We start from the raw sequence: 53,639 nt of genomic DNA on the forward strand, positions 1-53,639 counted from the left end.
TGGTGGGGGCGAACTTCGTCGACCTCACGGATCTGTACACCCCGGCGCTGCGGAAGATCGCGAAGCAGGTCGACCCGTCCCTGGACGAGGGCGTGTACATGCAGTTCTCCGGCCCCACCTACGAGACTCCGGCGGAGGTGCAGATGGCGAAGGTGATCGGTGCGCACCTGGTGGGGATGTCCACCGCGCTCGAGGCGATCGCGGCACGCGAGGCCGGCCTGGACGTGCTGGGCATCTCGCTGGTCACGAACCTCGCCGCCGGCGTCTCCGGGGAGGCGCTCAGCCACGAGGAGGTGCTCGAGGCGGGCCGCGAGGCGGGGCCGCGCATCTCGCGCCTGCTCGCCGAGACGGTGCGCCGCATCACCGCGGCCGGGGACGGCGGCGCGGCGGATGCTGCGGCGAGCGCCGAGGCCACCGAGGGCGGCGAGGCATGACCCCCGCGCCCGCCGACCCCGCTCCCGCGCCGCTGGAGGACGTGCTGCGCGCGCGGGCCGCGGCCTGGATCGCCGACGACCCCGACCCGGCCGCCCGCGCGGCCCTGACGAGCCTGCTCGAGCAGGCCGAGGCGGGCGCCGAGTCCGCGCTCGAGGAGCTGCGCGATGCCTTCGCCGGGGATCTCGAGTTCGGCACCGCCGGGCTGCGCGGCCGGATGGCGCCGGGACCGGCCCGGATGAACCTGGCCGTCGTCTCCCGAGCCGCCCGGGGCCTCGCCGACCACCTCACCGGCGATCTCGGCCTCGAGGAGCCGCTGGTGGTGATCGGCTTCGACGCCCGCCACCGCTCGGAGGACTTCGCCCGCACCTCCGCCGAGATCATGACCGCGGCCGGCTGCCGGGTGCGTCTGCTGAAGCGCCCCGGCCCCACGCCGCTGATCGCCTTCGCCGTCCGCCACCTCGAGGCGGACGCCGGGATCGTCGTCACTGCCTCCCACAACCCGCCGGCCGACAACGGCTACAAGGTCTACCTCGGCGGCCGCGCCGCGGACCCCGCGGGGCAGGGCGTGCAGATCGTGCCGCCCTCGGACGCGCAGATCGCCGCGCGCATCGCGGCCGTCGGCCCCGTGCGGGGGATCCCGCGGGCGAGCGAGGGCTGGGAGCTGCTGGGCGAGGAGCTGCGCGAGGACTATCTCGACGCGATCTGTGCCCTGCCGGATCTCTCCGGGCCGCGGGAGGTGCGGATCGTGCACACCGCGATGCACGGCGTGGGCACCGAGACCGCGCTCGCGGCCCTGCACCGCACCGGCTTCGCGGAGGTCCACCCGGTCGCGAAGCAGGCCGATCCCGACCCGGACTTCCCCACCGTCGCGTTCCCGAACCCGGAGGAGCCGGGCGCGATCGACCTCGCCCTCGAGCTCGCCCGCACCGTCGAGGCCGACGTGGTGATCGCCAACGACCCCGACGCCGACCGCTGCGCCGCCGCGGTCGCCGACCCGCATCTGGGCGAGTGGCGGATGCTCACCGGCGATGAGCTCGGCGTGCTGATCGGCGACCACCTGCTCCGCCGCCACGGGTACTCCGGGACGTTCGCGAACTCGGTGGTCTCCAGCCGCTGGCTGGGCCGGATCGCGAGCGCGGCCGGGCTCGAGGCGGCGACCACGCTGACGGGCTTCAAGTGGATCGCCCGCGCGCCGGGGATCGCCTTCGGCTACGAGGAGGCGATCGGCTACTGCGTGCTGCCCGAGGTGGTGCGCGACAAGGACGGCCTCTCCGCGGCGCTCATGGTCGCCGAGATGGCGGCGCTGGCCCGCGCGGAGGGGACCACCCTCGTCGGCCGGCTCGACGAGCTCGCGCGCGAGCACGGCCTGTTCTCGACCGCGCAGCTCTCGCTGCGGGTCACCGAGCTCTCGGAGCGGGACGTGATGATGGCGCGCCTGCGCTCGGCCCCGCCCGCGGTCCTCGCAGGCAGCGAGGTCACCACGGTGCAGGATCTCGCCGAGGGCTCGGTGGGGACCACCGGGCTCCCGCCGACGGACGGGGTGCTGCTGGCCACGGCCGACGACGCGCGCGTGATCGTGCGTCCCTCCGGCACGGAGCCCAAGCTCAAGTGCTATCTCGAGGTGCGCGAGGAGGTCCCCGCAGGGGCCGACGAGGCTGCGCTCGGCGCGGTGCGCCGCACGGCCGGCGAGCGCCTGGAGCGGATCACCGAGGACATGCGCAGCGCGCTCACGGGCGCCTGACCCGCCCGCGGGGCGAGCGGTCCTCGCCGCCCGGGAGGAGCCCGCTCAGTACCCGCTGCCGGCGCCGCCCTCGAGGATGGCCTTCGAGGAGGACAGACCGAGCCGGCTGGCCCCGGCGGCGACCATCGCCTCGGCCGCCTCGCGGGTGCGGATCCCGCCGGAGGCCTTCACGCCGAGGCGGTCGCCGACGGTCTCGCGCATCAGGCGCACCGCGTGCTCGCTCGCGCCGCCCGCAGGGTGGAAGCCGGTGGAGGTCTTCACGTAGTCGGCTCCGGCGCGCTCGGCGGCCTCGCACACGGCGACGATCTGCTCATCGCTCAGCGCGGCGGACTCGATGATGACCTTGAGCAGCACCGGGGCCTTCGCGACGTCGCGGACCGCACGGATCTCGTGCTCGACCGCGTCGTACTGACCGGCGCGGGCCAGGCCCACGTTGATCACCATGTCGATCTCGTCCGCGCCCTTGGCCACGGATTCACGCGCCTCGAAGGCCTTCACCTCGGCGCTGTGCTGCCCGGAGGGGAAGCCGCAGACGGTCGCGACCTTCACGCTGGTCTCCACGGGGAGCATCGAGGGCGAGACGCAGATCGAGCAGGTGCCGAGCGCCTCGGCCTCGCGGGCGAGGGCGTCGACGTCGGCGCGGGTGGCCTCGGGCTTGAGCAGGGTGTGGTCGATGAGCTGGGCGAGCTGGGCGTTCTCGAGTGCGGTCATGAACCGAATCCTGCCATGTCCACGGCCGGACGGACACTGCCGGCGACGGACTGCGGACGTCCTCGGGACGACGGCCGGCCCGCGCCGTGCCCGTAGAATCGTCGTCCATGACCGGCCCCTCTGCGCTCCCCCGTCCCCCGCGCCGCATCGTGATCGTCGCCGGTCCCTCGGGGAGCGGCAAGGGCGTGATGTCACGTCGGGCCGGACTGCCCACCGTGCCGCTGGACGAGTTCTACCGGGACCACGACGACCCCTCGCTGCCCCGCCGCTTCGGCATCGTGGACTGGGACGACCCGGCCTCGTGGAACGCGGGCGCCGCGCTCGAGGCGCTCACCGCCCTCGCCCACGACGGCGTCGCCGAGGTCCCCGTCTACTCCATCCCCCTCTCGCGCCGCACCGGCACCGCCGTGATGCACGCCGAGGACGCGGAGCTGATCATCGCCGAGGGGATCTTCGCGGCGCAGCTCATCGCGCCGCTGCGGGAGCTGGGGCTGCTGGCCGACGCGATCGTGCTGCAGCGCCCGGTCCCGCTCGTGTTCGCGCTGCGCCTCATGCGGGACCTGCGCGAGGGCCGCAAGCCTCCGCTGACTCTCCTGCGCCGCGGCTGGGCGCTGGCCCGCGAGCAGGGCGGGGATCTCGCCGCCTGGCGCGCGGCGGGGATGCGCCCGGTGGGGCTGAGGGAGGGCACGCGGCTGCTGCGGCGCCTCGCCGCGCTCACCGCGGCCGAGCGCCGCCAGCGCTCCGGCGCGGGCGGGGAGCGACTGCTGCGGATCACCGCGGTCGCCTTCCTCCGCGACAGTCCGCGCGGCGAGGAGCTGCTCGCGGTGCGCAAGCGCGGCACCGGCTCCTACATGCAGGTGGGCGGGAAGCTCGAGCCGGGCGAGTCCGCGATCGAGGCGGCGCTGCGGGAGGTCGAGGAGGAGCTCGGGGTGCGCCTGCGCGCCGAGGATCTCGAGCCGCTGGGCGACTTCGAGGCGGTCGCGGCGAACGAGCCGTCCACGCGGGTGCGCTCGACGGTGTTCCGCTGCCGCACGGCGCTTCCGGAGCCGCTCTCGGTGCGGGCGGAGCTCGCAGATCACCGATGGCTCCTCGTCTCCGAGCCCGGCCCCGGCCCGCGCCTCGCCCCGCTCATGACCGAGCACATCCTCCCCGCCCTGCGCGGCGCCTGACCCGGGCGGGCGCGGCCCTGCCGGGCCGTCGGCCGGGGTCAGGCGATGCGGTCCAGGACGATCCGGCGCTCGGGCAGGGCGGTGCCGGGCGCGGCGAGGGTCCAGGAGCCCTCGAGCGCCTCGAGCGCGCGGCCCATCCGCTCGGGGGCGTCGGTGTGGAGACGGGCGAGCACGTCCCCGGCCCGCACCTGATCCCCCAGGTGCTTCTCGATCTCGACCCCGGCGGCGGCCTGCACGGCCTCGCCCGGGCGGGAGCGGCCCGCCCCGAGGCGCCATGCGGCCACGCCCACGCCCATCGCGTCCAGGCCCGTCACGACCCCGTCCTCGCTCGCCCGCAGCTCCTCGACGTGCTGCGCAGTGGGCAGCGGGGCGTCGACCTCGCCTCCCTGGGCGGAGATCATGGCGCGCCAGGAATCCATGGCGCGGCCGTCGGCGAGCGCGGCCTCGACGTCGGGGTCGCTCACCCCGGCGGCCTCGAGCATCTCGCGGGCGAGCGCGCAGGTCAGCTCGACCACGTCGGCGGGTCCGCCGCCGGCGAGCACCTCGAGCGACTCGCGCACCTCGAGGCCGTTGCCGGCGGTGCGGCCGAGCGGGGCGGACATGTCGGTGAGCAGCGCGACGGTGCGCACGCCCGCGTCGGTGCCGAGGTCGACCATGGTGCGGGCGAGCTCGCGGGCGTCGGCCTCGTCCTTCATGAAGGCGCCCGCGCCTGTCTTGACGTCGAGGGTGAGCGCGGCGGTGCCCTCGGCGATCTTCTTGGACATGATCGAGGAGGCGATCAGCGGGATCGTCTCGACGGTGCCGGTGACATCGCGCAGGGCGTAGAGCTTCTTGTCCGCCGGCGCCAGACCGGAGCCGGCCGCGCAGATCACGGCGCCGACCTCCGCGAGCTGACGCATCATCTCCTCGTTGCTGAGGGAGGCGCGCCAGCCGGGGATCGCCTCGAGCTTGTCCAGGGTCCCGCCGGTGTGGCCGAGCCCCCGACCGGACAGCTGCGGGACGGCGACGCCGTAGGAGGCGACCAGCGGCGCGAGCGGGAGCGTGATCTTGTCGCCGACCCCGCCGGTGGAGTGCTTGTCGGTGGTGGGCGTGGCCAGGGCGGAGAAGTCCATCCGCTCGCCGCTGGCGATCATGGCGGCGGTCCAGTCCGCGATCTCCTCGCGCTCCATGCCGCGCACGAAGATCGCCATGGCCAGTGCCGCCATCTGCTCCTCGGCGACGACGCCGCGGGTGTAGGCGTCGATCACCCAGTCGATCTGGGCGCTCTCGAGGCGCTGCCCGTCGCGCTTGGTGCGGATGACGTCGACGGCGTCGAAGGGCTCGACGGCGGGGCTGTCGGTCGTGGCGGTCATGACGGGTCTCCTGGGGTGGTCGGGGGCGGTCAGCGGGCGAGGTCGGCGGGGCCGAAGGCCTGCGGGAGGACCTCGGCCATGGTGCGCGGCCCCTCGGGCGTGAGCAGCACGAGCCCCGCTCCGGCGTGCTCGGAGAGCAGCTGGCGGCAGCGGCCGCAGGGCATGACCACCTCGCGCTCGTCACGGGCGAGGTGCTCGTCCCCGCCCACGCACACGAAGCGGTCAAGCCTCCCTCCGCCGCCGGCGACCAGCTCGCTGATCAGCCCGCACTCGGCGCAGAGGGTCACGCCGTAGCCGGCGTTCTCGACGTTGCAGCCGCGCACGAGCCGGCCGTCCTCGGTGAGCGCGGCCGCGCCGACCCGGAACCGGGAGTAGGGGGCGTAGGCGCGCTCGGCGATCTCCCGAGCCTCCGCGAGCAGCGGGGCGAAGTCGGGCTCAGCGGCGGCGGGGGGCGTGGCGTGCTCGGTCATGACCTCGATGCTCTCACTGACGGGACCGGATCGCCCGGCGCGCGGTCACTGCTTGATGTAGGGCTGGCCGTCGGCGGCGGGGACGCGCACCCGGCCCACCACGCCCGCCACCGCGAACAGCGCCACGATGTAGGGGAGCATGAGCAGGAAGTCGCCGGGGATGGAGACCCCGCCCTCCGAGGCGGTCATCGTGCCCAGGCGCAGCTGGAGCGAGTCCGCGAAGGCGAAGGTCAGCGCCGCCAGCAGCGCGCCGACGGGGTGGTAGCGGCCCAGGATCATCGCGGCCAGCGCGATGTACCCCTTGCCGGCGCTCATCTCCTCGCCGAACGCGACGCCGGTGCCGATGGTGAGCGTCGCCCCGCCCAGGCCCGCGACCGCGGAGCCGAGCAGCACGTTCTTCCAGCGGGTGAGGTTCACGGCGATGCCGACGGTGTCCGCGGCCTTCGGGTGCTCGCCCACGGCGCGCACGCGCAGCCCCCAGCGGGTGCGGAACAGCGCGACCGTGAGCCCGGCGACGATGATCCACATGAGGTAGACGAGGATGTTCTGGTCGAAGAGCACCCGGCCGATGACGGGCAGGTCCGCGAGCACGGGGAGGCGCAGGGTGGGCAGGCGCATGGCCGCGTTGAACTGGGAGGGGTTCTCCCGCATGACGGTGCCGAAGAAGAACGAGGTCACGCCGATCGCGAGCACGTTCAGCACGACGCCGACGATGATCTGCTGGACGTGGTACCCGACCGCGAACAGGGCCAGCAGAGCGCCCATGATCAGCGCCATCAGCGGTGCGGCGAGCAGTCCGATCCAGACGCTGCCGGTGAGGGAGCCGATGAGCGCGGCGCCGAAGGCCCCGAAGAGCAGCTGCCCCTCGATGGCGATGTTGATGACGCCGGCACGCTCGGAGAGCACCCCGGACAGCGCCCCGAAGGCGAGCGGCACGGCGAGCACGATCGTGCCCTGCAGCAGGGTGGTGACGTCGAGGGTGCGCTGGGAGATCACCCAGGTCATGAAGGCGAGGATCCAGGCGAGCGCGAAGACGACCACGAGCGTGACCCGCAGCCGGGCCCGGGGCCGGGCGACGCGGGCCTGCAGCACCCACAGCGCTGCGGAGAGCGCGAGGGCGAGCAGGGAGAACGCGACCGCTCCGCCCTTGGAGGGCAGCGTGACCGACTCGGGGATGATGCCGAGGGGGTTCAGGTCGCTCTCTCGCGCCAGCACGTAGACGGACTCGACGCCGGGGATGCCGCGCAGGCCGAAGAAGACCAGCGCCAGCAGTCCCAGCACGGTCGTGGTCGCGGGCAGGTGCCACCAGCTGGCGGGGCGGGTGTCGTCGAGGGCCCGCTCGACGGCGGAGTCGTCGGCGACCACGACGGGTGCGGTGCTCATCGCTCGTCCTCCTGCGGGTCGGCGGGCCGGTCGGCGTCGGGGGCAGGGCCTGCCTCCCGATCGGCCTCGGGTCCCGGGTCCGGGGCCGGGTCGGGGTCCGGTCCCCCGGCACGGTGCGTCGGCGCACCGGCGGCGGCCCCGCTCGCGGCGGCGGCCTTCCCGGCGTCCCCGTCGGCGGTGCGGGCCCGGCGGGCGCGGCGCACGCGGGCCGCGGCCCCGGGATGGTCGACGCGGCGCAGGCCGATGAGGGTGCGCACCAGCGGCGGCGCCGCGATGAACAGCACCACGAGCACCTGGATCACCTGCACCAGGTCCAACGGCACGCCCTGGCTGGACTCCATGAAGCGCCCGCCGGTGGAGAGCGCCGCGAACAGCAGGCCGGCCAGCACGATGCCGACGGGGCCCGAGCGGCCCAGCAGCGCGACGGTGATCGCGTCGAAGCCGATGTTCCCGGCCACGCCCTCGGTGAGCCGCTTCTCGGTGCCGAGCACGTGGACCGCTCCGGCGAGCCCCACGAGCGCGCCGGCGACGGCGAGGACGAGGAAGGAGGTGCGGGCCGGGGAGATGCCGGCGACCTGCGCGGCGCGCGGGTTCGAGCCGACGGCCCGGAAGTGGAAGCCGATCGTGGAGCGGCTCATCAGCCACCACAGCAGCACAGCGGCGCCGGCGGCGAGGATCAGCCCGGCGTGGAGGCGGAAGCCGTCGCCCAGCAGCGGGGGCAGCATCGCGTTCTCGCCGATCGAGGGCGAGGTGGGCTGGGACTGGTTCGCGCCGGTGAACGCCTTGGTCTTCAGGGCGAAGAACAGCAGGTAGGTCGCGATCCAGTTCAGCATGATGGTGCTGATGACCTCGTTGGCGCCGAAGCGGGCCTTGAGGAAGCCGGCGATCCCGCCCCAGATCCCGCCGGCGATGACGCCGGCGACCAGGCAGGTCAGCAGGTGGATCACGACGGGCAGGTCGGCGGTGAAGCCGACGTACCCGGCGGCCATCGCGCCGACGATCAGCTGGCCGGTGCCGCCGATGTTGAACAGGCCCGCGCGGAAGCTGACGGCCATCCCGGCGGAGGCGATGATCAGCGGGGTCGCGACGGTGAGCGTCTCGGTCAGCGGCCGCAGCCCGGCCGAGAGCGCGGGGATCAGCACGTAGGTGCCGGAGCCGCCGGCCTCGCGGACGGAGTCGGCGGCGCGGGAGTAGCCGGTGCCGTCGAAGATCGCGCCGCGGAACATCGCCCGGTACGCCTCGCTCACGGACTGCCAGATGGCGGTCAGCGCGTCGGAGGGACGGGCGAGGAAGTAGCCGAGCGTCTCGCGGACCTCCTGGTCCGCGATGACGATCAGCACGGAGCCGATGAGGAAGGCGAGCACGAAGCTCATCACGACCACGAGCAGGTCGCCGCGCGCGATGCGCTGCAGGGCGCGGGCGAAGGCGGTCTCGGCGGTGTGCTCCGGCGGCGGCGGGGTGTCGCTGCTGCCCGCGCCGATGCCGGGGGCGGAGCCGGTCTCGGCGGCGTCGACGGTGCTCATCATCGTGCGCTCCCCTCCTGCCGGGGGCTCGTGGCGGGTCGGTGGAGCGTGCTCATGCGATGTCCCCTTCGTCCGCGAGCTGCGAGTCGGTGGTGCGGGCCCCGGAGGCGACGGCCTCTCGCGCCGCCTCGGCGGTGTACCCGGCCATCATCAGACCCAGCACGTCGCGGTCCTCGTCCCCCGGCACGATGCCGAGGATGGTGCCGCGGTACATCACGGCGATGCGGTCGGCGAGCTGGGTGACCTCGTCCAGCTCGGTGGAGACGATCACGACGGGGGTGCCCTTGTCCCGCTCGTCGAGGATGCGGCGGTGGAGGAACTCGATCGAGCCGACGTCGACGCCGCGGGTGGGCTGGGAGGCGATCAGCAGGGCCAGCTCGCGGTTCAGCGCCCGGGCCATCACGACCTTCTGCTGGTTGCCGCCGGAGAGGGTGGAGACGGCGGCGGCCGAGGAGCCGGTGCGGATGTCGAACTCGGGGATCAGCCGGGCGGCGTTGTCCCGGATCGCACGCAGCCGCATCGCCAGGGCGCTGCCGAAGGGCGGCCGGTCGTGCTGGTCCAGGACCAGGTTCTCGGCGACGGAGAAGTCGGCGATCAGGGCGTCATGGGTGCGGTCCTCGGGGACGAAGCCGACGCCCGCGTCGAGGACCTGCTTGGTGCTCAGGCCTACCAGCTCGCGCCCCTCGAGCCGCGCGGAGCCGTGGACGTTCTCCTCGAGCCCGAGCAGCGCCTCGGACAGCTCCGTCTGGCCGTTGCCCTGGACGCCCGCGATGCCCAGCACCTCGCCGTGGCGCACGTCGAAGGAGACCCCGTCGAGGACCCGGGTGCCGGCGGCGTCGGTGACGCGCAGGTCGGTGACCTCGAGCGCGACCTCGCCGGGCTCCGCCTCGGCCTTGTCCTGGGCGAGGGAGACCTGGCGACCCACCATGAGGGAGGCGAGCTCGGCCTGGTCCGCGGAGGGATCGGCCTCGCCCACCACCTTCCCGCGCCGGATCACGGTGATGCGGTCGGAGACGGCCTTGACCTCGCGGAGCTTGTGGGTGATGAAGACGATCGAGGTGCCCTCGTCGCGCAGCTGGCGCATGATCGCCATGAGTTCGTCGGTCTCGTGCGGGGTGAGCACGGCGGTGGGCTCGTCGAGCACGAGCACCTCGGCGCGGTGGCTGAGCGCCTTGATGATCTCGACGCGCTGCTGCGCGCCGACGGGCAGGTCCTCGACGAGCGCGTCGGGGTCCAGCTCGAAGCCGAAGCGGGCGGAGATCTCGCGCACCAGGGTCCGCGCGGCGCCGATGTCGAGCAGTCCCCGGCGGGTCGGCTCGTGGCCGAGCACCAGGTTCTCGGCGACGGTGAAGACGGGCACGAGCATGAAGTGCTGGTGGACCATGCCGATGCCGGCGGCCATGGCGTCCCCGGGATCGGCGAAGGAGACCGGGTCGTCGTCGATGACGATCTGGCCGCCGTCGGGCCGGTACAGCCCGTACAGCACGTTCATGAGGGTCGACTTGCCGGCCCCGTTCTCGCCGAGCAGGGAGTGGATCTCCCCGGGCTGGACGACGAGGTCGATGGCGTCGTTGGCCACGAAGCTCCCGAAGGTCTTCGTGATCCCGCGCAGTTCGAGCTTCACAGCACTCGCTTCCGTCGGCGCCGACCGGCTCCGGTCGGGCGGTGGGTGGGCACGGGGCGCGGTCCCCGCCCCGAGGGGTGGGGACCGCGTGCCGTGCAGCGGGTCAGGCCGCCTCGGGCGAGGCGTCCGACTCGACGGCGACCTCGCCGTCGATGATGTCCTGTCGCAGCGCGTCGACCTCGTCCTGCAGCTCCGAGGGGACCTTGTCCTCGAGGTCATGGTAGGGGGCGAGGCCCACGCCCTCGTTCTCGAGGGTGCCCACGTACGGGGTCGCGTCGAACTCGCCGCCGGAGGCGCCGGTGATGACGTCCTCGACCGCGACGGCCATCTCCTTCATCACCGAGGTGAGGATGACGGCCTGCGCATCGGGATCCGAGGAGTTGGTCTCGTAGCCGTCGGCGTCGACCCACACCACGTAGCGCCCCTCGCCCTCCTTCGCGGAGGCGAGGGTCCCGGCGCCCACGGGGCCGGCCACGGGCATGACGATGTCCGCACCCGCGTTGTAGAACTCGTCCGAGACGGCCTTGCCCTTGGACTGGTCCTCGAAGTCGCCGGTGAAGGAGCCCTCCTGGGAGTCCTTGTCCCAGCCGAGCGCCTGCACGTCGGTGTCGTGGACCTCGTTGTAGTGGGCGACGCCGTCGACGAAGCCGTCCATGAAGATGGTGACGGTGGGGATGTTCATCCCGCCGTAGGTCGCGACCTTGCCGGTCTCGGAGGTGCCCGCGGCGACGTAGCCGGCGAGGAACGCGGCCTCGGCGGTGTCGAACTCGATCGGCTTGACGTTCTCGACCTCGATCGCGTTGCCGTCGGCGTCCTGCGCGGTGGAGTCCACGATCGCGAAGTCGGTGTCGGGGTTTGCGCTCGCGGCGCTGCCGGTGGCGGGCGCGAGCAGGAAGCCGACGGTGACGATCAGGTCGCAGCTCTGGGTGACCAGGTTGTTGATGTTCGGCTCGAAGTCGGAGACCGCCTTGGACTCCGAGGTGGCCGTCTCGACGCCGAGATTCTCCTTCGCGGCGACGAGACCGTTGTAGCTCGACTCGTTGAAGGATTTGTCGTCGAAGCCGCCGGAGTCGGAGACCATGCAGGCCTTGTAGTCGCTCGAGCCGCCGCCGGCATCGCTGCCGCCGCCGGAGGAGGACTCCTCCGGCGCGGTGCCGCAGGCGGCGAGGGTGAGGGCCCCGGCGCCGGCGAGGGCGAGGGCGCGCGTGATGCTCTTCATGGATGGTTCCTCCGGTGGGGATGCGGGGTCCGGGAGCGCCCCGGGGGTTCCGTGACGACGTCGCTGTCGTCGTGCGCTCAGGACATTAGCCCCGCGCATGGCGCGAGGGGCGGGTTCCGTCCCAGATCGTGGAAACCGTTATGAAATCGACGCGGAGGTGGCGTACAAGGGTCGGCCAGGCGCGGGGCCGCGGCGGCCGCTCGGCGCCGGCGCCGGGCGGAGGCTCAGGCGTCGGCGAGGTCCCGTTGCACGCAGGCGGCGGCGAGCACGCTCGCCCCGATCCCGATGGCGCGCTCGTCGATCATGAGGTCTCCCATGTGGAGGTCGTAGGTGCGTCCGCCCGGGGTCCGGGTGCCGAGGCGGGCCAGGGCGCCGGGCACCTTCTCGAGGTACCAGGCGAAGTCCTCGCCGCCGAGGGACTGTGCGGTGGGGTCGAGGTTCTCGTGCCCGAGCACGCCGCGCACGGCCGCGGCCAGCACCTCGACACTCGCGGGGCTGTTCGAGACCGGCGGCACGCCGCGGTCGTGGGTGACCCGGGCCTCCACGCCCCAGGGCCGCACGAGGTCGGCGAGGACCTCCTCGAGCAGCTGCTCGGCGCGGTCCCAGGCCTCGTGGTCCAGGCAGCGCAGGGTGCCCTCGAGGGTGCCGGCGCTCGGGATCGCGTTGAAGGCGGAGCCGGCGTGGATCGCGCCCCAGGTGAGGTTCACGCCGGAGCGCGGGTCCATGCGGCGGGTGAGCGCGGCGGGCAGCTGCGTGGCGATCGAGCCGAGCGCGTAGACGAGATCCTGGGTGAGGTGGGGGCGGGAGGTGTGGCCTCCGGCGCCGCGCACCTGGATCCGCACCGGATCGGTCGCGGAGGTGATCGGTCCGGACTTCAGCCCCACATGGCCCACGTCCACGCCCGGATCGCAGTGCAGGGCGAGGATCGAGTCGACGCCGTCCAGGACGTCCTGGCCGATCAGCTCGAGCGCCCCGCAGGGGTGCATCTCCTCGGCGGGCTGGAACACCAGGCGCACCCCGCGTCGCAGCGCGCCCTCGTCGGCCACGCGCACCAGCGCGGTCGCGGCACCGAGCACGGCGCTCATGTGCACGTCGTGGCCGCAGGCGTGGGAGACGCCCTCGACCGTGGAGCGGTACGGGACGGTGCTGAGCTCGGGGATGCCGAGCGCGTCCATGTCCGCGCGTAGGCCCATCAGCTCCAGGGACGGGTCGGCGCCGGGGATGTCGCAGATCAGACCCGTGCCCGCCATCCGTCGCGGGGCCAGGCCCAGCTCAGCGAGCTGCTGGGCGATGAAGTCGGTGGTCGCGTGCTCCTCGTGGGAGAGCTCGGGGTGGCGGTGGAGATGGCGGCGCACGTCCCGCAGCGCCGTCGCCCGCTCGGCGACGGTGCGGGCGATCAGGCCCTCCGGTCCGAGCATCGCCCGCTGCCGCGAGGCCTCCGACAGCACCTGCTGAGACTGCTCCACGCGTCCGCTCCCGTCCTGGGTGTCCTGGTCCCGGACGCTCTCGTCCGGGACGTGCTGATCGGCCCGACGGGCCGGAGTGCGCGCCGCTCGCGACGGGCCGGCGGCGCGGGGTCAGCGCAGCCGGTCCAGGCCCTGCGCGTCGAGACGGTCGACGAGGTGCTGGAGGGCCTGCGCCTGCTCGTCGGCGAGCACCAGCAGCGCGTCCTCGGTGTCCACGATGCTGACGCCCTGCAGCCCGAGCAGGGCGATGTGGCGATCCGTCGCACCGTACACCGTGGCCCGGGAGGCGTGCGCATCGACGCTCGCGCTTCCCACCACGTGGACCTCGGTGCCGTCCTCGCCGCGCAGCACCCGCCCCTCGCGGTCCCGCAGCCGGCGGGCGAGCGCGGCGAAGTCGCCGACGTCGTCCCAGCCGAACTCCGCCGGCACCATCGCGACCCTCCCCTGGGCGGCCAGCGGCTCGGCGAGCGCGTGGTCGATCGCGATCGCGGTCATCGTGGGCCAGACCCTCTCCAGCACCTGCTGCGCCTCGTCGGTGCCGTGCGCGGCGGCGATCTCCCGCACCCCGGCGGCGAGGGCGGGGATCTGTGCGGCGAGCTCGTCGAGCAGCACGTTCGCGCGCACGACGAACATCCCGGCGTTCCAGCGCATCCCGGCGGCGATGAACTCCTCGGCCCGCTCCCGATCGGGCTTCTCGACGAAGCGCGCGACGGGCTCGACGCCGACGGCGCGCAGCCGTCCGGCGAGCGCGGCATCCGCGGGCGCGTCGTCGGCGGGTGCGTCGTCAGCGGGTGCGTCGTCTGCGGATGCGCCCGCCGCCTGGATGTAGCCGAAGGCGGTGGACGGGCAGGTGGGGGTGATCCCGAGGGTGACCAGCAGCCCGAGCTCGGCGGCGTCGCGTGCGGCGGTGACCGCGCGGGCGAAGGCGGCCTCGTCCTTGATCAGGTGGTCGGCGGCGAAGGCGCCGATCACGGCGTCCGGCTCCTCCCGCTCGACGAGCGCCGCGGCGAGCGCGATCGCGGGCATGGAGTTGCGGGCCGACGGCTCGGCCAGCACCCGCACGGCGCCGCTGGCCTCGTGGTCACCCAGCTGCTCGCGCACCGCGGCGGCGTGGGCGCGGCCGGTCACCACGATCGGCGGTCGGTCCGCGAGCGGGGCGAGGCGGTCGAGCGTGAGCTGCAGCAGCGAGCGACCCTCCCCCGTGAGGTCCAGCAGGAACTTCGGCCGGTCGCGGCGTGAGAGCGGCCACAGTCTGGTGCCGGAGCCTCCGGCGGGGATCACGGGGATGAAGGGGGCCTCAGGCATGAGCCCAGCGTATCCAGCCCTCACGACCCCTCCTCGACGCGTCCGAGGCCCGGGTCGGAGCGGGTCACCCCGCCTCCTGCCTGGTGCTACGCTGACGATGCCCCTGTCGGGGGCGATGATGATGTCGCCGTGTCGCGAAACGGCCTCCCGTGAGGTGGCCCAGCGCTGCGACGACCCCGGGGGCCTCGGCCCTCCGAGGTCCCGCGCCACGCGCCGCGGAGCACCGTCCCAGCTCCCGGCGACACCTCGACGCTTCTGGAGGAACTCCGTGGCTTCCGCCCAATCCGGGACGCTCTATCGCGGACGCGAGGGCATGTGGTCCTGGGTCGCCCACCGCATCTCAGGAATGGCGATCTTCCTGTTCCTGCTCGTGCACGTCCTGGACACCGCGCTCGTGCGCGTCTCGCCCGAGGCGTACAACGAGGTCATCGGCCACTACAAGACCGTCGTCTTCGGCCTCGGCGAGGTCGCCCTGGTCGGCGCCGTGATCTTCCACGCCCTCAACGGCCTGCGCATCATCCTCGTGGACTTCTGGTCGAAGGGCACCACGCATCAGCGGAAGCTCTTCTGGGGCGTCGTGATCGTGTGGGCCGTCCTGATGGCCGGCTTCCTCCCCCGTCACCTCATGCACATGTTCGGAGCGTGATCGCGATGTCGACCTCCACCACCTCGATCCCGGATCCCACCACCCGCTACCGCCGCACCGGCCAGCGCGGCCTGAACGCCGAGATGCTCTCGTGGATGTTCATGCGCGGCTCGGGCGCGCTGCTCGTGATCCTCGTCTTCGGTCATCTCTTCGTGAACCTGTGGCTCGGCGACGGCGTCAAGGGCATCGACTTCGCCTTCGTCGGCGGCAAGTGGGCCTCCCCCTTCTGGCAGGTCTGGGACCTGCTGATGCTCTGGCTCGGCCTCATCCACGGCGGCAACGGCGTGCGCACGATCATCAACGACTACGCCCGCGGCGACCGCACGCGCATGGTCCTCAAGGCGCTGCTGTACTTCGCGGTGGTCGTCACGATCGTGCTGGGCACGCTGGTGATCTTCACCTTCGACCCCTGCCCCGTCGGCGCCGAGCCGAGCCTGCTGCCCTCCTTCTGCGAGGGCTGACGCCCCGGGGCGGCCGGCGATCCGGCCGCCCCTCCCCTTCTCCCCAGCACTTCACGGTCTTCCCGGAACGGAGCAGTCACCCGACATGCAGACCCATAACTACGACGTGGTGATCATCGGCGCCGGCGGCGCCGGGATGCGCGCCGCGCTGGAATCCTCCAAGCGCGCCCGCACCGCGGTGGTCACCAAGCTCTATCCCACGCGCTCCCACACCGGCGCGGCGCAGGGCGGCATGTGCGCGGCCCTGGCCAACGTCGAGGAGGACAACTGGGAGTGGCACACCTACGACACCGTCAAGGGCGGTGACTACCTGGTGGACCAGGACGCCGCCGAGGTCATGGCCAAGGAGGCCATCGATGCGGTGCTCGACCTGGAGAAGATGGGCCTGCCCTTCAACCGCACCCCCGAGGGACGGATCGACCAGCGCCGCTTCGGCGGCCACACCCGCGAGCACGGCGAGGCGCCGGTGCGCCGCTCCTGCTACGCCGCGGACCGCACCGGCCACATGATCCTGCAGACCCTCTACCAGAACTGCGTGAAGCAGCAGGTGGAGTTCTTCAACGAGTACTACGTCCTGGACGTGCTCATGACCGGCGATCCCCGCACCGACGAGGGCGTGCGCGCCGCGGGCGTGGTCACCTACGAGCTCGCCACCGGCGAGATCCACGTCTTCCGCGCGAAGTCGATCATCTTCGCCTCGGGCGGCTTCGGGAAGATCTTCAAGACCACCTCGAACGCGCACACCCTCACCGGCGACGGTCCCGCGATGGCCTTCCGCCGCGGCATCCCGCTGGAGGACATGGAGTTCTTCCAGTTCCACCCGACGGGCCTGGCGGGTCTGGGCATCCTCCTGTCGGAGGCCGCCCGCGGCGAGGGCGGCATCCTGCGCAACAGCGAGATGGAGCGCTTCATGGAGCGCTACGCCCCGACGCTGAAGGACCTCGCCCCGCGCGACGTCGTCGCCCGGGCGATGGCGAACGAGGTGCGCGAGGGCCGCGGTGCCGGCCCGAAGAAGGACTACGTCTACCTCGACCTCACCCATCTCGAACCCGCGCACATCGACGCGAAGCTGCCCGACATCACCGAGTTCGCCCGCACCTACCTGGGCGTGGAGCCGTACACGGATCCGATCCCGGTGTTCCCCACCGCGCACTACGGCATGGGCGGCATCCCCACGAACATCCGCGGCGAGGTCCTCGCCAACGCGACCGACGTGATCCCCGGGATGTACGCCGCCGGGGAGACCGCGTGCGTGTCCGTGCACGGCGGCAACCGCCTGGGCACCAACTCCCTGCTGGACATCAACGTGTTCGGGCGCCGCGCCGGCATCGCCGCCGCGGAGCACGCCGCGGAGGTCGACCTGCCCGACCTCCCCGAGGGCGTGGAGACCCCCACCGTCGAGCTGCTCGAGCGCCTGCGCGACCGGCCCGCGACCGAGGACCGCATCGCGAACATCCGCACCGACCTGCAGGAGCTCATGGACGCGAACGTCCAGGTGTTCCGCACCGAGGAGACCTGCCGGACGGCGCTGGCCGGGATCACGGACCTCAAGAAGCGGTACGAGACGGTCGCGATCCAGGACAAGGGCCGCCGCTACAACCTCGACCTGATGGAGGCCGTCGAGCTCGGCTTCCTGCTGGATCTCGCCGAGATCGTGGCGCTCGGCGCGCTGCACCGCAAGGAGTCCCGCGGCGGTCACTTCCGCGAGGACTTCGACACGCGCGACGACGCCAACTTCCTCGAGCACACCATGGCCTACCGCACCCTGCCGGGTGAGGAGGGCGCCGAGGGCACCCCGATCCGTCTGGGCACCAAGCCCGTCGTGATCACCCGCTACGAGCCGAAGGAGCGCACGTTCTGATGACTGCCGTCGCCGAGAAGCCCCAGGCCGATGCCGGGGAGATCCCCTCGTTCGAGGTGACGATGCGCATCGCGCGCTTCACCCCGGAGGACGACAAGGGCGTCCACTGGGAGGACTTCACCGTCACCATGCATGGCACCGACCGCGTGCTCGATGCGCTGCACGAGATCAAGTGGCACATCGACGGGTCGCTGACCTTCCGCCGCTCGTGCGCGCACGGCGTGTGCGGCTCGGACGCGATGCGGATCAACGGCCGCAACCGACTGGCCTGCAAGACCCTGCTCAAGGATCTCGACATCTCCAAGCCCATCACCGTCGAGCCCATCAAGGGCCTGCCGGTCGAGAAGGACCTGATCGTCGACATGGAGCCGTTCTTCGACTCCTACCGCGAGGTCATGCCATTCCTGGTCGCCGGCGGTCAGGAGCCGAGCCGCGAGCGGCTGCAGTCGGCGGAGCAGCGCGAGCGCTTCGACGACACGACCAAGTGCATCCTCTGCGCGGCCTGCACCTCCTCCTGCCCCGTGTTCTGGACCGACGGGCAGTACTTCGGCCCCGCCGCGATCGTGAACGCGCACCGCTTCATCTTCGACTCGCGCGATGATGCGGGCGAGCAGCGGCTGGAGATCCTGAACTCCAAGGAGGGCGTGTGGCGCTGCCGCACCACCTTCAACTGCACCGAGGCGTGCCCGCGCGGCATCCAGGTGACCAAGGCGATCGCCGAGGTGAAGCAGGCCGTGATCCGCGGCCGGGTCTGAGCCGGCGGGCCGACGCCGCCGCACCCGGCGCGTCGACACCTCGGCCGCCCGCGCCGGCCGCCCGCAGCGGCCCCCGTGAGGAAATGTCCCCCTGCGACTCATGATCGGCTCGACATGAGTCGCAGGGGGACATTTCTGCGCGCCGGGCCGCCCGGGACGCGCCCATCAGCCCGTCGCCGGCTGCTCAGGCGGCAGCGTCGGCGAGCACCTCTCGCAGTCGGTCGGCGAAGGCGGCCGGGTCCCCGGGATCGGCGGGGTTCTGCCGGGTGAAGCCGCCGTGGTCACCGGGGAAGTCCACCGCCTCCTGGCCGAGCAGCGCGGCAAGAGCACGGGCGGTGCGGGCGGTGAGCGCCTGTCCGGTCCGCTCGCCGACGGCGATCACGATCGTGGCCGAGGAGGCGCGGAGCGTGTCGAGGTCCGGCGCGTATCCCGTGACCGGAGCGCTCGCCCCGGACAGCAGCGGGTCGTCCCGGGAGCCGTCGTCCTGGACGGGCAGGCCGAACCGGGCCGGGTCCGGCGAGGGCTGGGCGAGATACCCGTCGGTGAACTCCCCCTGCCACGACGTCATGTGGAGGAACGCCGCCAGGCCGGCGCCCCAGCCCCGCTCCTGGTAGGCGCGGGTGACGGCGGCGTTCGCCTCCGCGGCCGTCTCGGCGTCCGGCAGCACGCCGAGCACGGGAGGTTCGTGCGCGACCAGCACGTGCACGTCGTCCGGATGCGCGGTCACCAGCGCGAGGCCCGCGACCGCGCCGCCGCTGCTGGCGAACACGTCGACCGGCGCGCCGAGCTCGCCGATCAGCGCGTGGAGGTCCTCCGCCTGGATCCGCGGATCGTGGAGGTCGCTGCCGTCGCTGCGGGTGCTCTCCCCCAGCCCGCGCGGGTCGTAGGTCACCACGGTCCGTCCCGGCAACTCGGCGGCGAGCTCGGCGAAGCCCTCGGAGGTCATCGGCTGGCCGATCATCAGCAGGACGGGATTGCCGTCCGCGGGAGGCAGCGGACCGTGCAGCTGGTGGACGATCTCGGCGTCGGGAAGGGTCAGCGTGCGGCGCTCGGCCATGGTCGCTCCTCCGGGGTCTCCGTCCCGTGGGCCCGGGGCGGACTGCGCCCCACCGTAGGGCACGGAACGACCGAAGGGAACCGCCGCGAAGCGACGGTACGAGACGTCCCGAGCCCGCGGCGCAGGTCCGCTGAATGAGGCTCAGGCGTAGGTGACCACCAGCGGGGCGTGGTCGGACCAGCGGGTGTCATAGCTGGGGGCGCGGTCGACCTGTGCGTCCGTCGCCCGCTCGCCGAGCTCGGGCGTGGTCAGCTGGTAGTCGATGCGCCAGCCGGCGTCGTTGTCGAAGGCCTTGCCGCGCTGGGACCACCAGGTGTACGGGCCGGGGACGTCGCCGGCGAGGCGCCGCTGCACGTCCACCCAGTCGCCCTCGACGAGCAGACGGTCGAGATAGGCGCGCTCCTCGGGCAGGAAGCCGGCGGACTTCAGGTTGCCCTTCCAGTTCTTGATGTCGTTGTTGGCGTGGGCGATGTTCAGGTCCCCGGTGAGGACCACGTGGCGGCCGTCGGCGCGCAGCGCGGCCAGGCGCTCCATGGCCACGTCGAGGAAGGCGTACTTGTCGGTCATGGTCTGCGGCTTCTCGGTGTTGCCCGAGTGCATGTAGCAGGAGATGACCGTGAGGTCCTTGCCGTCGCCGAGCGGGTCCTCGAGGTCGGCCTCGAGCCAGCGCCCGGTGTGGGTGGGCTCGGTGAGACCGGGCAGGCCGCGGCGCACGCCCTCGAGGTCGATCCGCTCGAGCGAGGTGCGGGCGGCGATTGCGACGCCGTTGCGGCCCTTGAGCTCGGAGGCCTGGCCGACGATCGTCCACCCCTCCCCCACGAGGTCGGCGAGCAGCTCGTCGGGTGCGCGGACCTCCTGCAGGGTGATGACGTCGGCCGCGGTCTGCGCGAGCCAGTCGGCCATGCCCTTGCGGGCGGCGGCCCGCAGGCCGTTGACGTTGACGGTGGCGAGGGTGAAAGTCATGCGCCCCAGTATGTCAGCGGCCTGCGACGCCCGAGGACGTCGCACCCCGGGCTCAGAGCTCGAGCCCTGCGGCGTGCTCGGCAGCCTCGACGACGTTGCTGACCAGCAGCGCACGGGTCATCGGGCCGACGCCGCCGGGGTTGGGGCTGATCCAGGAGGCGACCTCCGCGACGGCCGGGTCCACGTCGCCCACGAGCTTCGCCTTCCCGCCGGCGGGGTCCTCCTGCCGGGAGACGCCGACGTCCAGCACGATCGCGCCGGGCTTGACGTCCTCGGGACGCACCAGGTGGGCGACGCCCGCGGCGGCGACGATCACGTCGGCGCGGCGCAGGTGGGCGGGCAGGTCCACGGTGCCCGTGTGGGTGAGGGTGACCGTCGCGTTGATGCTGCGTCGGGTCATGAGCGCGCCGATGGACCGGCCGACGGTCACGCCGCGCCCGATGACGACGACGTCCTTGCCCTTGAGGTCCAGATCGTGCCGCGTGAGCAGCTCGATCACGGCGCGGGGGGTGCAGGGCAGCGGCGTGTGGATCGGGGCGTAGGCGTTCAGCACCAGGCGGCCCAGGTTCGTGGGGTGCAGGCCGTCGGCGTCCTTCGCTGGGTCGATGCGCTCGAGGATCGCGTCGGTGTCGATCTGCTCCGGCAGCGGGAGCTGGACGATGTATCCGGTGCAGGCCGGATCGGCGTTGAGCTCGTCGACGACCGCCTCGACGTCCTCCTGCGTGGCATCGGCCGGCAGATGCTTCTGGATCGAGTTCAGCCCGATCTGCTCGCTGTCGCGGTGCTTGCCGCGCACATAGGCGGCGCTGCCGGGATCATCGCCCACCAGCACGGTCGCCAGCCCCGGGCGGGGGTGACCCGCCTCGACGAGACGAGCCACGCGCTCGGCCAGCTCCTCCTTGATGGTCTTCGCGGTGGCCTTGCCGTCGAGGATCTGGGCCGTCATGACGCTCTCCTTGGGTGAGGGGTCGGTGGTGCGGGCGGCAGGCGGGGTCCGACGCGCTGCGCGCCGGACCCCGCCCGATGGTCAGTGCTGCTGCAGCTCGGCGTACAGCGGCGTCTTCTCGGCGAGCTTCGCGGTGCGTGCGCGGAGGCTCTCGACGTCGGCGCCGCCGGTGAGGGCCAGCGCGATCACGTCGGCGACCTCGGTGAACTCCGCCGCGCCGAAGCCGCGGGTGGCGAGCGCCGGGGTGCCGATGCGCAGCCCCGAGGTGACCCGCGGCGGGCGCGGGTCGTTGGGGACGGCGTTGCGGTTCACGGTGATGCCGACTTCGTGCAGGCGGTCCTCCGCCTGCTGGCCGTCGAGCTCGGAGTCGACGAGGTCCACGAGCACGAGGTGCACGTCGGTGCCGCCGGAGATGACCTTGACGCCCGCGGCCTTCGCGTCCTCGGCCTGGAGGCGGTCCGCGAGGATCTGCGCGCCCTCGAGGGTGCGGGCCTGGCGGTCCTTGAACTCGTCGGACGCGGCGATCTTCAGCGCGACGGCCTTCGCAGCGACGACGTGCATGAGCGGGCCGCCCTGCTGGCCGGGGAACACGGCCGAGTCGATCTTCTTCGCCCACTCCTCCTTGCACAGGATCATGCCGGAGCGGGGGCCGCCGATGGTCTTGTGGATCGTGGTGGAGACGACGTCGGCGTAGGGGACGGGGCTGGGGTGCAGGCCCGCAGCGACGAGGCCCGCGAAGTGGGCCATGTCCACCCACAGGGCGGCGCCGACCTCGTCGGCGATCTCGCGGAAGCGGGGGAAGTCGAGCTGGCGGGTGTAGGCGGACCAGCCGGCGACGATGACCTTGGGCTGCTCGGCGACCGCGAGCTCGTGCACCTTGTCCATGTCGATCAGGCCCGTGCCCGGCTCGGTCTCGTACGCGACGATGTCGTAGAGACGGCCGGAGAAGTTGATCTTCATGCCGTGGGTGAGGTGGCCGCCGTGGGCGAGCGAGAGGCCCATGAGCTTGTCGCCGGGGCGGGCCAGGGCGTGCATGACCGCAGCGTTCGCGGTGGCGCCCGAGTGGGGCTGGACGTTCGCGTGCTCGGCGCCGAACAGGGCCTTGGCGCGGTCGATCGCGATCTGCTCGGCGACGTCGACCTCCTCGCAGCCGCCGTAGTAGCGCTTGCCCGGGTAGCCCTCGGCGTACTTGTTCGTGAGCACGGATCCCTGCACCTGCAGCACGGAGCGCGGCACGAAGTTCTCCGAGGCGATCATCTCGAGCGTGCCCTGCTGTCGGGCCAGCTCGCGATCGAGCACCTGGGCGATCTCGGGATCGATGTCGGCGACAGACTGGTCGAGGACGTTCACGGGGCCTCCTGGGACGGGGTGAGGGGGCGGCGAGCAGCCGTCACGCCATCCTAGAACGCCGAGCACCCGCGGTCGTCCCGACGCTCACTCCTCGGCCGACGGGAGTGCGGGCCGGCCTCGAGGAACGGCCGGCGGGCTCGCCGCCGCGCTCAGAGGTCGAGGCCGAGGCGCACCGGCTCGGGCTCGAGACGGATCCCGAAGCGCTCCAGCACCCGCGACCGGACGTCGTGGGCGAGGGCGACGAGATCCTCGCTGCTGGCGCCGCCGCGATTGGTGAGCGCGAGGGAGTGCTTGGTGGAGACGGAGGCCCGCTCCCCCACCGCGTGGCCGCGCTCGATGCCGGAGTGGCTGATGAGCCAGGCGGCGCTGGTCTTGACCCGGCCCTCGCCCGCCTCGTAGCGCGGGGCCTGCTCGGGCAGGGCGTCGGCCGCCTCGCGGTCCAGGATCGGGTTGGTGAAGAACGAGCCCGCGCTCCAGGTGTCATGGTCATCGGGGTCCAGGACCATGCCCTTGGCGCCGCGGACCCGCAGCACCGCCTCGCGCACGCGGCTCATCGGCACCCGGTCCCCGACCTCGACGCCGAGCTCGGCGGCGAGCTGGGCGTAGCGGATCGGGGCCGAGAGCGAGCCGATCGTGTGCTGGAAGGTCACCGACAGCACCACGTAGCGGCCGGTCGCCGAGGGGACCGGGCCGCTGTAGCGGGTGCGCTTGAAGACGCTGTCGCGATAGGTGAAGCCGCAGTCGGCGGCGAAGAAGGTGCGCACGGCCCGCTTCTCGCGGTCCCACGTGCGCACCCGGGAGATCGTCGCGGCGACCTCCTGGCCGTAGGCGCCGACGTTCTGGATCGGGGTCGCGCCGACGGTGCCGGGGATCCCCGAGAGGGCCTCGATCCCGACCATCTCGCGGGCGATCGCGTAGCGCACCGCACGGTCCCAGTTCACCCCCGCGAAGTACTCGACGATCGCGCCGCCGCAGGTCGGGTCCAGCGGGGTCAGGTCCGCGGGGTCCACGGGTATCCCGTCGGGCTCCCCCGAGGCGCCGACCTCGCAGGTCGCGTCCAGCAGCGGCGGCTCCTCGGGATCGCGCAGCAGCACGACGGTCCCCTCGAAGGGCTCGTCGGAGGCGACGAGGTTCGAGCCGCCGCCGAGGACGAGCAGCGGCTCGCCGGCCTCGTCGGCGGCGGAGACGGCCTCGATGACCTCCTCGGCGGTGCGGGCCTCGACGAGCTTCCGGATCTCGCCGCCGATGCGGAGGGTGGTGAGCTCGGAGAGCCTCATGCCCGGTCCTGCCCGTCGGCGCCCTGAGCGGTGCGGGGCAGGGCGAGGGTGGCGCGGGCCCGGCCCAGTACCTTCGCGCCGTCCACCTCGGCGGTGAGGTCCACGCGGGCGGTGCCGGCCGCGGCGTCGATCGCGCCGACGGTCGCGACGACCTCGAGGGTGACCTCGCCGGTGGGGGGCACCGGCACCATCCCGGTGAAGCGGGTGGAGTAGGCGGTGACGAGGGTCGGGTCGCCGACGGCCTCGAGCAGCCCGGTGATCGCGGTGCCCATGGTGAGCATGCCGTGGGCGATGACGCCGGGGAGGCCGGCGCCCTCGGCGACCGCGTCGTTGTAGTGGATGGGGTTGAAGTCGCCGGAGGCCCCGGCGTAGCGCACGAGGGTGTCGCGGTCGAGGGTGTGGGTGGTGCGGGCGAGCACGTCGCCGACGGCGAGCGCGGCGAGGTCGATCGTCCCGGCGGGGGCGGTGGGGCTGCTGGTCATCTCTGCTCCTGGGGATGCGGTGGCGGCGTGGGCGTCGGCTCCGAGGGGCCGGGGCCGCTGGCGGGCGGCGGGGTGCGGCGGCGCTCAGTCGCCGCGGACGACGAGCATGCTGCGCACGGCGGCGACCTCCGCGCCGTCCTCGTCGGCGAGGTCGACGCGCGTGGTCACCATCGCGTGCCCGCCGGCGGCGCGGACGGACTCGACGGTGAGGGTCGGCACGAGCCGGTCCCCGGCGACGACGGGCCGGTGGAGGGTGAAGGACTCCTCGCCGTGGACCACGCGGGAGAAGTCGATCCCGGCGGCGGGGTCCTCGACGTACTGCGCCTCGGTGGCCTGGGCGAGAGAGACCAGGAAGGTGGGCGGCGCCACGACGCCGGCGTGCCCGGCCGCGCGGGCGGCCTCGGGGTCGGTGTGCAGCGGGGAGGGCGCGCCGGTGGCACGGGCGAACTCGGCGATCTTCGCGGCCGAGACGGTGTGCACGGGGCCGGACGGGTAGGTGCGGCTGGCGAAGGCGGGATCGGGGGTGGTGGTCACTGTGTCTCCCGAGGTCGGGTCGGCCCGGGGCCGACGGATGCGGACCCACCGATCATCTCACCGCGATGCCGCGCCTGCGGGAGGCCGGACCGTCCACGGCACCGCCGCCGGACATGACGAAGGCCACCCAGCGGTGCCGGGTGGCCTTCGTGGACGCTGCGGAGCGCCCGCTCAGCGGGTCTCGCGGTGCGCCGTCTGCTTGCCGCAGGTCGGGCAGAACTTCGAGAGCTCGAGCCGATCCGGGGTGTTGCGACGGTTCTTCTTGGTGATGTAGTTGCGCGCCTTGCAGTCGACACACGCCATGGTGATCTTGGGACGCACGTCAGAGCTCTTGCTCGCCACGGTTCGCCTCTTTCGTCCGGGTGGCGCACCCGGCGGCGCGCCTCGTGGGTCCCCGTACTCGGGGGATGTGGATTCTGCACTCCGGTGGGGACCGGCGTGGTACCGAGGGCGGGGATCGAACCCGCGACCTCACGATTATGAGTCGTGCGCTCTAACCGTCTGAGCTACCCCGGCGTGACCGATGAAACGGCCCGATCTCGAATGAGACCGGGCCGCCGCATCCATCAGAGCCCTGAAAGGGAATCGAACCCTTGACCTTCTCCTTACCATGGAGACGCTCTGCCGACTGAGCTATCAGGGCAACCCGGTGAACCTTACCCGTCTCCTTGCCCGGAGGCAATTCGGGGGCGGGCCCCGGTGCTTCGGATCACAGGATCCTCCGCGTGGCAGATGAGGGATTCGAACCCCCGTAGGCAATGCCAGCTGATTTACAGTCAGCTCCCTTTGGCCGCTCGGGTAATCTGCCGCGACCCTCTCCCGTCGCCCGCCGGACCCGAGTCCCACGGCCGCCGGAAGCGGACTCGGAACAGCATAGCGGGCCTGCGGCCTGGGCGCGAACCCAGAGAGGGCTTCCGGCGCATGAGAGGCGTCACAGCCCGGCGCGGCCATGCGACCATGCAGGGCAGACCCACCCGTTCGACGTGACCGCGGCCCGTGCACGGCGCCGCCCCGAGGAGGATCCGATGGCCGATTCATCGTTCGACATCGTCAGCAAGCTCGACCGCCAGGAGGTCGACAACGCCGTGAACCAGGCTGTGAGGGAGGTCGGCCAGCGCTACGACTTCCGGGGCACCGGCGCGTCGATCACGCTGGGCGGCGACGAGATCGTCATGACCGCCAACGCCGAGGAGCGCGTGCTCGCGGTGCTGGACGTGCTGCAGTCCAAGCTGATCCGTCGCGGCATCTCGCTGAAGTCCCTGGACGTGGGCGAGCCCAAGCAGTCCGGGAAGGAGACCCGCCTGGTCGCCGCTCTGAAGGAGGGCATCGCCACGGATGAGGCGAAGAAGATCTCGAAGATCATCCGCGACGAGGGCCCCAAGGGCGTGAAGGCGCAGATCCAGGGCGACGAGCTGCGGGTCTCCTCGAAGAGCCGCGACGATCTGCAGGCGGTGATCGCGCTGCTCAAGGGCAAGGACCTCGAGGTCGCGCTGCAGTTCATCAACTACCGCTGAGGCCCGACAGCCCCTCCGCCCCGCGCCCTCGTTCCCGGTCCTCGGGAGCGGGGGCGCGGGCCGGCCGGTCGCGGGGCGCGGCCGACCGGCGACGCGCCGAGGCCCCGCCCCCTGCGACAGGGGACGGGGCCTCGGCGGCGACGAGCCGTCAGCTCACTGCTGGTTCGAGGTGGCGTCCTGCTCCTCGGCGTGCGTGGTCAGCTCCTCGCCCTTGGCGCGGAACGCCTCCAGCAGATCGTTCACCGGGCCGTTGACGAACGCGTTCCAGTCCTCGCGGTAGCCCTCGTAGTCCGGGCCCACCCACTCGACCGAGTTCACCAGATTCGTCAGCGGGTCGATCACCTCGAGGATGTGCTCCCCGGCCTGGGTGACCGCCTGCGCGACCTCGCGCCCCTCCTCCGGATTCATACCCTTGAAAGCCATCACAAACCCCTTTCGCCCCGTTCACGGAGCTGAAGAACTACAGAAGAAAAACGAAAATCCGAGACGCCCCCGACCGGTCAGGCCGAAGCGTCCTCCTGCTGGCCGGCGTTGGCCTCCGCGCGGTTCTGGAAGTCCGTCAGCTGGTCCACGACCGAGCTCACGAGCGGCCCGAGCGTCGAGTCGAACTCCGACACGTAGCGGTCCCGGTCCTCACCGGTCCAGTCGAACTCGGTCACGCGCCCCTGCACCGTGGTGTAGGCCGTCCGGACCTCTTCGCCGGACGTGCCGATCTGCGTACCCATCTGACGCACGGCCACCGGGTTCATGCCCTTCTTCATCTTGTCCTCCAACTCATCGAGTACACCGGATCCCCACCCACCGGGCCGGATCCTCGCAGCGCCTTCGGCCACGACCACGATCCCTGTCCCCCAGGTGATGGCACCACCCTAGGACCACCCACCACCCCCAGGCGATGGGGACAACTCCCCATGCTCCTCCCCATCCCTCGAATAAGGTATCTACGCAGGTCACACGCCATCCAGCGGTCCTCGAGCATTGTGGACAGAGTCGTCCTCCCCGGCGCGCGGCGCGGGGGAGGCAGCTCTCCGGGCCCGGCGCACAGTCGTAGACGGCGAAGACGCCGACCCCGAAGGGCCGGCGCGCTCGTGCGATGCCGGGGAGCTGCGGGGTCAGTCCAGGTGCACGCGCAGGGAGTCCTGCATCGTGCGCACCGTCTCGATCTCCTCGTCGGCGTTCTCCGCGCCGCAGCTGCCCACGATCTCGAGCACATCGGTGGCGACCCCTCCGCGGTCCAGGACCGCATAGCGCGCGGCCTGCACGACGGTGGGACGGCCGGGCTGGGTGTAGCCGTACTCGCTGGCGATCCAGGTGCGCCCCTCGAGCTCGATCTCTCCGGTGCCGAGCTCCTCGAGCTCGGGCAGGGAGGCCTTGCGCTGGTCGAGCCCGGCGCGGGCCGCCTCGAGGGTGAACTCGGGACCGAAGCGCTGCACGGTCACGACGACGTTGGCGCGGAAGCGGCCCTCGATGCGCGGCTGGGCGACGGCCAGCTGCACGCCGGGAACCGTCAGCGGCTCCCAGCCCTCCGGCACCTCGAGGCGTATCCGAGGCGGTCCGGGGAAGTCCGCGCTCGGGTACTCGATGCTCTTCACGATGCTGTGCTCCGTTCATCCCCCGGCACTGACGGCGACCAAGATACCAGGCACGGGAAAGGCCCGAGCGGTCCACCGCCCGGGCCTCCTGCCACCCCTGCCGCCGCTCCCCCGCACGGTCGCACTCCCCGCTCAGCGCGCGGAGGTCGCCTCCTGCTCGGCCGCGTTGCGGTCCGCGGTGTCGCCGAGCTCGTTCACGGCGGTCATGATCTGCTGGAGGGCGGGGACCATCTCCCCCGCCCACTGAGCGCGGAACCGGTCGGCGTCGGGCCCGGTCCAGTCGACGTCCTCGAGCCCGCGCGTGAGCTCCTGCTCGATCCGCGTGATCTCCTCGGCCGCGTCGCGCAGCTGGCCGGACATCCGCTTGACCTCTTCGACGTTCATACCCTTGACGGCGTTCACGATCAGGGGTCCCCTTCCTGTTCACCGGCTCCTGCGCCCCCTGCGGTGCACCGGGCCTCCTCCGTGCTCGACACCGGTCACTCTAGGACGATCGCCGAGGACCGACCATGGGGAGGAGTCCCCATGTGGACAACCTCCGCTGCGGCCCGCTCGTCGGCCGCTGCGCGACGCGCCCCCGCACGGCGACGCGTCCGCTCCGACGACCCGGCTCAGCCGGTCGTGATCTGCGCGACCTGTAGCTTCATCGCCCGGCCGCCGTGGACGAGGAAGCCGCGGCCGGCCGGGAAGTCGGCGCGACGGATCCTCCCCAGCCCGGTGCCGAGCAGCGAGTCGCCGTCCATCTCCCCGGGCTGCAGCAGCAGGCCGCGGCGCCCGGCCTTGAAGGGCTGGGCGAGGACATAGGCCTGCGACCAGGAGGCGGACTCGTTCTCGCCCACCACGAACTGCCCCTCCCGGGTGCTGGCGCGGATGAGCTTGTCCAGGTCGTTCTCGACGCCGGTGCCGGTGAAGTCGGCGACCCCGTCGATGAACAGCGCCAGACGCCCCTCGCCCACGGTGCCGGACTCGACGGTCCGGCGCAGCTGACCGGCCAGCTCCCGCACGGTCTCCGGATCGGAGGCCTCCACGTCCCACACCGGCAGCCCGGTCAGCGGGGTGCGGCGGGAGGAGAAGCGGACCAGGCGCATGGGGCTGTCCATCGCCTTGAGCCCGGTGGCGATGGTGAGCATCGCGGTGGTGCGGCCGGAGCCCATCGGCCCGGTGACCATGAAGGCGCCGCGCGGCTCGTAGGTGATCTCGGCAAGGGTCTCGTCGGCCACGCCCAGCACCGGACGTCCGCTGACGACCGGGCGCAGCGCCGCGAACTCCACCCGCTCGGGCAGGCGCTCGATCGCGGGCGCCTCGGGCACGCCCGCGCGACGCATCGCCTGGGCGAGCTTGGCCACCTCGCGGGACTGGATCGCGACGTTCGAGTCGCCGCCGTGCACCGCGATCTGCACCTCGTGCCCGTCGAGGATGGAGCGCCCCGGGGGCGAGCTGCCGTCCAGCACGTCCTTGGGCTCGCCGAAGGAGGCGTAGTCGTCGGGGCTGGCCATGCGGTGGATGAGCCGGCGCTGGATGGAGGACCCGAGCGAGGTGGGGATCGCGTTGGGGCGGTCGCCGGTGACGATCACGTGCACACCCACCTGGCGTCCGTCGGTCGCGATCTGGACGAAGGCGGTGAACCACTTCGAGAGGTTCGAGTAGTCGTAGGCCTCGCGGAAGGCGGCCATGCCGTCGACCAGCAGGAGGATGCGCGGGGTGTCCGGCTTCCCGGCGAGCTCCCGGTATTCGGCGACCGACCCGGCCCGCTGCCGGGCGAACTCGCGGGCCCGCTCGTCGATCAGCTCGCGCAGGGTGCGCAGCAGGCGGATCACCCGCTCCTCGTCGTCCCCGGTCACGATCGAGCCGACGTGCGGGAGCTCCTCGAGCATCGTCAGGCCCGAGGCGCCGAAGTCCAGCCCGTACACGTGCACGGGCCCGCCGCGCACGGTGGAGGCGGCGGAGATCGCGAGGGTGCGCAGGGTCGTGGACTTGCCCGAGCCGCCGGTGCCGTAGATCGCCATGTTCCCGTCGCGGTCGGGATAGTAGGAGATCGTCGGCTGGGACTGGTCCTCGGGGACGTCCATGACGCCCAGCAGCAGCTCCTCGTCGGTGCGGCGCGTGGGCAGGCGGGAGAGGTCGTAGGCGTCGGCCAGCTCCGAGAGCCAGGGCTTGCGCGGCTCGGGCACCCCGGCCCGTTCGGCGGCCGCCTTCACGGTCGCGACCACCCGGGCGATGTCGTTGGGGCCGGGGTCGGCGACCTCCTTGGTCGGCGGGGAGGGGATGTCCCACTGCTCGCCGGTGCCGAAGTCCTTCTCGACGATGTCGATGCGGGCCCGCTCGGGCTCGTCGGTGGTCCAGCCCCCCGCGTAGCCGGTCTGGAAGGTCGCGATGCGGCCCGGCCCGGTCTTCGCCGCGGCGCGGCCGGGGATGCCCGGGTCGAAGTGCGCGGCCATCTTGTCGCCGAGGATGTCCTTGGAGTCGGCCTCGTCGGCCATGCGCAGGGCGATGCGGAGGTTCGTGTTGGCGCGCAGGTTGTCCTTGATGACGCCCGCGGGGCGCTGGGTCGCGAGGATCAGGTGCAGTCCCAGGGAGCGGCCCCGGGCGGCGACGTCCACGACCCCGTCGACGAACTCGGGGATCTCCTTCGCGAGCGCCGCGAACTCGTCGACGATGATGATCAGGCTCGGCGGCGCCTCGGGGTCCCCGGTGCGCTCGAGGGAGACGAGGTCCTTGGCCTTCTTCCGGTTCAGCAGGTGCTCGCGGTGGTGCAGCTCTGCGCGCAGGGACGTCAGAGCCCGGCGCACCAGGTGCTGGGAGAGGTCGGTGACCAGGCCGACGGTGTGGGGCAGGTCCACGGCGTCGGCGAAGGCGGCGCCGCCCTTGTAGTCGACGAACAGGAAGGTGACCCGGTCGGGGCTGTGCGCGGTGGCCATGCCCATCACCCAGGCCTGCAGGAACTCGGACTTGCCGGCGCCGGTGGTGCCGCCGACGAGGGCGTGCGGGCCGTTGGTGCGCAGATCGAGGTGGAAGGCGTCCTGGCCGTTGTGGCCGATCAGGCCGCGCAGGTTCGCGTCGTGCTTGCGGCGCTGCGGCTCGGAGCCGTCGCGCGGGGTGAGGGAGTTGTTCTCCTTCCACCGCTCGATGATGTGGTCGGGGTCCTCGGCCATCGCCATCCCGCCGAGCGTGAGATAGGAGATGGCGCGCGGCAGATCGGAGTCGTCGTCCACCGGCACGCCCGCGTCGACCACGGGCGAGAGATGGCGGGCCACGCCCGAGGCGACCTCGACGGAGACCGTCTCGACGGTGACGGGGTAGAACCGGTCCCCCACCCGCACGTGCCCGGCGTTCGCTCCCTCGATCGCCTCCTCGACGGAGACGAAGGTGCGGCAGGCGGCGGGCAGCGCCGCGATGTCGGCGGCGCACCAGATGACGTGCACGCCGACGTCCGGGCCGCGCTCGGCGATGCGGACCAGGCGCGCCCGGTCCACGGGGGCGTCGTCCTCGACGACCACCACGAGGTTCGGGGTGACCGGCTCCGGCGGGAGAGGCGGCTCCTGCGTGATGTCGTCGGTCATGGGGGTGCGCAGCTGCGGGGGCGCGTCTCCGGCGCGCTGCTCGATGAGCTCCTCGATGCGGGAGAGGAGCGAGGTGCCGCGGCCGGGGGTGTCGGCGAGATGGTCGCCGGGCAGCGGGGAGTGCGGGCTCGAGGTGTGCGGCAGCCACTTCAGCCACTGCCAGATGTCGCGGCTGGAGCGGGAGGTGATCGCGGCGAGCGCCACCTCCGCCGGGGAATGCAGGGCGATGAGCTGGGTGACGATGCCGCGGGCGACCCCATCGGCCTCCTCGCCGCCGCCGGCGACGCCGAGGTTGCCCGCATGCCGCAGCTCCGCGACCACCGGCACGCCGGCGATCATCCTGTACTCCTCGTGCATGTCGTCGAGCATGTCGTAGTACTTCGGGATCGCATCGTTCTCGCCGGGCATCTCGATGCCGACGCGGGACTCCGCGATCCCGAGGCCCAGGCGCACCGTGCCGAAGCCGCTGTGCTCGGGGCGGTGGGTCCACAGCAGGCGCCCGAGCCGGAAGGCGGCGTCGACGGTGTCGGCGGCCGACGGCGCCTCGACCAGGCGCACCGCCCGTTCGAGATCCTGCGCGGCGGTGACCCGGCGCTTGAGGGAGGCGAGCCCCTCCTCGAAGTTCACGATCTGCCGCTCGAGCATCTTCTTCTGCTGGAACTTGCGGTTCAGATATCCGGCGGTCGCCATCATCGGCATCATGAACACGAACATGAGCGAGAACGGGCTGCGGGTCATCGAGAACATGAATCCGCCCATGAGCAGCGGCGCGAACATCATGAAGATCGGGAAGAACTGCGGGCTGGGCTCCTTCGGCGGGGTGGGCGCCTTCAGGGGCCGGTAGGGGAAGCGGGGCACCACGCGCGGGGAGCGGTTGAACTCGACCACCGGGGAGCTGGGGGCGGTCCCGCCCAGGCGGTGCAGGAGGATCACCGAGAACGTGGTCCCGCCGATCAGCACCGTGTCCGCGGGGCCGATCATGGCGCGCTGGACCTGCTCGCCGCCCATCACCACGCCGTTGGCGGAGTGGAGGTCCACGATCTCGATCGTGTCGCCGACGTTGATCCGGGCGTGCCTCCTGGAGAGCATCGGGTCGGCGATGCGGATGTCGAGATCGCCCTCGCGCCCGATGACGCTGGAGCCGGAGGGCAGAGGATACTCGCGGCCCGCCTCGGGACCGGAGAGCACGCGCATCAGCGCGACCGCCGCGCCGCGGGACTCGGAGCGGGTGGCGTACTCGCTCGAGGAGCGGGCGATGGAGACGACGCTGCCGGAGCGCAGCCCCGCCTGGATCAGGTCGATCCCCCGGTCCAGGGAGCGCACCCCGTTCGCGCCCGGCCCGGCGCCCGGATCCTGCACCTGGAGGGTCAGCCCCTCGGGCGGCTCGACCTCGCCGCGCAGCGGATCGGCGAGGTACAGAGCGTTCGCGACGTCGGCGACGGTCGCCGTCGCATCCGCGGTCACCTCCAGGTCCGTCATCCGGTCCTCGGGCCGGCGCAGCGTGAGCTTGATGCGCATCGTCTCTCCTCCCCCGCGAGGGGTCGGGACCGCTCAGCGGTCCTCCGTCGTCCTCAGAGGTCTCAGTCGTCCTCGGCGTCCTGCGCCGCGTCCAGCAGCGGCAGGTCCTCCGCGGTCACGAGCCGGGAGAACACCGCATGCTCGACCAGTCGGGCACGACGGTTGCTCGCGAGCTTGCCGGGGCCGCCGCGCAGCCCCCGCACCCCCAGCCGGTCGAGCTTGTCGCACACGTTGTCCAGCTTGCGGTTGAACTTGGTCAGCTGCCAGCCCAGACGCTCCGCGGCCTGCCCCGAGGTGGGGACGGCGCTCATGCCGGAGCCCTCCCGGCTGAGCATCGGCTCGGCGAGCGCGAGGATCAGCAGCTTCTGGCTCGGGGTCAGCTGCACGGAGCCGACGGTCGTCTCCCCGGCGGGGTCGTCCGGACCGGCGATCCGGGCGAACTCCGGGGACTCCGCGTGCACGGCCAGGTCGTAGGTCGTGGGCCCGGCGGTGAACACCACCTTGGTCACGTCGAACACGAGCGGGATCCGGGCGCCGGGCGCGAGCCAGGCCTGCATGGACCCGCTGCCGTCGGTGAGCGTGGCCGAGAGCCGCGCCCCGATGTTCACGAGCCACCACATCGACTCGACCTGCACGATCGTCAGGAACCGTCGGTGGAGGAAGGGGTTGTCCTCGTCGATCGTGAGGTCCGCCTCGCGACCGATCGTGAGCTCTTGCCCGTCCTCGACGCGGTACCACTCCCCGCAGAACTCGACCGAGATCGTCGACGCCATCGTCACTGTGCTCCTTGTTCGTCCAGGTGGGACCCCGCCCACGCGGCACCCTGCTGTCGGGCTGCTCGCCCCCTGTCGTCACTGCGCATCGAGGCACACCTCCTCCGGCTCGCTGGCCTGCCCGTTGGGGTTGACGGTGCGCACGCTCACGCAGCGGTCCTCCAGCTGGGGCGGGATCTCGACGACCACCGAGTTGCGGCCGTGGACCTCCCGCGGCTGGGCGTACTGCTCGTAGTTCGGGGGCATGTCGTCCCACTGCACGATGAAGTGGTCCTCCTGCGTGAAGTTCTCCGGCAGCTCCCACGTCACCTGCACCCGTCCGGTCGATTCGGTGCCCTCCTCGGGCGCGAGGACGTGCAGCTCGAGGCTGCGCGGCGCGCCCGGCGGGTCCTCCTGGGCGACCGGCGCGTTCACCTCGCTGGCCGCGATCTCCTCGGGCTCCTCCACGAAGAAGTGACGCACGGCCAGGGTCGCTCCCACACCGAGCACGATCACGAGCACCGCGGCGAGGGTCACGAACGGCCAGGCGGGGGTGCGGGGCGTCGCCGGCTCCGCCTCCGGCGCGGCCGACGGGGAGGGCTCCTGCCCGGTCGTGCGTGACGCGGTCCCGGCGGGACGCAGCATCGTCGACTCCGGGGAGTCCGCCGCCGACGGGGCCGACGGGGCCGAGGCACCGGACCAGCCCGGCGCGGCGGGGCTCGGGTCGGCCTCGAGCGCGGGTGCGACCCCCGCATAGGGGTCCGGGCGTCGTCCGCCCGGTGCGGTGCCCGTCTCGGGATCGACGGTGGCGACCTTCCGGATCCGGGTGTGCTCGACGAGCTCGTCGTCCTCCTCGCCGTATGCGTGGCCGGCGGCGCCCCACTCGTCGAGCACGTCCATCTGGGTGACCGGCAGGGAGAGGGACAGCTCCACCTGCTGCAGCGCCCGGCCGAAGGCGAGCGCGGTGTCGTACCGGCCGGCGGGGTCCTTCGCCATCGCGATCGACAGCGCCCGGTTCAGCTCCGGCGGGATGTCGGGACGGTCCAGGGGCGGCAGCGGCTCGCCGACGATGCGCTGGATCAGGTCCGTGGCGGTGTTGCGCTGGCCGCGCCGCTCGAAGGGCGTCCGGCCCGCGAGCAGCGAGTAGACGGACGCGGCGAGGGAGAAGACGTCGCTGCGCACGTCCGCGCGGGGCGGGTCGGAGAAGAACTCGGGCGGGGACCACGGGATCGACATCCCCTGCGAGTCCTCGACGTCCCTTCCCTGCCCGGCCGCGATCGAGATGCCGAAGTCGGTCAGCGCCGGCCGGTTGTAGTCGGTGACCAGGATGTTCGCGGGCTTGATGTCGCGGTGGAGGATCCCGGCGCGGTGCGCGGTCTCCACGGCCCCGGCGATCTGCACGCCCACGCGCAGCGCCTCTGCGACGGTGATCCGCTCCTTGCGGAAGCGCACGCCGTAGTTCGGGCGCGAGCAGTACTCCATCACGATGTACGGGCGGTGGTCCCCGGAGACCTCGGCCTGGTGGATCGTGACGATCGAGGGATGGGTCGACATCTGGGCCATGACGTTGGCCTCGGAGTCGAACTGGTGGCGCACGGACTCGTCGAGCACCGTCGAGAGCAGCACCTTGATCGCGACCCGGCGCTGCGGGCGGGCCTGGCGGTACAGGAACACGTCGGCGAAGCCGCCGGAGCCGAGCAGCTTCTCGTACTCGTAGCCGACCAGGCGCGGGGGTGCCGAGGGCGGTCTGGAGCTCATGACCTCTCCCGATATGTCAGGTGCACGCCGTCGCCCAGGTCGAGCAGGTCCCCGTCGTGCAGGAGCGTCCCCTCGCGGGGCCGCAGACGCAGCGGCTCGTGCCCCGTGCGGTGCAGTGTGGTGCCGTTGGTGGTGCCGAGGTCCAGGGCGACCACGTGCCATCCCTCGAGCCGCAGCTCGAGGTGCGAGCGGGAGATGTCCTGCTGCGGGCTGGGGACGGTGATCAGCTGCGGGACGTCGGCGCCGCTGACGCGGGAGGCCCGGGGGCGACGGCCGACGATGGTGCCGCGGTCGAGCACGAAGCCTTCCCCCGTGCTGAGCGCGATCACGCCGAGCGAGGGCCGGGCGACGGTGCGGGTCGGCCCGCCGAGGGGCGCTGCGCAGAGCCGGCAGACAGGGCGGTCGGGCGGGTTCGCGTGACCGTTCGCGCATACGAGTCCGGGCAGTGCGACGGCGCCGCCGGTGGGGCGGGCCGCCGGTCGCTTCGGCGCGGCCGGGCCGCCGTGGGGGCTCCGGGGAGCAGGCGACGGCTGCTGGCGGTATGGGCTCCGCGGCGCGGCATGGCCCGGCTGCGCGGCATGGTGAGGGGGCGCCGCGTGGCTCCGCGGCGCGGCATGGCCGGGCGGTGCCGGGCGCGGTCCCGTGGCCGGGGCGGGGGGACGCTCGGCCATGTGCACCTGCGGATAGGCGGGCGGGGCCGGCTGCGGGCGGGCCGCGCGCCGCGCTGCGGCCTGGGCGATCTCCGGCGCGGTGCGTCCCACGCCGGGCACCCAGTCGATGAAGTCCCCTGCGTCGGTCGTGTGCTCCGCCACGGGCTCCTCCTCGTCGGCGGAGGAGGCGCTCGGGATCCGTGTCTCGGCGGGGAACCCCGCTCCCTCCGGCGAGGCGTCCTCCGCGCCGGCCTCGCCGCGGGCGGCGGGCTGAGCGGCGTGCTCCGGATCGTCCTCCTCGCCGGTGCGGCGCACCGCCGCGTCCTCGATGCGGCGGAAGACGGTCTTGCCGAAGAGGTCGTCGTAGGCGCCGGTGTTCTCGAGGTCGCCCGAAGCAGCGCCGGAGGGGCGGGACGAGGGCTGCGACGGAGAGGGTGCCTGCGGTGCCGGGGTCGGAGCCGCGAGGGCGCCGTCATCGATCGGGGCGACGAGCGTGGGCGGCGACTGCAGCGCGTCCGCCCCGGCCGCCGCGGGAGCAGGCTCCGTCGCCGGGGCGGCGGCTTCCGTCGCGGGGGACGGCTCGGGCGGCGGCGCGGCGGCGGCGCGCCGGCGATCGAAGAGGGAGGTGCTGACCAGGCGCCGCTTGGCGGGAGCCGGTCGCGACGGCTCCGCCTCCTGCCCCGCCTGCCGGGCCGGGGCCGGTACCGCCGGGCTCGTGGCCGGAGCGCGGTCCTGCTCGGAGGCCGGGGGCGGGGCGGCCTCCTGGGCCTGCTCCGGGCCAGCAGAGGCCGCCGCGGCAGCGGGCGTGACGACTGCTGCCGCGTCGCCGGTCTCCGCAGGCTCGCTCGCGGCGATGCCCGTGGCGGGAGCCGCCACCGGAGCGGCGGCTTCGGCCGTGCCGGTCGGCTCCGCCGGAGCGGGTGCCTCCACCGGGCCGGGGGTCTGCACCGGAGCGGGCGCGTCCCCGAACAGCCCGGCGAAGAGGTTCGGTCCGCTCGGCTCCTCGGAGGGCGTCGGGCGCGAGGTGGAGCGCGACCCTCCGCCGGAGAGGGACGGCGGCATCTCGCCGGGCTTGCGGGTCGCGACCGCGGGCTTCCGTGGCGCCGAGGAGCTCGACGTCGAGGAGGAGCTGGTCGGGGTGCTCGCGGGCTTGCGGGCGGAGCGCTCCGCGCGGCGCTTCTTCGCCTCCTCGGTCTCGATGGACCGGCCGTCCTTCTCGACCTGCTCGGCGAGCGCCGCGCGCTCGTCCTCCTCCAGCTGCGCGGGGTCGACGCTCATGCGCACGAAGCCGCGCACGGGGACGATCCCCGAGACGATGCGGGGCGCGCCGATCGGCTCCTCCGGCGGGAGATCTCCGAAGGCCACGCGCCGCAGCTGTTCGAAGGAGCGGAGCACGACCGGCTCCTCCTCGGTGCCGACGAGCTGCTGCGACCCCTCGGCGGTGTAGACCGCGAGCGGCGTGCTCCCCTTCACGCCGAGGGTCGCGCGGTCCCCGTCGTGGATGCCGAACAGCAGGGCGGTGAGCTTGTCGGCGCTGCCGAGCTCGCCGGCCTCGACCAGCTGCTCGAGGAGCTCCTCGGCGGCGGGGCCGCCGCCCAGCACGTCCCAGGCCGCCTCCGTCACCTGCTTGCGCAGCCCGGGCACGAGCACCATCCAGGCGTTCTCGCGCACCACGAGGGTCGCGGGTCCCTGCCGGGTCCAGGTCCCGAGCCCCAGCAGCGTGGGCTCGGCCATCTCCTCGCTCATCGGTCCTGTCCCTCCCCGCCCGGGAGATGGCGCGGCAGGGTGTCCTCGTCGACCTCGGTCTGCTCCTCGTCGGGGGTGGACGTGCCGGCGGTGGCCTCGGTCGCGAGGGACTGCCCCACCACCTCGACGGCCTCGACGATGACGACGCTGACGTTGTCGTGGCCGCCGGCGTCCAGGGCCAGCCCCACGAGGTCCTCCGCGATCGTGCGCACGTCCAGGGGACGGCGCAGCATCGCCTCGATCGCCTCGTCGTCCACCTCGCCGGTCAGCCCGTCGGAGCAGATCAGCATCCGGTCCCCGGTCTCCGCGGGGATCAGCCAGTAGTCCGGATCGGATTCCGGCCCGGCGCCGAGCGCGCGGGTGACCATGTGGCGGTAAGGGTGGATCCGCGCCTGCTCCGCAGAGATGTCCCCGCGGTCCATCAGCTCCTGGACCACCGAATGGTCCACGCTGACCTGCTCGAAGACCTCGCCCGAGAGACGGTAGACGCGCGAGTCCCCGAGGTTCATCACCACCCAGTAGCCGACCCCGTCCAGCACCATCGTCGCCACCAGCGCGACCGTGGTGCCCGCGCCGAGCGTCGACTCGCCGCCGAGCTCGGCGATGCGCACCGCGGCCGAGTGCAGCGCGTCGCCGAGCTGCTCGACGGTCACGTTCTGCTGCAGGGTCAGCTTCTCGAACTCCTCGACCGCGATCGCACTGGCGACCTCCCCCGCGTTGTGCCCGCCCATCCCGTCGGCGACCAGATGGATCGGGATCGCGCTGAGGAGGCTGTCCTCGTTCGTGGCGCGCACGTGGCCGACGTGGGTGGCGGAGGCGGAGACGACGCGGACGGTGCCCTCGAGGTCCGGGTCGGAGAGGGAGCGGTCGATCACTGCACCCTCTCCACGGACAGGGTCCGGTCCCCGAGATTGACCCGCGCCCCGGCGGGGAGGACCGTCGGGGTCTGGGGCACGAGGTTCTCGCGGGAGCCGTCCTCGCGCAGGATCGTGGAGCCGTTGGTGGATCCGAGGTCGGTGACGACCAGCTCCTCCCCCGTGCCGTCCACGCGCAGGTGCGTCTTGGAGACGGAACGGGACTCGTCCCGCATCACGAAGACCAGCTCGTCGCCGGGCGCGGCAGGGTTGCGGCCGACGACGACGGCCTTGTCCACGATGCGCTCGGCACCGTCGTCGGTGGTCAGCCGCACCTTCTTCAGGGGAGGCAGGTGCGCGGGCGAGATCCGGGTGGCCTCGAGGTCGCCGAGGTCCTCGGCGACGGACATGCGGGTGGCCTCGTCCACGGAGTCGTCGACCTCGCCCCAGGCGTCACCGGTCACTTCGCTCGGTCCGCCGTGCTGGTCATCGGCCGTGCCGTCCGGGGCGGGCGCGACGGGAGGAGCCGGCGGCGGCCCCCAGCCCGACTGCTCGGGAGCCGGCTGCCCTCCCCACGTCGGGGTCGGCTCCTGCGGCGCCTCCGGCGGGGGCCCCCAGGTCGGTGCGGACTCCTGCGCCGCGGGCTCCTCCCACGTCGGGGCCTGAGGCTGCGCCGCGGGCGGGCCCCACGAGGCCTCGGGCGCCTGCTGCTCAGGACGGCCCCACGGGTCCTGCGCGGGGGCCTGGTCCCGGAGGGGCTGCGCGGGGGCGGCCGGCTCGTCCCACGGGCTCGGCGGCGACGGGATCGGCTCCACGGGCGGCGGGGCCCAGCCGCCGTCGGCCCCCTGCGGCGGCGCGCCCTGCTGCGGGGCTCCCTGCGGCGACGGTCCTCCGTCGACAGGCTGCGCGGAGCCCGCGCCCTGGTCGCGCCAGGCGGCGCCGGGCTCGGCCAGGAGGTTCTCATGGGCGGCGACGGCGACGGAGGGCGCGCCGAGGTAGTGCTGGGCACCCGCACGCTCGAAGTCGTCGGGCCGCGGCTTCAGCGGATCGCGCCCCTCCTTGACGTCCACGACCACCGAGTCGACGGCCCGGTCGTGGAAGCCGCGCAGCTGCTTGCGCGGGTCGAGGAAGATCGACAGCGCCATGATCAGCGGGATCAGCCCGTACAGGGCCCAGCGCCCCAGCGAGCGCAGGAAGCCGAGCGGCCCGCCCTGGCTGGTGCGGGTCACGCGCAGGCCGAGGATCAGCTTGCCGAGCGTGAAGCCCTTGGCGCCCATCAGCCAGATCATCACCAGGTGGTAGGCCAGCGGGAGCGCGACCCCGACGCCGATGAGGATCTGGGGCAGCAGGCCGGGGTCCTCGGAGAGGAGGAGCAGGCCCGCACCCGCCAGGAAGGGCACCGACACGAGCGAGGCGAGCACCGAGTCGATGAGCGCGGCGAGGACGCGCTTCAGCGGCGAGGCCGTGGCGCAGCCGTCCAGCGGCGGATCGAGCGGCGCCGCGGTGGCGGGGTCCGCCGGGCCGGGCTCGGGCGCACGCGCCGGCGATCCCGGTGCGCCGGGCGCGCCGACGGGCGGGCCGGGCTGATTCATCGGTGGCTGCGTGACCATCACCCGATCGTACTGTTCCTCCCCCCGCAGCGCGGTCGCGCCGGGACGGGCGGGCCGCAGGGAGTCGGCGGTGATCAGCTCGATCCCCTCCTCCTCGGCGGTGCCTGCAGGGGCGGCCGCCTCCCGGGACCGCTGGCGCGGCGGCGGCGACCAGGCGCCGGGGGCGTCGGTGGCCCGCCGCCCGTACGGGGAGGGCTGGTAGCGGGCGCCGCACTCGCCGCAGATCGCGGCGCCCTCGGACAGCAGCGTCCCGCAGGTGCTGCAGTATCTGGTCCCGGTCATGAGGTGCCGTCCTTCCGCATCAGAGTCCTCCACAGCGATCGCGCGGTCGCATCCCGCGCCGAGGTGCGTCGGCGCCGCAGCGCCTCCGTGCGTCGCAGCGCCTTCGCCCGTGCTCTGGCGTTGACCCGTCTGCGCCTGTTCTCGCGTCGCCGCTCCGCACCCTGCCGGCGGAAGGAGCGCAGCGAGAGCGCCGTGCGCAGACGACGATGCCACGGCAGCGCAGCAGTCATGCCGCGACGGGTCTCCATGACCTGGTCCCAATACGCCTCGCCCGCCGCCTCGGGCAGGTCGTCCGGACCGAACACGGCCCGGTCGGCGCGCGCGGCCAGGAGCGCGAGGCCCGCCTCGGGGATCTCGCCCCGGAGCCGCGCGACGATCTCCGTGCGCGTCAGCAGCGGCTCCGGGGCCTTCCCCATGTCGGCGAGGAGGTCGACGATCTCCTGCCACCCGCCGTCCACCCGCGCGGGGAGGGCACCGCGGGTGCGGCGTCGCCCGCGCCGCACCGACTTCGCGATGAGCACCGCGGCGACGGCGAGACCCACCAGCAGCAGCGGCAACAGCGCCAGGCCCGCGTAGACCACCCAGGACACGGACTCCTCGAGCGGATCGTCCTCCTCGCTCTCGTCGCTCATCGCGCCCGGCGGCGGGGTCGGTGGCTCCGCCGGGGGCGGGGGCGGCTGCGCGACCTGCGGGAGCGGCTTCTCGACCTCCTTGGGCTGCGGCTCGGTGGGGTCCTCGTCCTCGTCCGGGGCAGGATCGAAGCGCACCCAGCCGAGGTCGTCGAAGGCGACCTCGACCCAGGCGGTCACGTCGTCGCCCGTGAGGGAGACCGTCCCCTCCTGGCCCTCGGGCACCTCGAAGCCCATCACCACGCGGGCCGGCATCCCGATCGAGCGGGCCATCACGGCGGTCAGCGCCGCGTACTGCTCCTCGTCGCCGATGCGTCCCAGCGGCTGCGCATCGGACCTGTCCTCGTCGAAGCTCGTCTCCTCGAGCATCGCCCGCAGGCGGCTGTAGCCGTGCCCGGAGAGGGAGGCGGCGTCGTCCTCGAGGCCGTGGGAGTAGAAGGCGTCGGTCTTGATGGTGCGGGAGAGGTTCTGGAATCGCTCGTAGTCGGAATCGGAGCCGCCCGCCCACTCCTCGGCGAGCGTGGCCATCTCGTCCGTCGGTGCGTTGTCCGGCAGCTCGATGTCCGCGAAGGTCGCGGTGCGCTGCTCCTCCGCGGTCGGCTCGGTGTACGGCTCGTAGGACAGCTCGTAGCTGTCACCCGGTGCGACGCCGCGCGCGTTGATCGCCGTCTGCGCGGCGTCGTTGAGGAAGAGGTTCTCGGTGGTGGTGCTCGCGCGGCGCGAGTCCATCCCCTCGAGGTCGATGCGGTTGGTGCGCTCGCCCACGGTGGGCAGCCACACCCCCTGGTAGGCGCCGATCCTCACCGTGGAGACCTGCTGCTGGGAGCTGCCCTCGTGGAGGTCCACGCCGGGCGCGGTGCGCAGGAAGGCGCCCGAGGGGCTGTCCTTCTGCCGGCTGCTGGCGACGTTGAACACCTGGAGGTCGTACTGGTCCATCGTGGCCAGGCGGATGTGATCGCCGCTGCTCACGCCGGTGATGCTGAACAGCTCCTCCTCCCGCTGGTCCTTGAGGTAGCCGCGGAACTCGGTGAGCGGGGAGACGTACTGGCGCGGATCGAAGGGCGGGGTGATCCTGTCGCGCTGGGCGTAGCGGATGGTGCCCTCCGGCGGGTCCAGCAGCGGGCTCGCCGCGACGGCGCCCCCGGCGGCGACCGCCAGGATCACGGCCCCGCCGATCACCCGGCGGCGCAGCACGGGGTTCTTCCACGAGCCCGGCCTCACCGTGTCGGAGATGATCGTGGACCGGGCCCCGGCGAGGCGCCCGCTCTCGAAGCGCCAGGTCAGCCAGGCCACGGACAGCACCGCGTAGAGCACGCCGCGGGGCACGGGCCAGAACGCCTGGTCGGTGCCGAAGACCACGCTCGCCCCCACCAGCACGAGCGGGAACAGCCACGCCAGCACGTACTGCCGGGTGCGCAGCACGACGCTCATCCCCAGCAGCGACAGCAGCAGCACGCTGATCCACACCACGCCCAGCACACCCTGGGCGACGCCGACGGGCGGGGCGACGGTCAGCACGGACTTCCAGGTCGTCACCGGCGCCTTGAGCAGCTCGAGCAGCGATCCGGGGGTGGGGACGATGCCCCACAGCGCCCGGGTGGGGGCGGCGAGCATGGAGCCGAACAGGAGGTGCACGCCCAGCAGCAGGGCGGTGATCCGCAGAGCGCCCCAGCGCCAGCGCGCGCCGATCAGTGCGATGAGCGTGCCGAGCATGAGTGCCATGATCCCGGTGACCAGGTACTGCGCTCCTCCGTAGACGTGCTGGAAGCCGAGCAGCGCGAGCAGGAACAGCACGGAGAGCACGGCGACGTCGAGCGCGAGGCGCACGGTCGGGACTGTGGAGAAGCAGCTGGGGCGGCGCGCGGGGCGCGCGGGCGCGCTCATCGGCCCACCGCCCGCAGCGCCCGGGCGAGGGTGTCGAGCGAGCCGAGGGTGACCACGTCGAGCGACCCGATCGCGGAGCGGCGCACCTCGGCGTCCGCGACGCAGCGGATCGCCACGGCCGTCACGCCGATCGGGAGCTGGGTGGCGGCGGCGTTGAGCTCGCGCGCCGTGGTGTGGGGGCCCACCACCATCATCACCGTGGAGGCGTTCGGGGCGAGGTCGGAGGCCTTCTGGCCGAGCTCGTGGAAGGAGCGGCGCTCGCCCAGCTGCTCGACGACGGTGTAGTCGTCCATCATCGGGCGGAACCCGACGGTGCGCTGGCGGGTGTCGAAGGTGAAGGGCGTCAGCTCCTTCTCCTCGCGGAACGTCTGTGCGGAGATCGAGGCGGCCACGGACACCGCCAGCTCGAACTCGTCCTCGGTCGCGTAGTGCTCGGCGAGGTTGTCGAGCGCGACGACCACGTGGGAGCGGCGCGTCTCCTCGAACTGGCGGACCATGAGCTTGCCGGTGCGGGCGGTGGTGCGCCAGTGGACGTGGCGGCGGTCGTCGCCGGGGCTGTAGTCGCGCAGCGCGTGGAAGGCGATGTCGGAGCTGGAGAGGTCCGAGGAGGGGGTGCCCTCGAGGTCGCGGAGGTAGCCGCTGGCGGCCTCGTCGAGCCGGACGGTGCGCGGGTGGACGAAGAGCTCCTGCTCCTTCGCCCAGGTGACCTGGCGGCGCATGAGCGAGAGCGGGTCGTCGCGCACGGAGCGCACGGGGCCGACGATCAGCACGGCGCGTCGTGAGGTGGGGACGGCGAAGAGCTCCTCGTGCGTCGCCTCCGGCCGCAGGCGCGGGACGAGGAGCTGCGCGGTGGCCCGCCCGACGGCGAGCTCGATCCGCGAGGGCAGGATGTCGCGCTGGGTGGGGTTGGCGACCTCGACGCGGCCGACGGCGCGAGTGCCGACCACGACCCGGTGGGTCTGCAGGTCGAGGGTGACCGCGTAGTTCGCCCTGCCGAGCACGAACAGCGCGGCGATCAGCAGCGGGATCGTCAGCGCCAGGCCGATGACGTTCAGCTCGGTGATGTGGAGGACGAGGCCCGCGATCCAGCTCGCCGCGGCGACGCCGAACGCGGCCCAGCCCACCGGGGAGACGACGTCGAGGACGGGGTGGATGCGGCGCAGCCACAGCTCGACGGCGCGGTCGCGCAGACCTGCCCAGCCGGTGCTCGCCTCGGCGCCCCCGAGCTGGGTGGTCTCCTCGGGGGGCGCCGCCTCGCCGCTGCGGGCGCGCCCGGCGGCCGCGCGAGAGCGACGACGCTCGCGGCGGGAGCCGGCACGGGCCTCGGCGGCGGCGGCGCGCCGGCGCTTCCTCGCCGCGGCCTTGGCGGACTTCGCGTCGGCGGTGTCGGCGGGGACGGAGGTCTCCTGGGTCATCGGGGCCCTCCCTCCCCCGCCGCGCCTCGGGGACGCCGGTGGCGGAAGCTCATGCCGACTGCCGGCGCGCCTGCGGAGGCGCCACCTCGCTGAGGATCTTCGTCATGACGGACTTCGCAGTGGTGCCCGCGAACTCCGCCTCGGGGTCGAGCACGAAACGGTGCAGCCACACGGGCTCGACGAGCGCCTTCACGTCATCGGGGATGACGTAGTGGCGGCCGTTCACGGCCGCCCACACCTTCACGGTGCGCATGAGCGCGAGGGCGCCGCGGATGGAGACGCCGACGCGGACCTCGGGGGCCAGGCGCGTCTCCTCCATCAGGCGCGAGACGTACTCGAGCACCGCCGGGTCCACGTGCACGGTGGAGGCGAGCTGGGTCATGTCGTTCACGGCCTGCAGGGAGATGCGCGGGCTGAGCTGTCGGGACCGGTCCCGCAGCGCGGAGCCCTGGAGGATCTGCACGCTCGAGGCGTGGTCCGGGTATCCGATCGAGGTCTTCATGAGGAAGCGGTCCAGCTGTGCCTCGGGGAGGCGGTAGGTGCCGGCCTGCTCGATCGGGTTCTGGGTGGCGATCACCATGAAGGGGTTGCCGACCTCGTGGGTGACGCCGTCGACGGTGACCCGTCCCTCCTCCATCACCTCGAGCATCGCCGACTGGGTCTTGGGCGAGGCGCGGTTGATCTCGTCGGCGAGGACGACGTTGGCGAAGACGGGGCCCTTGTGGAACTCGAAGGACTTCGTGTTCTGGTCGTAGATCGTCACGCCCGTGACGTCGGAGGGCAGCAGGTCCGGGGTGAACTGGATGCGGGTGCTGGTGCCCTGCACGGTCGCGGCGATCGACCGGGCCAGCGAGGTCTTGCCGGTGCCCGGCGCGTCCTCGAGCAGCACGTGGCCGGGGGCCATCATCGCGGTCAGCACCAGGCGGACGATCTCGTTCTTGCCCAGCACCGCCTGGCCGACGCTCTGGACGAGCTTGTCGAAGGTGTCGGCGAACCAGCGGGCCTGTTCGGGGGTCATGCTCATGGGGAGGGATCTGCTCTCTTCGCGTGGAGGGACGGGATGCCGGTGGGGGCGTGCGGAAGCATCACTCCGGATAGTCGTAGGTGCCCACGGACTTCCCGTCGACCGTCACCGTGAACGACTCGCCCGGGTAGCCGAAGGCCCACTCATGGCCCTCCGCATCCGAGGACCAGGTGCCATCCTGCCTGGCCGTGATCTCGACGGGCCCCCCGGGGAAGAACGTGTCCCCCGGACGTTGATCGACCTCGGCCTGCAGCTCGTACGTCTCGCCCGGCTCCAGGTCGCTCAGCGTGATGTGGACCTGCCTGCAGTACTCGGACTTGCAGGAGATGGTGTTGAACCGGGTGGTCCCGAACGTCACGTCGGACGTGGGCTCCGGCGGGGTGTAGGTCTGGGCGCCCTGGGTCTTGCTGACGGTGCCGCTGACCAGTCCCTTCGCGTTCTTGACCCGCGCCTCGATCGTCACCTTCCCGCCGGACGTCACCTGGTAGGTCTTGGAGAACGACGTCCCGGAGCTCGTCCACTCCCCGCCGTCGACGCGGACCTGGAGGGTCTTGCCACCGCCCCCGCCGTCGCTGCCGCCCGCGCTCGCCCTGACGGTGACCGGGCACTTCGAGGAGGACGTGCACTTGCCGTTGCTGCCGCTGACGGTCGGCTGGGCCGGCCTGGTGTACGGCGTCACGGCGTTCGACTCGGCGGAGGGCTTGCTGATGCCGCCGTCGTCGGCGAAGCCGTTGCGTGCCTCGACGGTGAACCTGTAGGAGGTGCCGTTCTCGAGACCGGTGATGTCGGCCGAGGTCGCCGGCGCGTCCACCGTCGTGGATCCACCGCTCCAGCGCACCACGTACTGCGTGACCGTGGTGCCCTTGCCGTCGGCCGCCTTCCAGGTGACCTCAGCCCGACCATTCGGTCCGTCGCCCTCGCCCTCGCTGGGCATCGACGCCTTCACACCGGTGGGCGCCGCGGGCTTCGCCCACGGCGTCACGGTGTTCGATGCCTTCGACGCCCCGGTGCCGGTGCCGACGGAGTTCACGCCGGTGTAGGTGAAGCTGACCTTCGCATCCGGGTCGAGGTCCCGGAACGTCACCGTCGTCGCATCGCCGTCGACCTTCCTCGTCTCTCCCGAGGAGGCTGTGACGATGTACTGGGTGATCGGCTCCCCGTTCGCCTCCGCGGAGGTCATCGCCGGCCAGCTCACCTCGACCGCGCCGCCGAGCGCGGTGTTGACGCGCTCCGCGGTGGGGGTGCCGCCGGGGGCCCTGGGCTTGCCGGCCGGGTGCTCCGCGGAGGACCAGTCCGACCACTCCGAGGGCTCGTCGGCGAGGTTCGAGGCCTGCACGCGGAAGCGGTACTCACGGCCGTTGGTCAGCCCGGGGAACACCGTCTGGGTGGAGCCGCCCTCGACGGTCTGGGAGCTGATGCCCTGGCCGGAGGTGTCCTGGATCTGCACCTCGTAGCTCTGGATCGCGGAGCCCCGGTTCACCGGCGCGGACCAGGTCACGGTCAGCTGCTCGTCGCCGCGCTCGGCGCGCGGGGCGCCGGGCTTCTCGGGGCGCACGTCCGGGCGTGCCGTCGCCGAGGGCGCCGAGGGATCCGAGTCCCCGACCTCGTTGGTCGCCACGACCTGGAAGGTGTACTCGGTGTCGTTGGTGAGCCCGGAGATGGTGCACGAGGTCGACTCGCACTCCTGGGACACGGAGCCGCCGGTCGCCGCGGTCACGGTGTACCCCGTGATCGGCGCGCCGTTGTCCGGCCCGGCCTTGAAGTTCAGCTCCACGAAGCCGTCCCCGACCTCGCCGATCCGCGGCGAGGACGGCGGCTCGGGCAGGCCGCGCACCACGATCCGGATCTCTCCGGTCGCCTTGCGGTCCAGGTCGCCGGTGTCGTCCAGCACGGAGTAGCGGGCGGTGAGGATGCCGTGGAAGTCCTCGTCCGGGGTGATCGAGACCTTGTCGCCGTCGAGCGAGACCGTGCCGCGGCCGGAGGTCACCGCGGCGTCCTCGAGCGTCCGCTTCCCGCCGGGGAAGGGGTTGGAGTCGTTCTCGAGCACCGGGATCGACTTCGTCTGTCCCGCATCGATGGTGGCCTCGTCGAGGGCGGCGGTGATCTTCGGCCGCGTCGATCCGGTGACGGTCACCTGGACGGTGGCCTCCACGGGGTCGTTCGTGCCGTCGGCGGCGGTCACCGGCACGTCGAGCACCGTGCCCTTGGCGGCCTTGGGCGTCGCCGTGGCGATGAAGGTCGAGTCGTCGAGGGCCACCTCCACCTCGGGGTCCGAGCTCTCCCCGGCCAGGGCGAAGGCGAGCTCGTCGTCCTCGGGGTCCTCAGCCCCGGCGGCGAGGTCGACCCGGGCCTGTCCTTCGCCCTGCTCGACGTCGAGCTGCGCGCCCTGGAGGCTGGGTGGGAGGTTCTCGTCCTCGGGCGCGACCTCGACGGGGATGGCGAGGGTCGCGGTGGCCGCGGTCTCGTCGCCCACCGCACCGTCGGTCACCTCGACGCTGATGGTGTCCTTGCCGGAGAATTCCGCGGCGGGCCGGTAGCGCAGCGTCGTCTCGTCCGCGACGAGCTCGCCGCCGTCGGAGTGGGTCGCGGTCACCAGCGAGGGATCGGTGATCTGCACGGCCTCGGCCCCCGGACGCACCCGGACGTTCCTAGGATCGGCCAGGTCGATGCTCGCCTCGGCGCCGGCCTGGACCTCCACCGCATCGCCCACCCAGACGGGGGCCTGCTTCGCGGTGCCGGGCACCCACACGTAGCCCGCGGAGGAGAGGTCGTCCTGGTCGGTGATGATGTAGCGCAGTCGCTGCTGCTCCTCCTGCGGCGTGATCCGCAGGGTGCCGTCCTCGCGCAGCTCGGCCCCCTCGTAGCTGCCGTCGAGCTCGACCTCGAGGTCCCTGGTGGAGCCGTCGGGGTCGTAGTCGTTGGCGAGCACGTCGACCTCGATCACCTCGCGCTGCGGATCGAGCACCTGCTCGGCGGAGACGAAGTCGTCCACCGCGACCGGGGCCAGCAGCGGCGCGTTCTCGGCGACCTTGATCGTCGCGGTCGCACTGGACTTCAGCTGCCCGTCGGTCGCGGAGTACAGCACCGTGTGGGTGCCCTCCTCGCTCGGCGTGGTGATGGTGACGAGGTTGTCCTCGGCGTCCTCCGACGGGTCGATCACCTCGATCTCCGTCGTCGCCTGGACGTCCTCGCGCACGATCCCGAGCGGATCGCCCTCGGGGTCGGTGTCGTTCTCGAGGACCGGGACCTGCACCTCGCGGTCGGGGCGCACCTCGACGGTGTCGTCGACCGCGTAGGGGGCCTGGTTCCGCTCGGTCGGCGCGGCGACGCCGACGAGCACCTCGGCGGTGCCGACCGCGCCGTGGCGGTCCATCACCTGGTAGCGGAAGCGGTCCGTGCCGACGGAGTCCTCATGGGGCAGGTACTCGATCCACTCGCCGGTGGCGTCGGTGATCTCGCCGAGGGTCGGCATCGGGCTCGCGGCGCCGGTGAGCATCACCGAGTCGCCGTCGGGGTCGATGCCCGTGGTGGGCACGGGGATCCGCACCGACGTCCCGGCGACCGCTCGGGCGGTGAGGTTCTGCGGGCGCGGCGGGGTGTTCTCCGCATCGCGCGGGATGACCGTGATGTGCACGAGGGCAGAGCCGGTCCGGCCGGTGCCGTCGATCACCTCGTACTGGACGACGGCCTCCCCGCTGGCGTCGTCGTCCGCGCGGAAGCGCACCATGTCCTGGTGCGGCTCGGTGTGCCCGAGCTCGTCGGCCCGCTCGGTGTCCATGATCCGGCCGAGGTGGAGGTCGGCGCCCGTGGGCGAGACGTCGTTGGCGATGACGTCGATGTTCACCATGTCCCCGGCGCGGACGACGGCGCGGTCGGGGACCGCCTCCGGGTTCGCGAACTGCGTGTCGGTGCTCGCGACCATCATCCGGATCGTGCCGGTGGAGGTCCCGGCCGAGTTCGAGACCTCGTAGGTCACGGGCACGGGCTCCGCGGAGACCGTCGCTCCGGGCTCCGCCTCGACCCGCACCAGGTGGTGGTCGACGACGGTGGCCTTCAGCCCGCTGTCCTCGGGCACCTCGAGAGAGTTGACGACGAGCACGCCGCCGGTCGGGTCGACATCGTTCTCGAGCGGGTCCACGAGCGTGTCGGCACCGGTGGTGACAGTGCCGAGATCGTCGACCGCGACGGGCTGGAGGTTCTCGGCCTCCGGCTCGACCACGTCGATGCGGATGAGGCCGAGCGAGGTGGTGCTGCCTCCGCTGGCCCCGACCGTGTACTCGAGATAGTGGGTGCCGGGCACGGCCCCGGTGACGTCCACGGTTCCGGCGTCCAGGGCCGGGTCGACCTCGAGCCCCTCGGACTCGCCCAGGCTGATCAGCTCGAGATCTCCGCCGTTGGGGTTCAGGTCGTTGGCCAGCGGCTTCAGCGTGGTGGTGCGGTCGGCGACGACGCTGACGTGGTCCGCGGTGGTGATCGGCGGGAGGTCGTCGTCGGTGACGGACTCGATCTCGAGCGTCCCCTCCCCCGTCTCGCCGTGCTCGTCGCGGAAGGTGAGCTGGACCTGCTTCGTGCCCGGGGAGCGCCCCGCATCGTTGAAGGTGATCAGTCCGTCCGGACGGAAGGAGACCAGGTCCTGGGGCTCGACCTCGGCGTTGGCGAGGTAGAAGGCGTCGCCGTCGGGGTCCTCCCAGTAGGGCAGGATGTTGATGCTGACGTCCTGCCCCGAGCGGACCTGCACCTTGGCCATCGTCTCCTCGGCCGACTGCGGGCCGGAGTTCTCCCCCTCCGCGCGCACCTCGAGGGTGACGGTCGCGGTGTCCTTCCCGCCGCGGCCGTCGTTGACCTGGTAGGTGAAGGTGTCGGTGCCGGAGGCGTCGTCGGCCACCTGGATCTGCAGCTGCGTCCCGCCCGTGATCGCGGAGACCTGACCGGCATCCGGCTGGTCGCCCTCGACGGCGACGGTGAGCACGTCCCCGTCGGGGTCGACGTCGTTGCGCGTCACCGGCAGCACCACGTTCTGACCGGCGCGCACGCCGAAGGTGTCGTCGTCGGCGGTGGGGGGCCGGTTCTCCTCGTCGCGCTCCGCCGCGACGTTCTCGATCGTCGTGGTGAGGGTCTCCTCCTCCTTCTCCTTCGACTGGTCGGTCTGGAGGTCCTGGTCGATGACCCAGTCGTCGACCAGTTGCATCGAGTCCATGATCTCCCAGGACAGACCGAACCTCTGGTCGTTGAGGACCACGAGGTCGCGGTTCTGGCGCAGGGAGAGGTCCGCTCCGGGCTCCGCCCCCGGGATCGCATCGATGACCGGCTCCTGTCCCTCGCAGGCGCGGACGTAGCGCAGGGAACCGCCCCAGGCCCCGTAGGCGCAGCCGGCGACCTGCGCGGGCGGGACGACCTCGGAGCCGGTGCCGCCGGCGGGGATCTCCTGCGCCTTCCCGCCCTTCAGCGGGATCAGCAGCAGCGTGTCGGCGGTGGCGAGAGCGACGTCCTTCGCGGAGGGGCCGGCCTGCTGGAGCTCCCCGACCTCGAGGGAGGAGATGCCGTATTCCTCCAGCGGGTAGTCCTTCATCTCGGTGCCCAGGCGCAGCTTCCGGTTCTCGCGGTCCATGATCACCGGAACGTCGCCGACGACGGTGAGGTCGACCTGCGCCGGATCGCTGGAGAGGTTCCCGGCGACGAAGGGCTTGTCCGCCGTGGTGTCACGAGTCTTCGGCGTGCGCGGGAAGCGCAGCAGCTCCTCCCCGTCCAGCACGTACACGTCCCCGCTCATCGAGACCGCGACCGGCGGGGCGCCGGACCCGGTCTCGTGGACGGGGTCGACGGCGGCGGGGCTGAACGCGGCCGCCTCCTGCGGGGAGAGGATCCAGACCCGGCCGTCCGGGGCCGCGATGACGACGCGGTCACCGCCGATGCGGACGATGGACTCCGGCGGCAGCTCGACCAGCCCCGCTCGGGAGACCGCAGCGGTGTTGATCGGCGTCATGCCGCGCGGACCGGTCTCGAAGACGTGATAGCCGGACTGGATGATGTCCAGGTCCTGGCCGGTGGAGGCGAGTCGCGCGTCGAGCTCCCCCGCGTCGACGTTCAGCCGGCCGATGAGGCCGCGGTCCCCGTTGCTGACCCAGACGCCGCCGTCGGAGACCTCCACCTCGGAGGAGGACAGGCCGTCGTAGTTCAGGGCGAAGCCGGTCAGGACCAGCGCCACCACCGACAGGACCGCCGTGGAGACGACCGTCGTGCGCCGGACTCGGCGCCGCGACGGTGCCGCGGTGACTGACATGGTGGTACCCCCAGGTGACGGACGAACTGCTCGCGAGCTGACGTCTCGACCCTGCTGCATCCCCCTCGGGACGACCCCCGCAGTCCCAGGATCCGCGCGCGACCCCCGCCACCCTACCGTCCCGTAGGCGCCTGGACCATACGGTGCGGTTCATGGGGACGCCCGGGAGGAGCCTGTCCTACGGCACGGCTGCGCCCAGCGGTGGACGCCTGATGGACCGGTGGGACGGTCGACGTGCTGCCGGACGTTCAGCTGCGGCGTTCGACGAGCGTGCGGGTGAACGTCTGGAGGGCGTCGCGGACGGACCCCTCGGGCAGCTGGTCGAGGATGGCGACCGCGTCGTCGGCGGTGCGCTGGGCCAGCGTGCGCGTCTCCTCGAGGGCGGGGTCCTCGCGGAGCAGTGCGACGAGCTCCCCGAGGCTGCGATCATCGCTGAGATCGCTGTCCAGGCGTCGTACGATCTCGAGGCTGCGTGCGTCCTGCGTCGCAGCGGCGCGGCGGCGCACGAGCAGGGTCGGCATGGTCGGCACACCCTCACGCAGGTCGATGCCGGGGGTCTTGCCGCTCGTGGCGGCATCGCTCTCCAGATCGAGGACGTCGTCGGCGAGCTGGAAGGCGACGCCGACCTTCTCCCCGTAGTCGCGCATGATCTCGCCGCTGCCCGCAGGAGCACCGGCGAGGGTGGCGCCGAGGTGACCGGCGAGGGACAGGAGCGAGGCCGTCTTGTCCGAGAGGACGGAGATGTAGTGCTCGAAGGGATCGTCCTGCTCTCGCGGGCCGACGGTCTCGTGGAGCTGCCCGAGGCAGAGCCGTTCGAAGGTCTGCGCGTGCAGGCGCACGGCGTCCGCGCCGATGCGGGCGCTGAGTCCGCTGGCGCGGGCGAAGAGGAAGTCTCCGGTGAGGATCGCGACGTTGTTGCCCCACAGGGCGTGGGCGCTGTCGGTGCCGCGACGCGTGGGCGCCGAGTCCATGACGTCGTCGTGGTAGAGGCTCGCCAGATGCGTGAGCTCGACGAGCACCGCCGCGTCCTCCACGCCCTCGGCGTCGACGTCGCCCAACGAGGCGGCGAGCAGCACGAGCATGGGTCGGACGCGCTTGCCGCCGGCGTCCATGAGATGGCGCGCGGTCCAGCGCATCATGTCGTCGGAGTTCGCGACGGAGTCGCGCAGCCGGTGCTCGATGGTGTCCAGGCGCTCGACGATGCCCGAGGCGAGCTGATCGTCGATGTCGGGGACACCCGGCAGCGTGGACGGCATGACACTCCTGGAGCTCGGACCGGTCCCCTGGCAGGATCCGGCATGCGGACAGCGCACCCGGACGGTGCGGCACGACAGACGAGTCTACCGGGGTGGAGCGATCCCGTAGCGGCCCGAAGGCCCGCGAGGTGACCGGGGGAACTGCGACAGGGCCGCGGCCCGCCCGGCTCCCCTCCGCACAGAGCAGATGATCCTCGGAGATCCCCGGCGGTGCAGCCGGGGCTCTCCGCGTTCCCGGTGCTCACCAGAACAGCCCCGGACGGGCGTGTCCGGTTTCGGGCATGACCAAAGGGAGTGGTGGAGGCGAACACCCTGACGGGGTTCCAGCACTCCACCACTCCCGATAAAAGATGTCCGGCGGCGACCTACTCTCCCACACCCTCCCGAGTGCAGTACCATCGGCGCGATCGAGCTTAGCTTCCGGGTTCGGAATGGAACCGGGCGTTTCCTCGACGCTATGACCGCCGTAACACGACGAGACCAACCAGCCACCCACCCCAACATCGAAACGCTGGGACAGCGGGGTTGTTCCTCAAGAACCGCACAGTGGACGCGAACACACACAGCAAACAACACACGCAAAGA

General features: G+C 72.6%; 40 protein-coding genes, 3 tRNA genes and 1 rRNA gene (1 of these 44 only partly in view). 8 read left to right on the forward strand and 36 right to left on the reverse strand.

Features of this window, described 5'->3' with window-relative positions; genetic code table 11:
* On the forward strand, positions 1 to 434 hold the 3' end of the coding sequence (locus tag D1648_RS11950; protein ID WP_122942123.1) for a purine-nucleoside phosphorylase. The gene continues 457 nt to the left of window position 1, outside the view; 434 of the gene's 891 nt are visible here — the last part of the coding sequence; its start codon lies off the left edge, out of view; the stop codon is at positions 432 to 434.
* Positions 431 to 2,176 (forward strand): phospho-sugar mutase, encoded by a 1,746-nt coding sequence (locus D1648_RS11955; RefSeq protein WP_122942125.1) that lies wholly within the window; start codon positions 431 to 433, stop codon positions 2,174 to 2,176. Before D1648_RS11950 ends, D1648_RS11955 begins: the two co-directional genes overlap by 4 nt.
* Positions 2,177 to 2,221: 45 nt before the next feature.
* Here D1648_RS11955 and deoC read toward each other — a convergent pair whose 3' ends face one another.
* Positions 2,222 to 2,887, reverse strand: coding sequence for a deoxyribose-phosphate aldolase (gene deoC, locus D1648_RS11960; RefSeq protein WP_122942128.1), 666 nt, complete (start codon positions 2,885 to 2,887; stop codon positions 2,222 to 2,224).
* Positions 2,888 to 2,994: 107 nt separating this feature from the next.
* Here deoC and D1648_RS11965 point away from each other — a divergent pair, with 107 nt between their 5' ends.
* Positions 2,995 to 4,056, forward strand: a complete 1,062-nt coding sequence (locus tag D1648_RS11965) for an NUDIX domain-containing protein (RefSeq protein ID WP_122942131.1) — start codon at positions 2,995 to 2,997, stop codon at positions 4,054 to 4,056.
* Between the two features lie 38 nt (positions 4,057 to 4,094).
* Here D1648_RS11965 and D1648_RS11970 read toward each other — a convergent pair whose 3' ends face one another.
* The 8 genes from D1648_RS11970 to D1648_RS12005 form a co-directional block, all read right to left on the reverse strand.
* Entirely contained in the window at positions 4,095 to 5,408 is a 1,314-nt protein-coding gene (locus D1648_RS11970) for a thymidine phosphorylase (protein WP_122942133.1), read from the reverse strand.
* A gap of 29 nt (positions 5,409 to 5,437) precedes the next feature.
* Positions 5,438 to 5,878, reverse strand: a complete 441-nt coding sequence (locus D1648_RS11975; protein ID WP_122942135.1) for a cytidine deaminase — start codon at positions 5,876 to 5,878, stop codon at positions 5,438 to 5,440.
* A 45-nt stretch (positions 5,879 to 5,923) separates the two neighbouring features.
* Complete coding sequence (locus D1648_RS11980; protein ID WP_122942137.1) at positions 5,924 to 7,261, reverse strand: ABC transporter permease; 1,338 nt, start codon at positions 7,259 to 7,261, stop codon at positions 5,924 to 5,926.
* Positions 7,258 to 8,787: an ABC transporter permease gene (locus D1648_RS11985; RefSeq protein ID WP_370239793.1), complete on the reverse strand. Its 1,530-nt coding sequence runs from the start codon at positions 8,785 to 8,787 to the stop codon at positions 7,258 to 7,260. The genes D1648_RS11980 and D1648_RS11985 overlap by 4 nt, the downstream gene beginning before the upstream one ends.
* A gap of 49 nt (positions 8,788 to 8,836) precedes the next feature.
* A complete protein-coding gene (locus D1648_RS11990; RefSeq protein ID WP_122942140.1) occupies positions 8,837 to 10,408 on the reverse strand; it encodes an ABC transporter ATP-binding protein in 1,572 nt (523 codons plus the stop codon).
* 103 nt (positions 10,409 to 10,511) lie between these two features.
* Positions 10,512 to 11,627, reverse strand: coding sequence for a BMP family protein (locus D1648_RS11995; protein ID WP_122942142.1), 1,116 nt, complete (start codon positions 11,625 to 11,627; stop codon positions 10,512 to 10,514).
* Between the two features lie 224 nt (positions 11,628 to 11,851).
* Positions 11,852 to 13,093: a M20 family metallopeptidase gene (locus D1648_RS12000; protein WP_122942144.1), complete on the reverse strand. Its 1,242-nt coding sequence runs from the start codon at positions 13,091 to 13,093 to the stop codon at positions 11,852 to 11,854.
* Positions 13,094 to 13,204: 111 nt separating this feature from the next.
* Complete coding sequence (locus D1648_RS12005; RefSeq protein ID WP_122942146.1) at positions 13,205 to 14,398, reverse strand: mannose-1-phosphate guanylyltransferase; 1,194 nt, start codon at positions 14,396 to 14,398, stop codon at positions 13,205 to 13,207.
* A gap of 268 nt (positions 14,399 to 14,666) precedes the next feature.
* On the opposite strand from D1648_RS12005, the gene sdhC reads away from it, so the two are divergent.
* From sdhC to D1648_RS12025, 4 genes are all read left to right on the forward strand, one after another.
* Positions 14,667 to 15,044, forward strand: coding sequence for a succinate dehydrogenase, cytochrome b556 subunit (gene sdhC, locus D1648_RS12010; RefSeq protein WP_122942148.1), 378 nt, complete (start codon positions 14,667 to 14,669; stop codon positions 15,042 to 15,044).
* 5 nt (positions 15,045 to 15,049) lie between these two features.
* Positions 15,050 to 15,505: a succinate dehydrogenase hydrophobic membrane anchor subunit gene (locus tag D1648_RS12015; protein WP_122942225.1), complete on the forward strand. Its 456-nt coding sequence runs from the start codon at positions 15,050 to 15,052 to the stop codon at positions 15,503 to 15,505.
* A gap of 85 nt (positions 15,506 to 15,590) precedes the next feature.
* The gene (gene sdhA, locus D1648_RS12020) at positions 15,591 to 17,366 is read left to right on the forward strand and encodes a succinate dehydrogenase flavoprotein subunit (protein ID WP_122942150.1); all 1,776 of its coding nucleotides are present in this window, start codon (positions 15,591 to 15,593) and stop codon (positions 17,364 to 17,366) included.
* Complete coding sequence (locus D1648_RS12025) at positions 17,366 to 18,121, forward strand: succinate dehydrogenase iron-sulfur subunit (RefSeq protein ID WP_122942153.1); 756 nt, start codon at positions 17,366 to 17,368, stop codon at positions 18,119 to 18,121. Before sdhA ends, D1648_RS12025 begins: the two co-directional genes overlap by 1 nt.
* A 184-nt stretch (positions 18,122 to 18,305) precedes the next feature.
* On the opposite strand, the gene D1648_RS12030 is transcribed toward D1648_RS12025, so the two are convergent.
* The 11 genes from D1648_RS12030 to D1648_RS12080 form a co-directional block, all read right to left on the reverse strand.
* Positions 18,306 to 19,178, reverse strand: coding sequence for an alpha/beta fold hydrolase (locus D1648_RS12030; protein WP_122942155.1), 873 nt, complete (start codon positions 19,176 to 19,178; stop codon positions 18,306 to 18,308).
* Positions 19,179 to 19,319: 141 nt separating this feature from the next.
* Positions 19,320 to 20,141: an exodeoxyribonuclease III gene (locus D1648_RS12035; protein WP_122942157.1), complete on the reverse strand. Its 822-nt coding sequence runs from the start codon at positions 20,139 to 20,141 to the stop codon at positions 19,320 to 19,322.
* A gap of 52 nt (positions 20,142 to 20,193) precedes the next feature.
* Entirely contained in the window at positions 20,194 to 21,087 is an 894-nt protein-coding gene (locus D1648_RS12040; RefSeq protein ID WP_122942159.1) for a bifunctional methylenetetrahydrofolate dehydrogenase/methenyltetrahydrofolate cyclohydrolase, read from the reverse strand.
* A gap of 81 nt (positions 21,088 to 21,168) precedes the next feature.
* Positions 21,169 to 22,437 (reverse strand): serine hydroxymethyltransferase, encoded by a 1,269-nt coding sequence (gene glyA, locus D1648_RS12045; protein WP_122942162.1) that lies wholly within the window; start codon positions 22,435 to 22,437, stop codon positions 21,169 to 21,171.
* 149 nt (positions 22,438 to 22,586) lie between these two features.
* Complete coding sequence (locus D1648_RS12050) at positions 22,587 to 23,714, reverse strand: UDP-N-acetylmuramate dehydrogenase (protein WP_122942165.1); 1,128 nt, start codon at positions 23,712 to 23,714, stop codon at positions 22,587 to 22,589.
* On the reverse strand, positions 23,711 to 24,196 hold the full coding sequence (locus tag D1648_RS12055; protein ID WP_122942167.1) for a MaoC/PaaZ C-terminal domain-containing protein: 486 nt from the start codon (positions 24,194 to 24,196) through the stop codon (positions 23,711 to 23,713). Before D1648_RS12055 ends, D1648_RS12050 begins: the two co-directional genes overlap by 4 nt.
* Before the next feature lie 84 nt (positions 24,197 to 24,280).
* Positions 24,281 to 24,730, reverse strand: coding sequence for a MaoC family dehydratase N-terminal domain-containing protein (locus D1648_RS12060; RefSeq protein WP_122942169.1), 450 nt, complete (start codon positions 24,728 to 24,730; stop codon positions 24,281 to 24,283).
* Between the two features lie 171 nt (positions 24,731 to 24,901).
* On the reverse strand, positions 24,902 to 25,072 hold the full coding sequence (rpmG, locus tag D1648_RS12065) for a 50S ribosomal protein L33 (protein ID WP_029360274.1): 171 nt from the start codon (positions 25,070 to 25,072) through the stop codon (positions 24,902 to 24,904).
* A 97-nt stretch (positions 25,073 to 25,169) separates the two neighbouring features.
* A tRNA-Met gene (locus D1648_RS12070) sits at positions 25,170 to 25,246 on the reverse strand.
* Between the two features lie 54 nt (positions 25,247 to 25,300).
* Positions 25,301 to 25,373 (reverse strand) — tRNA-Thr (locus tag D1648_RS12075).
* Between the two features lie 83 nt (positions 25,374 to 25,456).
* Positions 25,457 to 25,538, reverse strand: a tRNA-Tyr gene (locus tag D1648_RS12080).
* 217 nt (positions 25,539 to 25,755) lie between these two features.
* Between D1648_RS12080 and D1648_RS17910 the strand changes: the two genes are divergently transcribed.
* On the forward strand, positions 25,756 to 26,244 hold the full coding sequence (locus tag D1648_RS17910; protein WP_164518702.1) for a YajQ family cyclic di-GMP-binding protein: 489 nt from the start codon (positions 25,756 to 25,758) through the stop codon (positions 26,242 to 26,244).
* A 153-nt stretch (positions 26,245 to 26,397) separates the two neighbouring features.
* Here the strand turns inward: D1648_RS17910 and D1648_RS12085 are convergent, their stop codons facing one another.
* From D1648_RS12085 to rrf, 16 genes are all read right to left on the reverse strand, one after another.
* Complete coding sequence (locus tag D1648_RS12085) at positions 26,398 to 26,667, reverse strand: WXG100 family type VII secretion target (RefSeq protein ID WP_122942172.1); 270 nt, start codon at positions 26,665 to 26,667, stop codon at positions 26,398 to 26,400.
* Between the two features lie 77 nt (positions 26,668 to 26,744).
* Positions 26,745 to 27,005, reverse strand: a complete 261-nt coding sequence (locus D1648_RS12090) for a hypothetical protein (protein ID WP_241155478.1) — start codon at positions 27,003 to 27,005, stop codon at positions 26,745 to 26,747.
* Between the two features lie 351 nt (positions 27,006 to 27,356).
* Complete coding sequence (locus D1648_RS12095; RefSeq protein WP_241155479.1) at positions 27,357 to 27,836, reverse strand: hypothetical protein; 480 nt, start codon at positions 27,834 to 27,836, stop codon at positions 27,357 to 27,359.
* 132 nt (positions 27,837 to 27,968) lie between these two features.
* Entirely contained in the window at positions 27,969 to 28,238 is a 270-nt protein-coding gene (locus D1648_RS12100) for a WXG100 family type VII secretion target (protein ID WP_122942176.1), read from the reverse strand.
* A 209-nt stretch (positions 28,239 to 28,447) separates the two neighbouring features.
* The gene (locus D1648_RS12105; protein WP_122942178.1) at positions 28,448 to 32,914 is read right to left on the reverse strand and encodes an FtsK/SpoIIIE domain-containing protein; all 4,467 of its coding nucleotides are present in this window, start codon (positions 32,912 to 32,914) and stop codon (positions 28,448 to 28,450) included.
* 62 nt (positions 32,915 to 32,976) lie between these two features.
* Positions 32,977 to 33,687, reverse strand: a complete 711-nt coding sequence (locus D1648_RS12110; RefSeq protein WP_122942181.1) for a hypothetical protein — start codon at positions 33,685 to 33,687, stop codon at positions 32,977 to 32,979.
* A 78-nt stretch (positions 33,688 to 33,765) separates the two neighbouring features.
* Positions 33,766 to 35,424 carry a serine/threonine-protein kinase gene (locus D1648_RS12115; RefSeq protein ID WP_122942183.1) on the reverse strand — a complete coding sequence of 553 codons (1,659 nt, stop codon included), beginning with the start codon at positions 35,422 to 35,424 and terminating at the stop codon, positions 33,766 to 33,768.
* On the reverse strand, positions 35,421 to 37,820 hold the full coding sequence (locus D1648_RS18250; protein WP_122942185.1) for an FHA domain-containing protein: 2,400 nt from the start codon (positions 37,818 to 37,820) through the stop codon (positions 35,421 to 35,423). The genes D1648_RS12115 and D1648_RS18250 overlap by 4 nt, the downstream gene beginning before the upstream one ends.
* Positions 37,817 to 38,695, reverse strand: coding sequence for a PP2C family serine/threonine-protein phosphatase (locus tag D1648_RS12125; RefSeq protein WP_122942187.1), 879 nt, complete (start codon positions 38,693 to 38,695; stop codon positions 37,817 to 37,819). Before D1648_RS12125 ends, D1648_RS18250 begins: the two co-directional genes overlap by 4 nt.
* Positions 38,692 to 40,566: an RDD family protein gene (locus D1648_RS12130; RefSeq protein ID WP_122942189.1), complete on the reverse strand. Its 1,875-nt coding sequence runs from the start codon at positions 40,564 to 40,566 to the stop codon at positions 38,692 to 38,694. The genes D1648_RS12125 and D1648_RS12130 overlap by 4 nt, the downstream gene beginning before the upstream one ends.
* A complete protein-coding gene (locus D1648_RS12135; RefSeq protein ID WP_122942191.1) occupies positions 40,563 to 43,079 on the reverse strand; it encodes a transglutaminase domain-containing protein in 2,517 nt (838 codons plus the stop codon). The genes D1648_RS12130 and D1648_RS12135 overlap by 4 nt, the downstream gene beginning before the upstream one ends.
* Entirely contained in the window at positions 43,076 to 44,494 is a 1,419-nt protein-coding gene (locus D1648_RS12140; protein WP_122942193.1) for a DUF58 domain-containing protein, read from the reverse strand. The genes D1648_RS12135 and D1648_RS12140 overlap by 4 nt, the downstream gene beginning before the upstream one ends.
* A gap of 49 nt (positions 44,495 to 44,543) precedes the next feature.
* Positions 44,544 to 45,518, reverse strand: coding sequence for a MoxR family ATPase (locus tag D1648_RS12145; RefSeq protein ID WP_164518703.1), 975 nt, complete (start codon positions 45,516 to 45,518; stop codon positions 44,544 to 44,546).
* A gap of 61 nt (positions 45,519 to 45,579) precedes the next feature.
* Entirely contained in the window at positions 45,580 to 51,798 is a 6,219-nt protein-coding gene (locus tag D1648_RS12150; protein ID WP_122942198.1) for an Ig-like domain-containing protein, read from the reverse strand.
* A gap of 248 nt (positions 51,799 to 52,046) precedes the next feature.
* Complete coding sequence (locus D1648_RS12155; RefSeq protein ID WP_122942200.1) at positions 52,047 to 53,054, reverse strand: polyprenyl synthetase family protein; 1,008 nt, start codon at positions 53,052 to 53,054, stop codon at positions 52,047 to 52,049.
* Between the two features lie 352 nt (positions 53,055 to 53,406).
* Positions 53,407 to 53,523 (reverse strand): 5S ribosomal RNA (rrf, locus tag D1648_RS12160).
* Positions 53,524 to 53,639 lie beyond the last annotated feature (116 nt).

Origin of the sequence: Brachybacterium sp. EE-P12 (genome assembly GCF_003711805.1) — a bacterium.
Lineage (GTDB): Bacteria > Actinomycetota > Actinomycetes > Actinomycetales > Dermabacteraceae > Brachybacterium.

Coding starts and splice junctions, on each gene's coding strand:
- D1648_RS11965 (WP_122942131.1), top strand. CDS start 2,995: ATGACCGGCCCCTCTGCGCTCCCCCGTCCCCCGCGCCGCATCGTGATC.
- D1648_RS12130 (WP_122942189.1), bottom strand. CDS start 40,566: ATGACCGGGACCAGATACTGCAGCACCTGCGGGACGCTGCTGTCCGAG.
- D1648_RS11985 (WP_370239793.1), bottom strand. CDS start 8,787: ATGATGAGCACCGTCGACGCCGCCGAGACCGGCTCCGCCCCCGGCATC.
- D1648_RS12110 (WP_122942181.1), bottom strand. CDS start 33,687: ATGGCGTCGACGATCTCGGTCGAGTTCTGCGGGGAGTGGTACCGCGTC.
- D1648_RS12115 (WP_122942183.1), bottom strand. CDS start 35,424: ATGAGCTCCAGACCGCCCTCGGCACCCCCGCGCCTGGTCGGCTACGAG.
- D1648_RS12030 (WP_122942155.1), bottom strand. CDS start 19,178: ATGGCCGAGCGCCGCACGCTGACCCTTCCCGACGCCGAGATCGTCCAC.
- D1648_RS12155 (WP_122942200.1), bottom strand. CDS start 53,054: ATGCCGTCCACGCTGCCGGGTGTCCCCGACATCGACGATCAGCTCGCC.
- D1648_RS11970 (WP_122942133.1), bottom strand. CDS start 5,408: ATGACCGCCACGACCGACAGCCCCGCCGTCGAGCCCTTCGACGCCGTC.
- D1648_RS17910 (WP_164518702.1), top strand. CDS start 25,756: ATGGCCGATTCATCGTTCGACATCGTCAGCAAGCTCGACCGCCAGGAG.
- D1648_RS12105 (WP_122942178.1), bottom strand. CDS start 32,914: ATGCGCATCAAGCTCACGCTGCGCCGGCCCGAGGACCGGATGACGGAC.
- D1648_RS12015 (WP_122942225.1), top strand. CDS start 15,050: ATGTCGACCTCCACCACCTCGATCCCGGATCCCACCACCCGCTACCGC.
- D1648_RS12140 (WP_122942193.1), bottom strand. CDS start 44,494: ATGACCCAGGAGACCTCCGTCCCCGCCGACACCGCCGACGCGAAGTCC.
- D1648_RS12145 (WP_164518703.1), bottom strand. CDS start 45,518: ATGAGCATGACCCCCGAACAGGCCCGCTGGTTCGCCGACACCTTCGAC.
- D1648_RS18250 (WP_122942185.1), bottom strand. CDS start 37,820: ATGAGCGAGGAGATGGCCGAGCCCACGCTGCTGGGGCTCGGGACCTGG.
- deoC (WP_122942128.1), bottom strand. CDS start 2,887: ATGACCGCACTCGAGAACGCCCAGCTCGCCCAGCTCATCGACCACACC.
- D1648_RS11980 (WP_122942137.1), bottom strand. CDS start 7,261: ATGAGCACCGCACCCGTCGTGGTCGCCGACGACTCCGCCGTCGAGCGG.
- D1648_RS12050 (WP_122942165.1), bottom strand. CDS start 23,714: ATGAGGCTCTCCGAGCTCACCACCCTCCGCATCGGCGGCGAGATCCGG.
- D1648_RS11975 (WP_122942135.1), bottom strand. CDS start 5,878: ATGACCGAGCACGCCACGCCCCCCGCCGCCGCTGAGCCCGACTTCGCC.
- D1648_RS12035 (WP_122942157.1), bottom strand. CDS start 20,141: ATGACTTTCACCCTCGCCACCGTCAACGTCAACGGCCTGCGGGCCGCC.
- sdhA (WP_122942150.1), top strand. CDS start 15,591: ATGCAGACCCATAACTACGACGTGGTGATCATCGGCGCCGGCGGCGCC.
- D1648_RS11955 (WP_122942125.1), top strand. CDS start 431: ATGACCCCCGCGCCCGCCGACCCCGCTCCCGCGCCGCTGGAGGACGTG.
- D1648_RS11995 (WP_122942142.1), bottom strand. CDS start 11,627: ATGAAGAGCATCACGCGCGCCCTCGCCCTCGCCGGCGCCGGGGCCCTC.
- D1648_RS12135 (WP_122942191.1), bottom strand. CDS start 43,079: ATGAGCGCGCCCGCGCGCCCCGCGCGCCGCCCCAGCTGCTTCTCCACA.
- D1648_RS12090 (WP_241155478.1), bottom strand. CDS start 27,005: ATGAAGAAGGGCATGAACCCGGTGGCCGTGCGTCAGATGGGTACGCAG.
- D1648_RS12005 (WP_122942146.1), bottom strand. CDS start 14,398: ATGCCTGAGGCCCCCTTCATCCCCGTGATCCCCGCCGGAGGCTCCGGC.
- D1648_RS12025 (WP_122942153.1), top strand. CDS start 17,366: ATGACTGCCGTCGCCGAGAAGCCCCAGGCCGATGCCGGGGAGATCCCC.
- D1648_RS12055 (WP_122942167.1), bottom strand. CDS start 24,196: ATGACCAGCAGCCCCACCGCCCCCGCCGGGACGATCGACCTCGCCGCG.
- D1648_RS12150 (WP_122942198.1), bottom strand. CDS start 51,798: ATGTCAGTCACCGCGGCACCGTCGCGGCGCCGAGTCCGGCGCACGACG.
- D1648_RS12085 (WP_122942172.1), bottom strand. CDS start 26,667: ATGGCTTTCAAGGGTATGAATCCGGAGGAGGGGCGCGAGGTCGCGCAG.
- D1648_RS12040 (WP_122942159.1), bottom strand. CDS start 21,087: ATGACGGCCCAGATCCTCGACGGCAAGGCCACCGCGAAGACCATCAAG.